At 51.1% G+C, this 57,671-nt stretch carries 49 protein-coding genes and 1 other RNA gene (2 of these 50 cut by a window edge); 46 read left to right on the forward strand and 4 right to left on the reverse strand.

What is annotated here, in order from left to right; translation table 11 throughout:
- The 30 genes from ACFVRY_RS12590 to rnpB all read left to right on the forward strand — a co-directional run.
- Positions 1–773 carry the final stretch of an ABC transporter ATP-binding protein gene (locus ACFVRY_RS12590; protein ID WP_387500546.1) on the forward strand. Its footprint begins 967 nt before the window's first position, so the window shows 773 of its 1,740 coding nt (coding positions 968–1,740); the start codon falls outside the window, past its left edge; the stop codon is at positions 771–773.
- Positions 774–1,001: 228 nt separating this feature from the next.
- The gene (addB, locus tag ACFVRY_RS12595; protein ID WP_387500547.1) at positions 1,002–4,529 is read left to right on the forward strand and encodes a helicase-exonuclease AddAB subunit AddB; all 3,528 of its coding nucleotides are present in this window, start codon (positions 1,002–1,004) and stop codon (positions 4,527–4,529) included.
- A gap of 2 nt (positions 4,530–4,531) precedes the next feature.
- On the forward strand, positions 4,532–8,758 hold the full coding sequence (locus ACFVRY_RS12600) for a UvrD-helicase domain-containing protein (RefSeq protein ID WP_387500961.1): 4,227 nt from the start codon (positions 4,532–4,534) through the stop codon (positions 8,756–8,758).
- A 520-nt stretch (positions 8,759–9,278) separates the two neighbouring features.
- Positions 9,279–10,460 carry an exonuclease SbcCD subunit D gene (locus ACFVRY_RS12605; protein WP_387500548.1) on the forward strand — a complete coding sequence of 394 codons (1,182 nt, stop codon included), beginning with the start codon at positions 9,279–9,281 and terminating at the stop codon, positions 10,458–10,460.
- Between the two features lies 1 nt (position 10,461).
- A complete protein-coding gene (locus tag ACFVRY_RS12610; protein ID WP_387500549.1) occupies positions 10,462–13,890 on the forward strand; it encodes an AAA family ATPase in 3,429 nt (1,142 codons plus the stop codon).
- A gap of 333 nt (positions 13,891–14,223) precedes the next feature.
- Positions 14,224–14,583, forward strand: a complete 360-nt coding sequence (locus tag ACFVRY_RS12615; RefSeq protein ID WP_066364278.1) for a histidine triad nucleotide-binding protein — start codon at positions 14,224–14,226, stop codon at positions 14,581–14,583.
- Between the two features lie 138 nt (positions 14,584–14,721).
- Positions 14,722–14,895, forward strand: a complete 174-nt coding sequence (gene rpsU / locus ACFVRY_RS12620; RefSeq protein ID WP_005547957.1) for a 30S ribosomal protein S21 — start codon at positions 14,722–14,724, stop codon at positions 14,893–14,895.
- 15 nt (positions 14,896–14,910) lie between these two features.
- Positions 14,911–15,354 (forward strand): GatB/YqeY domain-containing protein, encoded by a 444-nt coding sequence (locus ACFVRY_RS12625; RefSeq protein WP_066364276.1) that lies wholly within the window; start codon positions 14,911–14,913, stop codon positions 15,352–15,354.
- 120 nt (positions 15,355–15,474) lie between these two features.
- The gene (locus tag ACFVRY_RS12630) at positions 15,475–16,860 is read left to right on the forward strand and encodes an NfeD family protein (protein WP_387500550.1); all 1,386 of its coding nucleotides are present in this window, start codon (positions 15,475–15,477) and stop codon (positions 16,858–16,860) included.
- A 196-nt stretch (positions 16,861–17,056) separates the two neighbouring features.
- On the forward strand, positions 17,057–18,061 hold the full coding sequence (floA, locus tag ACFVRY_RS12635) for a flotillin-like protein FloA (RefSeq protein WP_066364272.1): 1,005 nt from the start codon (positions 17,057–17,059) through the stop codon (positions 18,059–18,061).
- Between the two features lie 16 nt (positions 18,062–18,077).
- Entirely contained in the window at positions 18,078–18,662 is a 585-nt protein-coding gene (locus ACFVRY_RS12640; protein ID WP_387500551.1) for a hypothetical protein, read from the forward strand.
- 182 nt (positions 18,663–18,844) lie between these two features.
- Positions 18,845–19,138, forward strand: coding sequence for a sporulation protein YqfC (yqfC, locus tag ACFVRY_RS12645; RefSeq protein WP_066364263.1), 294 nt, complete (start codon positions 18,845–18,847; stop codon positions 19,136–19,138).
- Positions 19,135–20,325 (forward strand): sporulation protein YqfD, encoded by a 1,191-nt coding sequence (yqfD, locus tag ACFVRY_RS12650; RefSeq protein ID WP_387500552.1) that lies wholly within the window; start codon positions 19,135–19,137, stop codon positions 20,323–20,325. The genes yqfC and yqfD overlap by 4 nt, the downstream gene beginning before the upstream one ends.
- Before the next feature lie 6 nt (positions 20,326–20,331).
- Positions 20,332–21,303, forward strand: coding sequence for a PhoH family protein (locus ACFVRY_RS12655; protein ID WP_066364256.1), 972 nt, complete (start codon positions 20,332–20,334; stop codon positions 21,301–21,303).
- Between the two features lie 14 nt (positions 21,304–21,317).
- A complete protein-coding gene (locus tag ACFVRY_RS12660; RefSeq protein ID WP_387500553.1) occupies positions 21,318–23,573 on the forward strand; it encodes an HD family phosphohydrolase in 2,256 nt (751 codons plus the stop codon).
- Entirely contained in the window at positions 23,570–24,067 is a 498-nt protein-coding gene (gene ybeY, locus ACFVRY_RS12665) for an rRNA maturation RNase YbeY (protein WP_379465822.1), read from the forward strand. Before ACFVRY_RS12660 ends, ybeY begins: the two co-directional genes overlap by 4 nt.
- On the forward strand, positions 24,067–24,462 hold the full coding sequence (locus tag ACFVRY_RS12670) for a diacylglycerol kinase (protein ID WP_387500554.1): 396 nt from the start codon (positions 24,067–24,069) through the stop codon (positions 24,460–24,462). Before ybeY ends, ACFVRY_RS12670 begins: the two co-directional genes overlap by 1 nt.
- Positions 24,463–25,181: 719 nt before the next feature.
- Positions 25,182–26,078, forward strand: a complete 897-nt coding sequence (era, locus tag ACFVRY_RS12675) for a GTPase Era (RefSeq protein ID WP_387500555.1) — start codon at positions 25,182–25,184, stop codon at positions 26,076–26,078.
- Between the two features lie 101 nt (positions 26,079–26,179).
- Complete coding sequence (locus ACFVRY_RS12680; protein ID WP_387500556.1) at positions 26,180–26,323, forward strand: YqzL family protein; 144 nt, start codon at positions 26,180–26,182, stop codon at positions 26,321–26,323.
- Positions 26,324–26,359: 36 nt separating this feature from the next.
- Entirely contained in the window at positions 26,360–27,115 is a 756-nt protein-coding gene (gene recO, locus ACFVRY_RS12685; protein WP_387500557.1) for a DNA repair protein RecO, read from the forward strand.
- An 87-nt stretch (positions 27,116–27,202) separates the two neighbouring features.
- Positions 27,203–27,406: a hypothetical protein gene (locus tag ACFVRY_RS12690; RefSeq protein WP_387500558.1), complete on the forward strand. Its 204-nt coding sequence runs from the start codon at positions 27,203–27,205 to the stop codon at positions 27,404–27,406.
- A 168-nt stretch (positions 27,407–27,574) separates the two neighbouring features.
- Complete coding sequence (glyQ, locus tag ACFVRY_RS12695) at positions 27,575–28,462, forward strand: glycine--tRNA ligase subunit alpha (protein WP_387500962.1); 888 nt, start codon at positions 27,575–27,577, stop codon at positions 28,460–28,462.
- The gene (glyS, locus tag ACFVRY_RS12700) at positions 28,455–30,530 is read left to right on the forward strand and encodes a glycine--tRNA ligase subunit beta (RefSeq protein ID WP_387500559.1); all 2,076 of its coding nucleotides are present in this window, start codon (positions 28,455–28,457) and stop codon (positions 30,528–30,530) included. The genes glyQ and glyS overlap by 8 nt, the downstream gene beginning before the upstream one ends.
- Positions 30,531–30,790: 260 nt before the next feature.
- The gene (locus tag ACFVRY_RS12705) at positions 30,791–31,270 is read left to right on the forward strand and encodes a YaiI/YqxD family protein (RefSeq protein ID WP_387500560.1); all 480 of its coding nucleotides are present in this window, start codon (positions 30,791–30,793) and stop codon (positions 31,268–31,270) included.
- Positions 31,271–31,309: 39 nt separating this feature from the next.
- On the forward strand, positions 31,310–33,130 hold the full coding sequence (gene dnaG, locus ACFVRY_RS12710; RefSeq protein WP_387500561.1) for a DNA primase: 1,821 nt from the start codon (positions 31,310–31,312) through the stop codon (positions 33,128–33,130).
- A 41-nt stretch (positions 33,131–33,171) separates the two neighbouring features.
- Positions 33,172–34,305, forward strand: coding sequence for an RNA polymerase sigma factor RpoD (gene rpoD, locus ACFVRY_RS12715; RefSeq protein WP_066364230.1), 1,134 nt, complete (start codon positions 33,172–33,174; stop codon positions 34,303–34,305).
- 53 nt (positions 34,306–34,358) lie between these two features.
- Positions 34,359–35,207, forward strand: coding sequence for a hypothetical protein (locus ACFVRY_RS12720; RefSeq protein WP_387500562.1), 849 nt, complete (start codon positions 34,359–34,361; stop codon positions 35,205–35,207).
- The gene (locus ACFVRY_RS12725; RefSeq protein WP_387500563.1) at positions 35,204–35,980 is read left to right on the forward strand and encodes a tRNA (adenine(22)-N(1))-methyltransferase; all 777 of its coding nucleotides are present in this window, start codon (positions 35,204–35,206) and stop codon (positions 35,978–35,980) included. The genes ACFVRY_RS12720 and ACFVRY_RS12725 overlap by 4 nt, the downstream gene beginning before the upstream one ends.
- Positions 35,956–37,071 carry a Nif3-like dinuclear metal center hexameric protein gene (locus tag ACFVRY_RS12730; protein ID WP_387500564.1) on the forward strand — a complete coding sequence of 372 codons (1,116 nt, stop codon included), beginning with the start codon at positions 35,956–35,958 and terminating at the stop codon, positions 37,069–37,071. The genes ACFVRY_RS12725 and ACFVRY_RS12730 overlap by 25 nt, the downstream gene beginning before the upstream one ends.
- A 60-nt stretch (positions 37,072–37,131) precedes the next feature.
- Positions 37,132–37,541, forward strand: an RNA gene (rnpB, locus tag ACFVRY_RS12735) — RNase P RNA component class A.
- A gap of 131 nt (positions 37,542–37,672) precedes the next feature.
- On the opposite strand, the gene ACFVRY_RS12740 is transcribed toward rnpB, so the two are convergent.
- Positions 37,673–38,890, reverse strand: a complete 1,218-nt coding sequence (locus ACFVRY_RS12740; RefSeq protein ID WP_387500565.1) for an aminotransferase-like domain-containing protein — start codon at positions 38,888–38,890, stop codon at positions 37,673–37,675.
- A gap of 94 nt (positions 38,891–38,984) precedes the next feature.
- On the opposite strand from ACFVRY_RS12740, the gene pdxR reads away from it, so the two are divergent.
- Positions 38,985–40,442 (forward strand): MocR-like pyridoxine biosynthesis transcription factor PdxR, encoded by a 1,458-nt coding sequence (pdxR, locus tag ACFVRY_RS12745; protein ID WP_387500566.1) that lies wholly within the window; start codon positions 38,985–38,987, stop codon positions 40,440–40,442.
- Here pdxR and ACFVRY_RS12750 read toward each other — a convergent pair.
- Complete coding sequence (locus tag ACFVRY_RS12750) at positions 40,432–42,324, reverse strand: S8 family peptidase (protein ID WP_387500567.1); 1,893 nt, start codon at positions 42,322–42,324, stop codon at positions 40,432–40,434. The two genes, pdxR and ACFVRY_RS12750, sit on opposite strands and share 11 nt — an antisense overlap.
- A gap of 253 nt (positions 42,325–42,577) precedes the next feature.
- On the opposite strand from ACFVRY_RS12750, the gene ACFVRY_RS12755 reads away from it, so the two are divergent.
- From ACFVRY_RS12755 to ACFVRY_RS12810, 12 genes are all read left to right on the forward strand, one after another.
- Complete coding sequence (locus ACFVRY_RS12755) at positions 42,578–43,072, forward strand: YpuI family protein (protein ID WP_387500568.1); 495 nt, start codon at positions 42,578–42,580, stop codon at positions 43,070–43,072.
- A gap of 169 nt (positions 43,073–43,241) precedes the next feature.
- Positions 43,242–43,466, forward strand: a complete 225-nt coding sequence (locus tag ACFVRY_RS12760; protein ID WP_083205086.1) for a DUF1540 domain-containing protein — start codon at positions 43,242–43,244, stop codon at positions 43,464–43,466.
- A gap of 11 nt (positions 43,467–43,477) precedes the next feature.
- Positions 43,478–43,888 carry a hypothetical protein gene (locus ACFVRY_RS12765; protein WP_387500569.1) on the forward strand — a complete coding sequence of 137 codons (411 nt, stop codon included), beginning with the start codon at positions 43,478–43,480 and terminating at the stop codon, positions 43,886–43,888.
- Positions 43,889–44,077: 189 nt separating this feature from the next.
- Positions 44,078–44,794, forward strand: coding sequence for a transglycosylase SLT domain-containing protein (locus ACFVRY_RS12770; RefSeq protein WP_387500570.1), 717 nt, complete (start codon positions 44,078–44,080; stop codon positions 44,792–44,794).
- Positions 44,795–45,004: 210 nt separating this feature from the next.
- Entirely contained in the window at positions 45,005–46,156 is a 1,152-nt protein-coding gene (locus ACFVRY_RS12775) for a cysteine desulfurase family protein (protein ID WP_387500571.1), read from the forward strand.
- Positions 46,157–46,159: 3 nt separating this feature from the next.
- The gene (gene thiI, locus ACFVRY_RS12780) at positions 46,160–47,443 is read left to right on the forward strand and encodes a tRNA uracil 4-sulfurtransferase ThiI (protein ID WP_387500572.1); all 1,284 of its coding nucleotides are present in this window, start codon (positions 46,160–46,162) and stop codon (positions 47,441–47,443) included.
- 98 nt (positions 47,444–47,541) lie between these two features.
- Positions 47,542–48,201, forward strand: coding sequence for a TerC family protein (locus ACFVRY_RS12785; protein ID WP_387500573.1), 660 nt, complete (start codon positions 47,542–47,544; stop codon positions 48,199–48,201).
- 288 nt (positions 48,202–48,489) lie between these two features.
- The gene (locus ACFVRY_RS12790; RefSeq protein ID WP_387500574.1) at positions 48,490–49,023 is read left to right on the forward strand and encodes a hypothetical protein; all 534 of its coding nucleotides are present in this window, start codon (positions 48,490–48,492) and stop codon (positions 49,021–49,023) included.
- 221 nt (positions 49,024–49,244) lie between these two features.
- A complete protein-coding gene (gene typA / locus ACFVRY_RS12795; RefSeq protein WP_387500575.1) occupies positions 49,245–51,086 on the forward strand; it encodes a translational GTPase TypA in 1,842 nt (613 codons plus the stop codon).
- Between the two features lie 145 nt (positions 51,087–51,231).
- Positions 51,232–51,528, forward strand: a complete 297-nt coding sequence (locus ACFVRY_RS12800; RefSeq protein ID WP_066364195.1) for a YlaH-like family protein — start codon at positions 51,232–51,234, stop codon at positions 51,526–51,528.
- 83 nt (positions 51,529–51,611) lie between these two features.
- The gene (locus ACFVRY_RS12805) at positions 51,612–52,709 is read left to right on the forward strand and encodes an LCP family protein (protein ID WP_387500576.1); all 1,098 of its coding nucleotides are present in this window, start codon (positions 51,612–51,614) and stop codon (positions 52,707–52,709) included.
- A gap of 76 nt (positions 52,710–52,785) precedes the next feature.
- Positions 52,786–53,241 (forward strand): PNPOx family protein, encoded by a 456-nt coding sequence (locus ACFVRY_RS12810; RefSeq protein WP_387500577.1) that lies wholly within the window; start codon positions 52,786–52,788, stop codon positions 53,239–53,241.
- Between the two features lie 35 nt (positions 53,242–53,276).
- Here the strand turns inward: ACFVRY_RS12810 and ACFVRY_RS12815 are convergent, their stop codons facing one another.
- On the reverse strand, positions 53,277–53,846 hold the full coding sequence (locus tag ACFVRY_RS12815) for a YhcN/YlaJ family sporulation lipoprotein (RefSeq protein ID WP_387500578.1): 570 nt from the start codon (positions 53,844–53,846) through the stop codon (positions 53,277–53,279).
- Between the two features lie 105 nt (positions 53,847–53,951).
- Here ACFVRY_RS12815 and ACFVRY_RS12820 point away from each other — a divergent pair, with 105 nt between their 5' ends.
- The 3 genes from ACFVRY_RS12820 (at position 53,952) to ACFVRY_RS12830 (ending at position 57,030) form a co-directional block, all read left to right on the forward strand.
- The gene (locus ACFVRY_RS12820; RefSeq protein WP_387500579.1) at positions 53,952–55,283 is read left to right on the forward strand and encodes a PhoH family protein; all 1,332 of its coding nucleotides are present in this window, start codon (positions 53,952–53,954) and stop codon (positions 55,281–55,283) included.
- Positions 55,284–55,439: 156 nt separating this feature from the next.
- Positions 55,440–55,652, forward strand: a complete 213-nt coding sequence (locus tag ACFVRY_RS12825; RefSeq protein ID WP_387500580.1) for a hypothetical protein — start codon at positions 55,440–55,442, stop codon at positions 55,650–55,652.
- A gap of 154 nt (positions 55,653–55,806) precedes the next feature.
- Positions 55,807–57,030 carry an ABC transporter substrate-binding protein gene (locus ACFVRY_RS12830; protein ID WP_387500581.1) on the forward strand — a complete coding sequence of 408 codons (1,224 nt, stop codon included), beginning with the start codon at positions 55,807–55,809 and terminating at the stop codon, positions 57,028–57,030.
- Here ACFVRY_RS12830 and ACFVRY_RS12835 read toward each other — a convergent pair.
- Positions 57,022–57,671 carry the 3' portion of a coiled-coil domain-containing protein gene (locus tag ACFVRY_RS12835; protein ID WP_387500582.1) on the reverse strand. The gene runs 556 nt beyond the window's last position, so 650 of the gene's 1,206 nt are visible here — the last part of the coding sequence; its start codon lies beyond the right edge, outside the window — the gene reads right to left on this strand; the stop codon is at positions 57,022–57,024. The genes ACFVRY_RS12830 and ACFVRY_RS12835 overlap by 9 nt on opposite strands.

Genomic DNA, 57,671 nt, shown 5'->3' on the forward strand with positions numbered 1-57,671 from the left:
CCGGGAACACCGAACCACTGCCCGCTGATCGCGGAATTCAATTTCATCAGGTGACCTTCAGCTACGGTGGGAAGCCGGTAATCAAGGATCTAAGCATTACGCTGCCTCAGGGTTCCCTTACAGCTATTGTTGGACCGTCAGGCAGCGGCAAAAGCACCGTGCTACGGCTGATCTCACGCTTCTACGATCCAGATGAGGGGCGCGTGCTGCTGGGAGGACGCAGCTTGCGGGAAATGGAGCCTGAGCATCTGCTGAGTTCGATTTCGGTGGTGTTTCAGGATGTGTACCTGTTCCAGGACACGATTGGCAACAATATCGCCTTTGGGCGGCCTGGGGCTACAAGCGAAGAGGTACGGCAGGCGGCCCAAATGGCGCATTGTCATGAATTCATCATGAAGCTGCCGCTGGGCTATGACACACCAGTTGGTGAGGGTGGAAGCACGCTATCCGGTGGGGAGAAACAACGCATTTCCATTGCCCGTGCCATTCTCAAAAATGCCCCAGTAGTGCTGCTGGATGAAGCCACCGCCTCGCTTGATCCGCAAAATGAAGCGGAGATTCAGAAAGGGATTGACGCCCTGATCGCCGGGCGGACGGTTATTGTTGTCGCCCATCGGCTTAAAACGATACGCGGTGCCGACAACATCATCGTATTGGAGGATGGCAGGCTGGTGGAACAGGGCCGTCATGACAGTTTGCTGGAGCGGGGTGGGCTTTACGCCCGATTGTGGACATTACAGCAGGAATCCAGTGGCTTCCGCATATCATCTTAGTATTACAATTGGTTTGTCGTTACAAGAGCCTGTCGTATCTATCAGATACGGCGGGCTTTTGCGCGTTTTGGTAGAAAGTTAGGAGCTATGTGCTGCCCGGAACAGTTGTAAAACATTTGAAGATCATCCAAACGTATGTTCCGAATGAAGGGGGATATGGTATAATGTTGGGACGAGTAAGTGACTGGAGTTACATTTTTTGTTTTGTTATGGGAGGAGTCTTTATTTATGTCGATAACCTTTTTAATAGGACGCTCGGGCAGCGGTAAGACAACTAAAATACGGGAGTCGATATCCTCTCAGCTAGCGCAGGAGCCGCTTGGTGCGCCAATCATTGTGCTTGTACCTGAGCAGGGGTCCTTCGGGGCCGAACGGGGCCTGCTCACGGCTGGTGGTGCCAGGGGCAGCATCCGCGCCCAGACCCTGAGCTTTTCGCGGCTGGCCTATCGGGTAAGGCAGGAAACGGGAGGCAGCGCAAGTCTTCCGATCAGTGAAGAAGGCAAGAAAATGCTTATCTATAAAATCATCAGTCGCCGCAAGGAGGAGCTGAAGCTGTTCGGACCCTCCTCGGATCGTCCGGGTTTTGTGGAACGGCTGAGCCAGTTGCATACCGAATTGAAGCGCTGTTGCATTGGTTCTAATGATCTGGATGAGCAATTGTCCAATATGCGCGATTCTATCGGTAATAGCCCTATTTTGGCGAGCAAGCTGGAGGATTTATATATCGTATTTAGCGATCTGGAGCAGGAGATGTCGCAGCTGTATATAGACGAAGAGGACCGGCTAGTCGAACTGGCAGAACAGATTCCGCTGTCTTCCTATGTTCGGGGTGCGGAAGTTTGGGTGGATGGCTTTCACGGCTTTACCCCTCAAGAATTCAAGGTGCTGCGGGAACTGATGCTGCATGCCTCCAGCATGACAATATCGCTTACGCTAGACAAGACGTATCCATCCGGCGGGGGGTTGCATGAGCTTGATCTGTTCCATCCGGCCGCGGTTACGTATATCAAGCTCCGCGGTATGGCGGAGGAACTGGGACTTACGGTCTGGGACGAGCTTTTGTCGCCTCCAGTGCTTCCACGATTCAAGGATAGCCCTGCGCTCGGCCATCTGGAGCAGGGCTATGACCGCCGCTTGGGTTGGAAAGGCCATGAGGAAACGACAGAATCCATTACTATTGGCGCTGCTGTTTCGCACAGGGCTGAAGTGGAAGGGGCCTTGCGCGAAATGCTCAGACTGGCACGGGATGAGGGTGCCAAATACGGTGAAATGGCGGTATTCATGCGAAACATCAGCGATTATGAATCGCTGGTGTCTCCGCTGTTCAACGATTACAAGGTACCTTTCTTCCTCGATCAGAAGGTGAATGAGTTGCATCACCCGCTGGTGGAATTCATTCGCTCTGGGCTGGATATAGTGAGGCGCCGTTGGCGTTATGAAGATGTGTTTCGCTGTGTAAAGACCGGTCTGCTTCTTCCGGATGACGGCAGCCTGAGTACTGAAGACATGGACAATCTGGAGAATTATGTGCTGGCATGCGGTATTCAGGGGTATCGCTGGACGGACGGACGTCCCTGGAGGGGCATTCCCAGCCTTTCACTGGAAGGTGGCAGGGCTGTAGACGAAGAATTGTTGTCCACAATGGAGAGATGTAGGGCGGCCATCGTTGGACCTCTGGGAGATTTTGAGAAGCGGGTGAAGAAAAGCCGTAGCGGAGAAGACCTCTGCCGGGCAGTATACATTCTCCTTGAGGATGCAGGTACGGCAGGCAAGCTGGATGAGATGAGCGCTCAGGCACTGGAATCGGGAAAGGCTGCTAGTGCCCGTGAGCACAGCCAGATCTGGAGTGCGGTGCTTGATCTGCTGGATCAGATCGTGGAAATGATGGGCCAGGAGAAAATGGAGTTTGCGATGTTCGCGGGTGTGCTGGAGACGGGTCTGGCCGAGCTGAAAATGGGACTGGTGCCACCGGCTCTGGATCAGGTTCTGGTAGGCAGCATGGACCGGACGCGTACTTCGGGTGTGAAGTATGCTTTTCTCCTTGGGTTCAATGAGGGTGTCGTTCCGGCACAATTCAAAGAAGACGGCATTTTGTCCGAGGGAGAGCGTGGGATACTGGAGAGCGTCGGACTGGAGCTTGCTCCGGGGGCTTCCCGCAAGTTGCTTGACGAGCGCTTCCTGATCTACAATGCGCTGACAACAGCTAGCCATAGGTTGTGGATCAGCTATGCGACTGCTGACGAAGAGGGGAAAGCCCTTCTGCCGTCTGAGGTGATTCGTCATTTGCAACTGATGTTCGGGGGCAAGCTGACAGAACGACAGCTTCCGGCCAGTCCGCCTGCGGTGTCAGATGAAGTGGCCCAGGTTGTGTTACCCCTGCATATGAACTTTATCGGGGATCCGGAACAAAGCCTACGTATCTTGATGTTGCAACTAAGACAGTGGCGGCAGGGTGCCGACATTCCGCCTTTCTGGTGGGATGTCTATAACTGGTTCGCTTCTGGTACCGAAGGGGAAGCGAAGAAGCTGCGCCTGAAGCGGCTCTTGGGTTCCCTGTTCTACCGCAACGAAGGCATTCAGCTGAAGCGTGGAACCAGCCTCAGGCTATACGGCGGTTCCACGCTGCGTGGTAGCGTATCCCGTATGGAGAAGTTCTCGGCTTGTTCGTTCTCTCATTTTGCCGCGTACGGCTTGCGCCTTAAGGAGCGGCAGATGTACAGGCTCCAGGCCCCGGATATCGGGCAGCTGTTCCATGCGGCGCTTAGTGAAATGGCGCAGCGGCTGCAAGAACAGGGCCGTGGCTGGGCCAGCCTGACGCCGGAGGAATGCCGGCGCGAAGCCGGGGAGACGGTGGATCGCCTGTCGCCGCTGCTTCAGGGCGAGATTCTCCTCAGTACGAAGCGGTACGGTTACATTACCCGTAAGCTGAAAAGTATTGTGGGCCGGGCTTCCGTAATCCTGGGTGAACATGCCCGCCGGGGCAGCTTTGAGCCGGTCGGGCTGGAGCTTGATTTTGGACCGGGTAAGGAATTGCCTCCTCTGCGGATAACACTGCCCAACGGCTGTGTGATGGAAGTGGTCGGGCGGATTGACCGGGTGGATAAAGCGGAAGGAGAGAACGGCATTCTGCTGCGCGTAATTGACTATAAGTCCAGCCAGAAGGACCTCAAGCTCCACGAAGTTTATTTCGGTTTGTCGCTACAAATGCTGACCTATCTTGAAGTGCTGCTGACCTATTCCGAGGAATGGCTGGGCAAGCCGGCACTCCCCGCAGGCACGCTTTATTTTCATGTCCATGATCCGCTACTCTCTTCGTCCAACGGTATGAACCGCGAGCAGGCGGAGCAGGAACTGCTGAAGCGGTTCAAAATGAAGGGTCTGCTGCTGGCTGATCGTGAAGTCGTGTCCTTGATGGACACTACACTCGACAAGGGGCATTCAGCGATTGTTCCAGTGGCGGTAAAAAGCGACGGCAGCTTCTACAGCAGCGCTTCTGTAGCCACGCCGGAGCAGTGGGGCCAACTGCTGTCCTCTGTAAAAGGGACGATAGCAGAGATAGGTACCCGGATTACAGAAGGGGACGTGGCTATCCAGCCCTATCGGATTCAACAGGAGACGGCTTGCACATTCTGTTCCTTCAAATCGGTGTGCCAGTTTGATGAGAGTATTGAAGGCAGCGGATATAACCATCTCGGCAAGCCGGGCAAGGATGACATTTGGGACCTGCTGTCCCGCAAAGGAGGATTGACGCTGTGAATATGAGGCCAGCTATAGACAATAAGCCCGAAGGCAGCATTTGGAGTGATGACCAATGGCGTGCCATTGCGGAGAGCGGCGATGATATCCTGGTCGCGGCTGCGGCAGGTTCCGGAAAAACGGCAGTATTGGTCGAACGGATTATTCGCAAAATCAGCCGGGAAGAGAATGGCTTCAGCGTAGACAGGCTACTGGTCGCTACGTTCACCAAGGCTGCTGCTTCGGAGATGCGGCAGCGGATTCGTGAGGCGCTGGACCGTGCTTTGGAGGAAGATAGCGGGAATGAGCATTTGCGCCGCCAGCTTGCCTTGCTTGGAAGAGCTTCTATTACGACTCTGCACTCCTTCTGTCTGGAGGTGATCCGACGGTACTATCAATTGATTCCGATTGATCCAGGCTTCCGCATTCTGAATGAGCATGAAGCCGAGATGATGCGTCAGGAACTGTTGATGGAGCTGCTGGAAGAGAAATATGGCGAGACCGGGGAAGATGGCGGGGACAGTGTGTTCGTGACACTGGCCGACTGGTTCAGCGGCGAACGAACGGATGACGCAGTACACGCGCTGATCCAGCGGCTGCATGACTTTGCCCGCAGCCATCCGTGGCCGGAGCAGTGGCTGCGCGAGACGGCAGCGGATTTCTCGCTGCCGGATACGGAGAGCTTGGGGCACACACCATGGGTGCAGAGCATCCTCGCAGAGGCGAAGCTAGCCTTGGACGGTGCGGCTAGCCAATTGCTGCAGGGCCGGGAAATAGCTCTGCAGCCGGGAGGGCCTGCTCCATATGCCGAGAACCTTACGGCAGATCTGGACATGGTGCAAGGCTTGCAGGCCGCTTTAAACGAACGGCCCTGGGCTGAGCTGTATGAGGCGTTCCGCGGCGTAAGCTTCGGAAAGCTGAAGCCATGTAAGAAGGATGCCACAGATCCTGGGCTTCAGGAGATGGTCAAGGAGCTGCGGGAAAGCGTCAAGAAGACGCTATCCGAACTTCAGAATGCCCTATTTGGGCGTCCGGCGGAAGCTTTTTTGACCGAGCTGCATGAAGCGGCGCCGCTGATGAAGGAACTGGCAGAGACGGTTATAGCCTTCGGTGAGCGCTACCGGCTGGAGAAAGCCGGCAAGGGGCTGGTAGATTTCAGCGATCTGGAGCATTATTGTCTGCAAATTCTCCGTCACCCGGATTCACAGCCGGGTCACTCCATGCCCTCCGATGCGGCGATGGAATACCGAGCCCAGTTCGATGAAGTTCTGCTCGATGAGTATCAGGATACGAACAGCGTGCAAGAAGAGATTGTTCGCTTGATTGCCAGGGAAGCGCCGGGGAACCGCTTTATGGTAGGTGATATGAAGCAAAGTATCTATCGGTTCCGCTTGGCGGAGCCAGGTCTGTTCCTGGAGAAATACCGCAGCTTTAGTAGTAGGGGAGGAGCTCCTGTAGAGTTAGCGGATGGACATCCGGCAGATGGGACTCGATCTGGAGGAGATTCTACGATCAGTAACTCTGGGGGAATGGTCATTGACCTCGCCCGGAATTTCCGCAGCCGGATGGAGGTTGTGAATGCCGTGAATATGATTTTCCGGCAGATCATGAATGCGACAGTGGCGGAGATCAACTATGATGAGCGGGCCGAGCTAGTCTATGGTGCCGGTTTTCCCGGAACGGAAGGCAAGGAGGCCGATCTGTATTTTGCTCCGGAACTGTTGCTGATTGATCGTGGTGCTTCAGGTGCCAGTAAGTCGGAAGAAGAGCCTGGGGACGGGGAAGCAGCGCTGGAGAGCGAGATCATCGAGAGTGAAACAGCGCAACTGGAAGCACGGGCCATTGCCCGCAGGATCTCGGTGATGACTGGAATGAGCGGCGGATCACCAATGCTCATCTATGACAAAGGCCTCAAGATGATGCGCCCGGTGTCATATGGAGATATTGTAATCCTGCTGCGTTCAGCCAGAATTTGGACACCTCTGATGATTGAGGAGCTTCGGATGGAGGGTATCCCTGCTTATGGTGACCAGAACAAGGGATATTTTGAAGCAACAGAAGTAGAAATTGCGCTCTCGCTATTAAAAGTAGTGGATAATCCGCGGCAGGATATTCCGCTGGCGGGCGTATTACGCTCGCCGGTAGTTGGCTTGAGTGAAGAAGAGCTGTCCGCAGTCCGTCTGTGCAGTCATGGAACATTCTATGAAGCTTTGCAGGCCGCAGTAGCGCTGCCGGGAGCAGGGTTAGGTCAAGTAGAGATTGCCGCAACGGTGCTGCCGGGAGCAGAGTCAGGTCAAGCTGAGATTGCCGCAGCGGCGCTGCCAATGGCAGAGTCAGGTCAAGGTGAGATTGCGGACGCGCTCGGTAGTTTGGCGGAGCCGGCAGCTTCCTTGGAAGAACTTGATCACGTTGCTAGTCAGGATGGTCAGTTGACGATTCAGGAATTGGCAGCGAGCCAATCTGTTCCTGGCCTCTCCCTGGAGCTTATAGCCAAGCTCAAGCATTTTCTGGATCAGCTGAAGAGCTGGAGACTGGCCGCCCGGCAGGGTAGCCTCAGCGACCTGATCTGGCGCATTTATGGGGAAAGTGGTTACCTGGAATGGGTTGGCGGTCTGCCTGGTGGAGGTCAGCGGCAAAACAACCTGAAAGCTCTGTATGACCGTGCTGTTCAATATGAGCAGGATACTTCGGCACGCGGATTGTTCCGTTTCTTGTTGTACATTTCCCGTCTGAGGGAAAACGGTGGTGACTTAGGGATCGCGGGCGGCAGCGGCGAAGAGGGTAGTGGAGTCAGAATTATGACCATTCACAAGAGTAAAGGACTGGAGTTTCCGGTTGTTTTCCTGGCTGGTATGAACAAGGCCTTTAACCGCCAGGATTTACATGCCCGGTTTTTGATGCACAAGGAACTGGGATTTGGTCCGCGTTTTGTGGATCGGGAGACGAGGGTAACTTATCCCACCTTGCCTTATTTAGCGATTAACCGCCGTTCAAGGCTGGAACTACTGGCTGAAGAAATGCGTGTACTCTACGTGGGACTGACCCGCCCCCGGGATAAAATGATCCTGGTCGGCACGGTGCGCGACTTGCCGCGCAAAGTTGCGGGCTGGAGTGCTATGCAGGGCCGGGAGGAACTGCTGCTGGCAGACCATCTGCTGGCCCGGGGGCGCAGCTACCTCGATTGGGTCGGGCCTGCACTAATCCGCCATCCGGGTGCAGCGATCCTACGCAAGCTGTCCGGCTCGGAAGGTACGGTATCCACGGTGCTTCATGGCGATGCCTCTCACTGGAGTATTCATGTAATGGATTCCAATGGACTCAGTTCAGCTGCATTTTCCGCTAAAGATGAGGACGGTGAAGCGGGGGCAGAGCGTGAGCTGGCGCTTGCAGCGTTGCAGGAAGGACGGTCTGTACCGGAGCTTGGTACAACAGCCAGAGACGAGATTGCTAGCAGACTCGCTTGGACCTATCCATATGTTGCGGCTTCCCGCATACCCGCCAAGACATCAGTTACGGAGCTGAAAACGCTGCTATCCATGCAAGAACAGCCATCTTATGATCTGTACGAGGACCACAGCAGATCTGGCGGTGAAGCAGAAGCTGTTGTTAGTTCGCCATACCGGGACAGTCTGCGCTTGCGGCGGCCTAAGTTCATGGAGCGGCGCAGCCTTACCTCTGCAGAACGGGGAACGGCATACCATACGGTGATGCAGCATATTCCCCTGGACATGACTGTGACTCAAGTTGAAGTGGAAGAGACGTTAGCCCGGCTGCAAGAGGTGGCAATTTTGACGCCGGAGCAGGTTGAAATCATAGATGCGGAACAAATTGCAGCCTTTTATGCTACCGAGCTTGGAATTAGGTTGCTGTCATCAGAGTGGAGCCGGAGAGAATTGCCGTTCAGTTATATGGTTCCTGCAGATGAGGCTTACCCTGGGCTTGGTCCACTGGATGAAGCCGTCTTGGGGCTCCCGTCATCAGAAGCGAACACACCAGAGCTTGAACGTGAAGAGGTACTGATTCAGGGGGTTATTGACTGTCTGTTTCGGGAGAATGGAAGACTTGTTTTACTGGATTACAAGACGGATTCCGTTCTGGAGCATCGTGGGGGACTGGAAACACTGAGGGAGAAGTACCGCTTCCAACTAGAGTTGTATAGCAAGGCCCTGAATGATATTTTGGGAGAAAGCATCAGTGAAATCTGGTTGTATTTCTTCGACGGAGGGCATCCTGTACGGCTTGAAATCTAGCAGGAATGAGTGTCTCTTATATAATGCGCAGAATAGTTTTTAAAGAGAAAAATTACAGGCGCTATATTAAGATGAACAAATGAAAGTTATAGAGGACAAATAAGAGGGGGCTGTCTCCAAATCAATGTCTGCTTCGTCAAGTACCGGACCCTACAGGCACTATTGTCTATAGCTGTCACCGTTCAGTAAGAAAACGGACCGCAGGGACCCTATGGGCAGAGAACCCGGTCAAAGTCTACTGCTTTTGGGAAAATAGAGTCACCCGAGTCCACTACATGTTTCTAGCGAGCGGCTGTATGTGCACATAACGGCTATACGGTCCGCCCGCTTCCATGCGTGAGCTTTTTACTTTATGTTCTGGTTGCTTTGACGAAGTTGTTTTTAGTAATCATTGATTCTGGAGAGCCCAGTTTTATATTAATCAGGCCTTTCAGGTTTGATATAAAGCTGCGATTGTCTCACTGACAGAAGTCGTGGTGTTATATCAGATCTGAAGCAAGGCGGGAAAAGAGGACAGAAGATGCGGATATTGCATACAGGGGACTGGCACTTAGGGCGTACGCTGGAAGGAAGAAGTCGCCAGCGGGAGCAAGAACAGTTCATGGATGAACTGGTGGAGATCGCGGACAGCCAGAACGTTGATCTAATATTGATGGCGGGAGACGTCTATGATTCTGTGAATCCTCCTGCTGCTGCTGAGCAGTTGTTCTATGATGCAGCAGCACGCCTGACGGCAGGCGGACGGCCGCTGGTAGTTATTGCGGGCAACCATGACCAGCCGGAACGTGTCTCTTCCGTCTCCCCGCTTGTACGCAGACAAGGGATTACGCTGGTGGGTCTGCCTACCTCCGATCCGGTGACGGTTCAGGTGGTACGCACCGGGGAAATTGCCAAAATTGCTGCACTGCCATATCCATCCGAAGCTCGGCTGGGAGAGCTGCTGGCGGGAGAAAGTGGCGAAGCAGAGCTGCGCCTCGCCTATAGCGCCCGAGTGGGAAGGCTCATGAATCTGCTAGGGCGGGAGTTTACCCCTGAGACCGTCAATTTGGCTATGAGCCACATCTATGTACTAGGTGGGGTAGAAAGTGACTCTGAACGGCCAATTCAGGTGGGCGGCGCTTATACGGTCGATCCTTCTGCCCTATACTGCGGAGCGCAGTATACGGCCCTTGGTCATTTGCACCGCGCGCAACGAGTGAAGGGTGATGGAATGATCCGTTATAGCGGATCACCGCTCGCGTACAGCTTTTCCGAAGCGGGACAGACGAAGTCGGTGACCTTGATCGATGTCGCTCCGGGTCAGAAGCCTGCCTATGAAGAAATTTATTTGCGATGCGGCCGTTCGCTAGTGAATTGGAAATCCAGCGGCGGGCTTGAGGAAGTATACCGCTGGCTGGATGAAGACAGAGACCCTTCCGCTTTTATTGATCTGGAAATCCGGCTGAACGAAGCCCTCTCGATGAACGATATCCAGCGGCTGCGTAAGGCGCGGGAAGGAATCGTACATATTCGTCCCGTCTATCCACAAATGGAGCAGGAATTAGAGCAGGTGTCGCGTTCCCGCATGCCTGTGCAGGAATTGTTTCGTAAATTCTATCAGCGGCAGACCGGGGGAGCCGAGCCAGATGATAGCCTGATTGAGCTGTTCCTGGAGCTTACGGAAGAAGAACGGCGTCAGCCGGAGGAAGGGGAGGAGAACTGACATGAAGCCGATTTCTTTAAAAGTAGCGGGACTTCAAAGTTATAGAGAACAGCAGGAGATAGATTTTGAGAGTCTGACGGAGACGGGATTATTCGGTATTTTCGGGCCGACAGGCAGCGGGAAATCCAGTTTGCTGGACGGGATTACGCTAGCCATGTACGGCAAAGTAGAACGCGCCGCAGGTGGAACCCAGGGGATTATGAACCATTCTGAGGATCAGCTGAGCGTGGCCTTTACCTTCGAGCTGACCTCTGCCGCAGGTTCACACCGTTACCGGGTGGAGCGGAAGTTTAAGCGCACCGGTGAACAGACGGTTAGTAATACGATCAGTCGTTTCATAGAGGTTCTGCCTGACGGTGATCAGGTGTTGGCGGACAAGCTGGCTGATGTTACGCGTTGCGTCGAGGAGAAGATCGGTCTCAAAATGGACGACTTCACTCGGGCGGTTGTGCTTCCACAAGGGAAATTCGCCGAGTTTCTGTCTCTGCGCGGCGTAGATCGCAGGCAGATGCTCCAGCGGCTCTTCCATCTGGAGCAGTATGGAGACCAGCTTGCCCTGAAGCTTAGCCGCCGGGTCAAGGAGAACGACACAGCGCTGCGTGCGCTGGAGGCAGAACAACAGGGGCTAGGCAGCGCTGGTGAGCAGGATCTGGAGGCTGCTGCTGAACGTTTGCAGCAGGCAGTGGCCCATGCGGCGGAATGCAGACGCCGGCTGGAAGAAGTGCTTTCCTTGTCGGAGCGCTTCACCCGAATCCGCGAGCTGCAAGGCGAACGTTCCCAGCGGGAACTGCAGCGGGAGCGCTTGCTGGCCCAGGAGGGTGATATTCTACTCCTGGAACAGCGGCTCGGCAAGGCTGACGAAGCCGAGAAGAGGCTGCCGCTGCTGCAGGCCTGGCGCAGCGCGGAGGGCGCTCTGAAGAGCCGCCAGGCCCATGCAGAGGAACTGGCGGCCAGAGCCGCCGCCGCCGAAGCCGAGGCGGCGCGCACCGCCACGGCCGACGCAGCCGCACAGGCTGCGCTGGCCGGGGAAGAGCCGGCCCTCCGTGAGGCGGCCGGCACGTACCGCAGGGCGCTCGAGCTGGAAGCTGAGCGCGACTTGCTGCTGCGCGAGCTTGCTGCGCTGCGCGAGCGCAGCGAGGAAGCTTCCCGCAGGCTGGACGCCATGCGGGAAGGGATGGCCCGGGAGCGGGAGCTTTTGGCCAAGGGCCAAAAGCGGCAACACGAGCTGCAGCAGAGCCTGCAGCCGCTCGAGGTCCGCTCCCAGGAGCGTCAGTCTCTGCAGGAAGCCATGCAGAGACTGCAAGGGCTGCGCTCTGCGGAATCCCAGCGGGATGCAGCAGAGCGTGAGCAGCGCGAGCGCCTAGCAGCGCTCGCGGACGCCCAGCGCCGCCTGGCCGGGGCCGAGGCCGGGCTGGGGGCGCTGGAGGCGGACCGCGCCGAGCGGGTCCGCGGGGCGGTGCTGCACCTGGAAGAATTGCGGTCAGCAGAGGCTGCCGCGGTGCATGTAGCGGAGACCCTGGAGCATGAGGCCAGTGTGCTGGAAGCCGCGCTGAAGGACCAGGAGGTTCACCGCCTGTCCCTGTCATTGGCTCGTGATCTGGAGGAGGGTGTTCCTTGTCCGGTCTGTGGCAGTCAACATCACCCGGCTCCTGCGACACTTCAAGGCAGCGGGGAGCAGGGAGGACAGGAAGCCTTACTGCAGCAGGTTCGCAGTAGATCCAAGGCTGCGCTGGAACTGCGTCTTGGCTTCCGCAGCCAGCGGGAGCAAGATATGGTTTGGCTGGAGCAGATTTATGGGTCCGAAGCGACCCTGGCTTGGGATCATCCAGCCGCAGCAGGCCGTGAAACGGTGGACGAGGCAGGTCCGCTGGATCGGTCGATCGCAGAATCCGTAGGAGAGTCAGCAGCGCTGCTGACTTCACTGGACGGCAGCCTGGTCAGCATGAAGCAACGGTCAGCGGAGATGCGCCGGGCAGCAACCGAATGGCAGCGTGCCTTGCAGGAAGGCCAGCAGGTCTGCCACAAGGCGGCAGCTGCCGTCCAGGCGGAGCAGGCCTGGGTGGACGGCATAACGGCCAAAGCCAGCGAGTTGGCCCAGCAGGCCGCAAGTCTGCGGCAAAGCTGGAGTGAGCAGTTCCCGGAGCTGGCTCCTGAGAATACGGAGACCGCATACCGTGAACGGCTCCAAAAAGACGAGCAGGCCGAGGAAATTCGTGGGCGGCTGAATATCAGTGTGAAGTTCCTGGACGATAAAGCAGCTGCTGTTCAAGAACTTCAGGAAAGTATCGCTGTGCTCGACAGGGAACTGGCCCAGTGGAATGCCCAGCTTGAAGGGAAGGAAGCCTTGCTGCGTGAGAAGGAAGCCCGGTTAGTGCAGTGGACGGAAGGGAGACCTGCGGCTGGGCTGCTGGCAACTTGCGAGCAACGCTTGCAGGCACTGCTGGCGGCTGTGGAAGACGGTAAGAAGGTGTACCGTACGGCTGCAGATGCAGCGCAGCAGGAAGGCAGAGAGGCGGCTATAGCTCGGCAGGCGGCGGAATCCGCTCATGAGCATTATGTCACTGCGGCCAAAGTCTGGGAGGACAGTTTGGCGTCATCGCCGTTCTCGGAAGCGTCCGAAGTTGAAGGGGCAGCACTATTGGTGGAGGAACGAGGTGCTGCGGCAGCCCGTGTGAAGAATCACCGCGACGATGAAGTGGAAGTGAATTTACAGCTTCGTGATATTGAGGAGAAGCTCGCTGGAGCCAATCTTAGCGAAGCGGAATGGTTGGAGAGCCAGGAGACGCTGCGCCGCTGCAAGGAAGAGGATGAAATCTCGCTCCAGAACCGGGCCCGCGGGGAACGCGATCTGGAGGATTTAGGGCATCGTCACATTCGCTGGAAAGAGCTTGAGACTCAGCGACTGGAGCATGAGGCTCTGCAGGATCGCCTGTCCAAACTACAGTCCTGTCTGCGTGGAAATGCTTTTGTGGAATATATTGCCGAGGAGCAACTGATGCAGGTCTGTCAGGCGGCTTCCCAGCGCCTGCGTTATCTGAGTAAACAGCGTTACGCGCTGGAGGTCGATTCCGGCGGCGGGTTCGTCATCCGCGACGATGGCAATGGTGGGGTGAAGCGTCCGGTATCCACACTGTCCGGCGGCGAGACCTTTTTGACCTCCCTGTCGCTGGCCCTGGCTCTGTCAGCCCAAATTCAGTTACGCGGCCAGTATCCACTGCAGTTCTTTTTCCTGGACGAAGGCTTCGGCACACTTGACCCTGATTTGCTGGATACTGTAATAACATCGCTGGAAAGGCTGCATAATGACCAGTTGTCTGTTGGTATTATAAGCCACGTTCCGGAGCTGCGAGCCCGCCTGCCGCGCAAGTTGGTTGTTGTCCCTGCCGAACAAGGCGGAGGAGGCTCCCGTATTATTTTGGAAAAAATGTGAGGTTTGGTATACAGTGTGATAACAGTCACAGAGACAGCATCAACCCGCTGTTATAATACAGCTAAGCCGACATCATTTTAGAAACACCTCGGCGGACGTATGACCGGGAGCAAGACTCCTTTTCATACGCCCGCCGCCGATCAGCTTTATAAGCTGTGAAGGGTGTTTCTTTTTTTTGCTCTTTTGAGTGGTATATTGAGCTGTAGCAGATACAGTTATCAAAATTTATTTCTACCGGGCAGGTTTTACAACCAGCAGAGTCAGTCCGACTTTCGTTAACCATGAATATCCTGTATGATAATAGGACAACCAATTCGGGGAGGAAGTCGCAGTATGGAAACCATATTCAGCAAAATTATTGAGGGCAGCATTCCCTCTAACAAAGTATTCGAGAATGAGCGCATTCTGGCCTTTCATGATATCGCGCCTGCGGCCCCGGTGCATGTGCTGATTATTCCGAAGAAATTCATTGCGTCGATGAATGAGGTTACGCCAGAGGATCTGCCGCTGATTGCCGAGATTCACAGTGTTGCCCAGCAGCTTGCCATTCAGCTTGGGATTGCGGAATCCGGTTATCGGTTGATCAACAATAGCGGACCCGATGGTGGACAGACTGTGCCGCATTTGCATTATCACTTGCTCGGAGGGGCCAAATTAGGCGCTCTGACGGGAATTTCGGATTCCCATAAGTAAGACAGAAAGGTCGATGTGAAAAGCCTGTTACAAAAAAAGGCGTTACACTGTTGACACTGTATTTCAGTTTGACCTATAATGAAATTTGATGAACCGTGTTATGCTCTTGGACGGTCTGGTCGGAGGGAGGGAAAACTGGTGTCTGAAACTAAAGTTCGCAAAAACGAGACAATTGATGCTGCACTTCGTCGGTTCAAACGCTCCATCGCTAAAGATGGTGTCTTGGCTGAGGTGAAGAAACGCAAGCATTATGAAAAGCCAAGCGTAAAGCGCAAGAAGAAGTCTGAGGCTGCTCGTAAGAGAAAGTTTTAGGAGGAATACCCACGCATGAATCTTAGCGAACGATTGAACGAAGATATGAAGCAAGCGATGAAGAGTAAGGACAAGTTCGCACTCTCCACCATTCGAATGGTTCGTTCGACGATAAAGTATCTTGAAATAGATTTAAAGAGAACATTAGACGACAACGAAGTGCTTGATATCCTTAGTCGTGAAATCAAACAGCGCAAAGATGCCCTCCAAGAATTTGAGACAGCGGGTCGCGACGATCTTGCCGCGAGTACGAAGGCAGAAATCGAGATTATCATTAAGTATCTTCCCGAGCAACTTTCCGAAGAAGAAATTAAAGTAATTGTACAGCAGACCATCCAGGAAACCGGTGCTTCTTCGAAAAGTGAAATGGGTAAGCTCATGAGCGCGCTGATGCCGAAAGTCAAAGGTCGCGCCGATGGTAAGCTTGTGAACCAAGTGGTTCAGCAATTTCTGCAATAATAGAACGTCAGCACCCCTTTTTATAAGGGGTGTTTTTCTTTGTTTTGAAACGAATCTTCAAAACTTTCGTACTACTGATTATGTGACTATGTCCATTTTTCTAAGAAAGGAGGAGAAGAGATGAAGGGACTTCGTAAAATAGCATATGCCAGTATTGCAGGGTTGCTGTTGCTATTGGTACTTCTGCCGCTGTCTTCCCTGGCAAGTGCTGATGTGGACCCGCCCAGGCAGCCTGAGCAAGCGGCTGGAGAGTCCGTTAAGGGGCCAGTCTTTATCATTCCGGTTGATCAGGAAATCGAACGGGGGCTTCAGAGCTTTCTGGAGCGGGGTTTTGAGGAAGCAAACAACTATGGTGCAGTGCTGATTGTGCTGGATATTAACACGCCAGGTGGCCAGGTTAGCGCAGCCGAACAAATTGGTAAATTGATCAGAGAAAGCGCTATCCCGGTGCTGGCTTTTATTAAAAGTGATGCGGCTTCTGCCGGTAGTTACATTGCTCTGAACGCCGACAAGATTGTGATGAAGCCGGGCAGCATGATTGGATCAGCTTCGCTGGTGGACAAGGGTGGTACGCATGTCGAGGATCCGAAGCTGATATCCTACTGGAAATCGAAGATGATGGGGGCTGCGGCGCTTAATGGCCGAGACCCGGATATCGCTGCGGGAATGACCGATATTAATCTCGTTGTAGAGAAGCCGAAGCTTGGCGTGAGCAAGAGTAGTGGAGAAATTATTGCCCTTAGCAGTGATCAGGCGCTCAAGGCTGGTTATGCCGATTACATAACGGATACTCCGGAAGAAGCGGTAGTCTGGATGGGGTATACTACGGACGATATTTTCCGGGTGAAGCATACCGGGGCGGAGAAGATGTCACAGTTTCTGACCAATCCGGTTATCATGACGATCTTGCTGTTCGTCGGCATCGCAGGGATTGTTATTGAATTGATCGTTCCGGGATTTGGAGCGCCCGGCATTATTGGAACATTGGCCTTTACCCTGTATTTCTTCGGAAATTACGTGGCGGGCTTCGCGGGATCCGAGACCTGGCTGCTGTTCATCCTGGGGCTGGTCATGCTGGTGCTGGAATTATTTATGCCGAGCTTCGGTATCTTGGGACTGTTAGGGTCGGTCAGCCTTGTGGCAGGTGTGGTCAGGGCGGCTTACAGTTACACGAATGCACTGCTCAGCCTTGGTATCGCTTTTGCAGCAGCGACGGTGGTCATTATTATTGTGGCTGTTGTGTTCAAAGAGCGCGGCATCTGGAACCGGTTCATTCTGAAGGAAAGTCTGACCAAGGAGCAGGGCTACATACCAGTGCTTGAGAAGTTGAACCTGGTCGGCGGTATTGGCGTCAGCCTTACCCCGCTTCGTCCGGCGGGTACTGCTTTGGTGAATGGGGAACGGATTGATGTGGTCACCGAGGGCAGTTTTATTGCTTCCGGTGCCGAAATTTCGGTAGTGACTGTGGAAGGTGCACGGATTGTGGTTAAAGAAATAGTGAAATAAGGTACACTGGTACAAGACAAGCTATTAACTTTACAACAGAATCAATTTCATAATGCGGATTTCAATCCGAAGAGGTACAATATCTAGTTATACCTAAACCGTGTACAACTAGATATCGATGATTAGACGCTCACTTATGGATTTATGAAATCGGTTCACCAATAAACTTATTTAATGATGGAGGTTTGAACAACGTATGGGTGAGGCTTCTTTGATTCCTATATTACTGATCGCGGTGGTCGTGATCATTGTTTTGAGTGTCTTCTTGAGCTTCTTTCCGGTTATGCTCTGGATTTCGGCCTTAGCTTCGGGAGTTAGAATCAGTATTATTACGCTGGTGGCTATGAGATTGCGCCGGGTTACACCGAGCCGGATCGTCAATCCAATGATTAAGGCAACAAAGGCTGGACTGGGTCTAAATATCAACCAGCTTGAAAGTCACTATCTGGCCGGCGGTAACGTCGACCGTGTCGTTAACGCCCTGATTGCGGCACAGCGTGCCAACATTCCACTTGAATTCACACGTGCTGCTGCAATTGATCTGGCAGGTCGTGACGTATTGCAAGCGGTACAGATGAGCGTTAATCCGCGGGTCATTGAGACCCCGACTGTAGCTGCAGTAGCGAAAAACGGGATCGAGGTCAAAGTTAAGGCTCGGGTTACTGTACGTGCGAACATTGATCGTCTCGTCGGCGGTGCCGGTGAAGAAACGATTATTGCCCGTGTAGGTGAAGGGATTGTAACCACTGTTGGTTCCAGTAACTCCCACAAGGACGTTCTGGAGAATCCGGATTCCATTTCCCGTACGGTTTTGTCCAAGGGTCTGGATTCTGGTACTGCATTTGAGATTCTGTCTATTGATATCGCTGACGTTGATGTCGGTAAGAACATCGGTGCCTACCTCCAGACAGAGCAGGCTGAAGCCGACAAACGCATTGCGCAAGCGAAAGCAGAAGAGCGTAGAGCGATGGCTGTGGCACACGAACAGGAAATGAAAGCCCGCGTCGTGGAAATGAAGGCACTTGTGGTGGAGTCTGAATCGAAGGTTCCTCTTGCCATGGCTGAAGCGCTGCGCGGCGGTCAGATCGGTGTGATGGACTATATGAACCTCAAGAACATTGAGGCGGATACGCAAATGCGCGGTTCTCTTGGCAAAATGAATGACCAGGACGAGAATAACGGTCCGAAAAACAACAAATAAGGGGATGTGATACCCCATGAGCTGGATCTATATCGTTGCTGTAATTATTTTTGCCATTGTCTCAAACGTGAACAAGGCGAATAAAACGAAGGGTAAGGGGTCGCCGCCGAGCGGTATGCCCACCTTCGGAGGTGGAGGTGAGGATGACAACCCTCTTCGCCGGGTCAAACGTGCGATGGAGCAGCAGGGCAGGGCATTCCCGCCACCTGGTACTCCGGCTCCCAGAGATACCCGGGAGCTTGCGCGGGAAGAGGAAATAGAAGAGAGTTTTCCGATGGAACGGGAACAGCAATGGATTCCCGGTGCCGATACCGAGCTCGGAAATGAATCGACCCTGGAGCAGGGAGAAGAGCAGGATAGCGTAGATATCCGTACCGAAAAAATGCGGCAGGAACTGGAGCGCATCCATGCTGTCTTTGACGAGATGGCTGGTGAGCCCGGCCCAAGCGTGAAGTATGCTGCCGAGCCAGTGAGCTCCGGGACGGTCTCAACTCCGGTTCTGGCTACCAGCCGCGAGGATTTGCGCAAAGGCCTCATGTGGGCTGAGATTCTCGGTCCACCGCGTTCGAAGCGTCCGCATGCTTATCGTAAAGAAAGCTAACTGAGCTATTTAGGTTACTGCCTGTCCCTAGGCAACAGCCAATTATTTGATCTAAGCAAGCGCATAAGCCTCTGGCATTTCTCTTTGTAGAAATGTCAGAGGCTTTTTCCATGTCTTCTTCTCATAAAATGATGTGCGATCGCATATGGTGTACAGAAGGCAGGAAGGGGGAACGTCTACTTATGACCCGTATTGGCCGCAGGCTGCGGGGATGGACAAACGGGGTGCTGGATCTGCCGCAGGATCTGCTGCAGGATATGCCCCGGATCACCCTGATCGGCAATAAGGAGCTGCATATAGAGAATCATCGCGGCGTGCTGCATTTTTCCTCTGAGCAGCTGAAGCTTGCGTTAGCCAAGGGCTCGCTGGAGATCACAGGCGAGGGGCTTATGATCCGGAATATTCTTGGCCAGGAGCTGGCTATAGAGGGGATAATCGGGGAAATCAGGTACAAGGAAAGCGAGGAGAGATCATGAAGGAACCGCCTCTGTCATCACTGCGGGGGTTCGTTACTCTGCAAGTGACGGGACCGCAGGTGGAAGGATTCATTAACGCTGTTGCCGAGGCAGGCATTGTCATTTGGGACGTGAAGCCTGCCGGGAACGGCGCTTCCTTAAAGCTGCTATTGGATGATTTTTATATCCTCCGGCCGCTCCTGAAGCGGACAGGCTGCCGCATGCATGTCACCGGACGGCATGGGTTGCCGTTTAAGATGCTCCGTCTGTGGAAACGTAAATTTTTTGCCGCAGGTGTGGTATTGTTCGGTGTCTCTCTCCTGCTTCTATGTTCTATGGTCTGGAGTATCAAGGTGGAGGGGAATAACCGCATTGCCTCCGAGGATATTTTAGCGGCTGCCCGCAAAGAGGGGCTGTATACTTATCAATGGATCTGGCGTCTGAAGGACCCGGACAAGCTAACCACGGAGCTGACTAACCATCTACCGGGTGTCTCATGGGTAGGTATGGAACGGACGGGGACAAGTGTAGTCATCCAGGTGGTGGAGGCTGCCCAGCCGGAGCAAAAGCCGCTGCTTAGCAATCGTCATCTGATTAGCCGTACCGATGCGGTGGTAACTAATATATACGCAGAACAGGGTAGACCGGTTGTCGCTCGTAATTCCCGCGTGAAGAAAGGGGACATCCTCATCTCCGGTATTCTCGGTGACGAGGAGTTCTCAAAGGCTGTGGTTGCCAAGGGGAAGGTCAAGGGGCTCGTCTGGCATGAATACAATATCACGGTTCCACTTGAAACAAAGGGTAGTTCCTACACTGGAGAACGGAAGGATCGCAACTATCTCGTGCTTGGCAAGTGGGCGGTCCAGCTGTGGGGCTACGGGAAATCGACTTTTAAAGAATCAAGAACGCTGACAGAAATGGATCCGCTGACCTGGCGGTCCATCAAACTTCCTGTCGGCTGGATGACAGAGAAGGAGATGGAGGTCCGGGAGACATTCGCCACGCGTACGGCAGAGCAGGCCAAGGCGGAAGGACTGGAGCGGGCAAAAGCTGATATTTTCGCGCGTTACGGCTCCGAAAGCGCCATCAAAAGTCAAAAAATTTTGCATGAGAAGAAAGAGAATGGTAAAGTTTATATGAAAGTGCTTTTTGAAGTAGAAGAGAGTATCGCGGAAGAACTTCCGATAGTAAACAACCAAGGAGAATGAGGCTACTTGTCAGAACAGACTGCAAGCATTCGTATATCTTTGCAAAATGCGGGAGAAGCGCAATCCCTGTTCGGCCCGCAGGATGGATTTCTGAAAATCATCGAGAGTGAAATTCCGGCAACCATTGATTCCCGCGAAGCGGAGCTGACGGTGCGCGGTGCAGAACAGGAAGTAGACAAGCTCGGTCAACTGTTCAATGTGCTGCTGTCCCTGATCCGCAGCGGATACATACTCAGTGAGCGGGATGTGCAGTATGCTGTGGAGCTTGCGAAGGATTACCGAGCCGATCAGCTACTCGACTTGTTCAAAGGCGAAATTACTACAACCTTCCGTGGCAAGCCGATCCGCGTGAAGACGGTTGGACAGAAGCATTATGTGACTACGATCAAGAAACGCGATATTGTTTTTAGTATTGGCCCGGCGGGTACAGGCAAGACCTATCTGGCTGTAGTTCTGGCCGTTGCGGCGCTGAAGGAAGGCTCGGTCAAGCGGATTGTGCTGACCCGTCCGGCTGTGGAAGCCGGGGAGAGCCTGGGCTTCCTCCCGGGAGACCTCCAAGAGAAGGTAGATCCGTATCTCAGACCGCTCTACGACGCCCTGTACGACGTTATGGGGCCCGATCAGGTGGCGAAGGCACTAGAACGGGGATTAATCGAAATCGCTCCTCTGGCCTATATGCGGGGGCGTACGCTGGATGATTCTTTTATTATCCTCGATGAAGCGCAGAACACGACACCTGAGCAGATGAAAATGTTCTTGACCCGGCTCGGCTTCGGTTCCAAAATGGTCATCACCGGGGATGTGACCCAGATTGACCTGCCCCGCGGCAAGAAATCCGGCCTGATTGAAGCAAAAGCGATTTTATCCGGTATAGAAGAGCTGGGCTTTGTCTATTTTGCGGAACAGGATGTAGTACGGCATTCATTGGTGCAGAAGATCATTGTCGCCTATGACCGGGCTGCCGAAAACCTTGAATAAAGGGGACTGTCTCCATGGATTCAAAGCAACCTACGAAATTAAGCGGATTTGTATACAGCAATAACGGATGGAAGTATAGCGCGGCGACGCGCTATGCTCTTTTCTTGTTGCTCGGAATTGTGTTCTACTTCTCTCTGGCACCCGATCTGCTGCCCAAGCGGTATGATATCAAGGAAGGGACCCAGAGTGCGAAGGAGATTACAGCTCCCAAGCGAATTCAGGACAACAAGGCTACACTTAAGGCACAGGAGCAGGCTGCTGAGAATGTGGAGCCACGGTATAAGATCATCCCTATGCGGGCGGACAATTCGGTTACGTCATTGCTGGACCGGATTGACCGGCTTAATCAGGACGACCTGATCTCCCAAAGCGACAAAACGGGCATATACCGTGAGGAGATTCCGAAGCGGGCCAGCGATTTCATTCTGAACTTTGTAAGCACGAGCCGAAATAACGGTACATATTCAGATCATCTACTGGATGAAATGCAGTCCGTGATCAAGGATCAGACTTATGTCATTCCGGAAGAGACTTTTATCAAAATCCCGCGGCTGACTTCTCAGGATATCATCGAGATGAAGCCTGTGGCCCGTGATATTGTCAACCGTCTGATGAACGATCAGATTACCGATGCCCAGACCGCACGTGCCAAGGTGGCGGAACAGGTAAGTATCAGTGCGCTCAGCCAGCGTACCGCTCGGGAAGTCGTGCAGGAACTGGTGCGTCTCGTCATCACCAGCAACAAATTCTATGATGAGGATACCACGAAGGATGCTGAGGTTCAGGCTCGTGAAAATGCACCGAAGGTGTTCATTGAGCAGGGAGATGTGCTGGTTGCCAAAGGCCAAATGATCACGCCTGAGCTGTACAAGCTTCTGGACGAGAGTGGCCTTCTGAACAACAAGGTCAACTATTGGCCGCAGCTTGGCCTGTTGATGCTCGCTGCGATGTTGTCTGCCGGTCTGCTGATGTTTATTCGCTATTCCGGAGGCCCATCCAAATTCAAGTACAATAATTCCCAGTTGTTGATGCTGGTTCTGGTCTTTGCAATTACAATCGTCTTGATGCGTCTTGCGGCGTTTCTGCAGAGTGATGTACGTCCTTATATTGGTTTTCTGGCCCCCGTGGCCATCGGGGCGATGCTGGTGGCGATGCTGCTGGATATGACGCTGGCGTACTTCTGCTCGATCCTGTTCGCCATTCTGGCGAGCATTATCCTGAATGTGCAGCAGGATACCATATTTGACTTTACGTTCGGGTTCTTTGCTCTGATCGTGTCTTATGTGGCGATCTTTGCTACTCATCGGGCTGGACAGCGCTCGGCCTTGCTAAAAGGCGGAATTATGGTATCATTGTTCGGCAGTGTGACGGTCTTTATGCTTACGCTGCTAAGCGGTGGTGTCTTGAAAGAAATGGATACGTTGTATGCGCTCGGATTTGCTTTTACTGGTGGTCTGCTGACGGCTGTTCTGGTCATTGGGTTGATGCCGTTCTTCGAAGCTACCTTTGGCATTTTATCGGCGCTTAAGCTGGTAGAGTTGTCGAATCCCAATCATCCTCTGTTGCGAAAGCTGCTTACAGAAACGCCGGGTACCTATCATCACAGTGTGATGGTTGGTAATCTGTCGGAAGCGGCCGCGGAAGCGATCGGTGCGGATGGATTGCTCTGCCGGGTCGGCTCGTACTATCATGATATCGGAAAGACCAAACGACCGTTTTATTTCATCGAGAACCAGAACAATATGGAGAACCCACATGACTCTATTGAGCCGATGCTGAGTAAATCCATTATTGTGGCCCATGCCCGGGACGGGGTAGAGATGTTGAAGGAGTACAAGCTCCCGAAACCGATCCGAGATATTGCCGAGCAGCATCATGGAACAACATTTTTGCATTATTTTTATCATAAGGCGCTGCGTCTTGCCGAAGAAAAGGGGACTGCTCCTGATTTCGACGAAGAGGATTTCCGTTATCCGGGCCCCAAGGCCCAATCGAAGGAATCGGCGGTGGTTGGCATAGCGGACAGTGTGGAAGCTGCTGTTCGTTCTTTGCGCAAACCAACCGTTGAGCAGGTGGAGACGATGATCGAGAAGATCATCAAGAGCCGTCTCGATGACCATCAGTTTGACGAGTGTGATCTCACCATCAAGGAACTGGACATCATTGCACGCACGTTAAAAGAAACGGTGATGGGCATATTCCATTCCCGGATCGAGTATCCGGAGGAAGCGCGGAAGCCGAAAAAAGAGGAAGGGGCTGTTGGTACATGAGCCTGAGTGTGGTATGGAATAATGAACAAGAACAATTTGAAATCAACGACAGTCTCATTGCATTGCTGGAGAGCATTCTGCAAAAAGCAGGGGAGGCTGAAGGTATTAACAGTGGTGAAGTCGACCTGACCTTTGTAGACAATGAGCGGATCCATGAATTGAACCGGGAATATCGCGGCATTGATCGCCCGACGGATGTTCTGTCGTTTGCGATGAATGAATCTGCGGAAGATGAACCGGAAATTATATATGAACTGGAAGAAGGCGAGACGCTGGAGGATGTTCCGGAAGTGCTGGGGGATATTATCATTTCTGTCCCCCGAGCTCAGGAGCAGGCACTGGAATACGGCCACTCTCTGGAGCGTGAACTTGGCTTTCTATTCGTGCACGGCTTTCTGCATCTATTAGGTTACGACCATCAGGATGAAGCTTCTGAAGCTGAAATGATGTCCAAGCAGGAGCATGTTCTGGCCCAGGTCGGACTGACACGCTAATGGTCAAGAACACGGCAGTAGGGCGCAAAAAGTTCTGGCATTCCTTTCGCTTCGCCGCACAGGGCATTGCCGCGGCATTCAAATCGGAATTGAACATGAAAGTGCACTGCGGTCTGGCTGTAATCGTCATCGTCGCTGCAGCGGTATTCAGATTGCCTCCGGGGAGCTGGATGCTGCTTTTGCTGGCGATTACGCTGGTGTTGGCCGCCGAGCTGCTGAACACGGCTATAGAAGCCACGATTGATCTGGTCTCGCCGGAGATTCATCCGTTGGCCAAGAAAGCCAAAGATACCGCCGCAGGAGCCGTGCTTCTATCGGCGGTGTTTGCTGTAATCACGGGGATTTATGTGTTTTATCACCCTGTGATAGACTGGATTGCCGAACTTATGTCATAATCAGTGTACCTCAGAACGTCACGATGATTTCATAGCATATAGAGATTGCAGGCGTACCTAGGGGCGGATTTCGCGGTTTGCGATTCCGCCCTCTTTGAGTGGGTATGGATTCTTACGTTTCATTGCCGGGAATACTAGGGTAGTTAACTTAACGGAGCGGCATAATTTAACGGGAAATCTGCCCGTTAAATAACGGCATATTGGATTAAACCTGACAATAACAGGATTTACTCCTGTTAATCTGGCGATTTGACCCTGGATAGCTGGAACCAACGGAATTAGCTGGAGTATTTCCAGTTGATTATTGAGTGAAGCCTGATTTAGGATCAACAACGGTAAATATTCCCGTTAATTTAATTCTAGAGGGATTGCTCTTGGCTTTGTATAGCAATGTATAGCAATGAACTATATAAATTGAACTTGGAAATTTGAGTTAAGGGAAAACTGGCGGAGGGGAATTTTGGAACTGAAGGAGCGTTAGCGACCGCCTGAAAGCTTTTCGCAGGAAAGCTCGCATCGGAAGCATAATCTGTGGCGAGATTTCTACCGCGAACAGCGGTATTAAATTAAGAAATCTGCAGACAACAGCGGCCGGAAGTCCAAACATTCTCTGGAGTCACGGTTAATCCCAAAACAGAAAAATCACTAGTTTAATGTATATAGCCGACCGTAAGAAGAAATTTAAAGTTAAGATTTTTCATTCAAGGAAGGAAGATTAGATGAAAAAGTTTAAATCAGGTTTTGTTGCCATTATCGGGAGACCTAATGTAGGCAAATCGACACTTATGAATCAGGTGATTGGACAGAAGATTGCCATCATGTCGGACAAGCCGCAAACGACCAGAAATAAAATTCACGGGGTATATACCACGAATGATTCTCAAGTCGTGTTCCTGGATACGCCAGGGATTCACAAGAGACAGTCCAAGCTGGGCGATTACATGAATCAGACAGCTATGAGCACACTCGGCGAAGTAGAAGCTGTGTTGTTCCTGGTGGACGCTGCGGATGGACTGGGCGGAGGCGACCGTTTTATTGCGGAGCAATTAGGGGGACTGAAGACGCCGGTTATTCTTGTAATGAACAAGATTGATAAGATTGAGCCGGAAGCGCTGCTGCCACTGATCTCGCAATATCAGAAGCTGCACGACTTTGCCGAGATCGTACCGATCTCCGCCAAGCTGGGCAACAATGTCAACACCCTGCTGGAGCAAGTGCAAAAATATCTGCCGGACGGGCCACAGTACTATCCGGAGGACCAAGTTACGGATCACCCTGAGCAGTTTGTCGTTGCCGAACTCGTTCGGGAGAAAATTCTGCACTTGACCCGCGAAGAGGTGCCGCATTCCATCGCGGTAGCCATTGAGGATATGCGTGTGGAATCCAACGGTGTGGTACACATCTCAGCTGTTATTTTTGTTGAACGCGATTCACAGAAAGGCATCATTATCGGTAAGCAAGGAGCCTTGCTGAAGGAAGTCGGCAAGCGCGCTCGTACGGATATTGAGAACTTGCTGGGTTCGAAGATTTTTCTGGAGCTTTGGGTAAAAGTGAAAAAAGACTGGCGTAATCAGGACCGTGTCCTGCGTGACTTGGGTTTTCATAAAGACCAATAATGACTTCGCCACCTTGGCAGGAATTGCAAGGATAGAACCCGGTACATCGCACATCCTAATTTCGAAGAGACATCGTGTTTCCGAAGAAAGGATGAATACGAATGCGAGATTTTTCGTGGAAGTATTTTGTAATGACTGGAGATGTCGATGCTTATCTGCTATATAGGGAAGCTGCAGGTTCACTCTCCGAGAGCGGACCTGTAACGGCGGAGGAAGAGCAGGTCTATGATGAAGAAGCGCAATAGGGACTGGTTGCTTGCCGAATGGTTGGGGGAAGAGGCATGCTACACAGGGTGGAAGGGATCGTCATCCGCAGCATGGACTACGGTGAAGGGAACGCGATCATTACGCTTTGCACCGAGAACGCGGGCAAAGTAGGTGTGCTCGTACGCGGTGCTAAGAAGGTCAGAAGCCGCCATGCTGCGCTGATTCAGCTGTTTACAGTTGGAGAATTTGTTTTTTTCAGAAATAACGGAGGACTGGGTACGCTGAACGCCGGTGAGATTACGCAATCTCATCATCCACTGCGTGAAGATCTGGTTAAAGCGGCCTATTCCTCCTATGCCTGCGAGCTGCTGGACCGTGTGCTGCATGATGAGGAGACCGGAAGCTTCTGGTTTCGCCAACTGACAGCCTGCCTGAATGCACTGGAAGAAGATAAGGAACCCGGTGTGATTATCAATATTTTCGAAATGAAACTTCTACAGGCAGCAGGATATGCTCCGGAACTGGATACATGTGTCATCTGCGGCTCGCAAAAACCTGATGATCAGCTTCTGATCAGTCCCCGTCTCGGCGGGGTACTGTGCCGGAGCTGCAAGCATCAGGACCCTCCGGCGCTTACGATTTCACCCCGGGCGCTGAAGCTGCTCCGGTTGTTCGCGGCGCTGGATCTGACCCGGCTCGGCAATGTGGATGTGAAGGAAGGTACACGTCTGGAACTGAAGAAGATCATGCGATCATTTATGGATGTGCAGCTTGGACTGCGGCTGAAATCGCAGAACTTTCTGGACCAGCTGGATAAATACGAGATTTGACGAATCCTGAAATTTCCGTTACTATAGTGGCAGTTTACTTTTATTAATTGTGGTCAGCCGTAATGGCTCCGTTAAGGAGAACGTGCATTGATCGGGAAAGTAATGGACAGTATTGCCGCATCAGCGAGCCGGGGGCAGTGGAAGCCTGGCAGGGCAAAGTTCATGAACATGGCACCTGGGAGTACGGAAACGGCACCAAGCGAAAAGTGGATTCGTCACCCTATTATTGGCTCATTCATTGCCAGTTATGGGACGGATCAAGTAGGGTGGAACCGCGGGAGAACATGTTAAGCTCTCGTCCCTATGTCTGTTTATCAGGCATGGGGGCGGGAGCTTTTTGACCTGTGGCTGGCCGGAAGTCTTCCGGTCCGCCGCAAGAATAGAGAAGAGCCGCCTCCAGCGCAAGGCCTAAAGAAGGCATCAGGCATGAAAAAACTTGTAAGCGAAGGAGTCGGTAGCATGAACTTTCAGCAGATGATTTTGACGCTGCAGCAGTTTTGGGCAGCACACAACTGTATTATCGTCCAGCCGTACGATACGGAAAAAGGGGCGGGTACGATGAATCCGATGACCTTTTTGCGTTCACTGGGACCTGAGCCGTGGAAGGTAGCGTATGTAGAGCCTTCACGCCGTCCGTCGGACGGACGTTACGGGGAGAACCCTAACCGTTTGTACCAGCATCACCAGTTCCAGGTGATTATTAAGCCGTCCCCGGACAATATCCAGGAGATTTATCTGGAGAGTCTGAAGGCGCTGGGCGTAGATCCTCTCTTGCATGACATTCGATTTGTAGAGGACAACTGGGAGAATCCTTCCTTGGGCTGCGCCGGTCTTGGCTGGGAAGTATGGCTGGACGGGATGGAAATTACGCAATTTACGTACTTCCAGCAAGTGGGCGGTATCGAAACCCATCCGGTAGCTGTTGAAATCACTTATGGTATGGAGCGTCTCGCCTCCTATATCCAGGAGAAGGAGAATGTATTCGACCTGGAGTGGGTGAACGGAATCAGCTACGGAGATGTATTCCATCAGCCGGAAGTGGAGCATTCCACATATACCTTTGAAGTTTCCGATGTCAAAATGTTGTTCACACTTTTCAACACGTATGAAGAAGAGGCTCGCAGAGCGATGGAGAACCATTTGGTATTCCCGGCTTATGATTATGTGTTGAAGTGCTCCCATACCTTTAACCTGCTTGATGCAAGAGGAGCAATCAGTGTAACGGAACGGACCGGATTTATTACGAGAGTGCGTAACTTGGCCCGTACAGTGGCTGCGACATATGTGGAGGAACGTGAGAAGCTGGGCTTCCCGCTGCTGAAGAAAGAAGGTGTTGACCGTGGCTAAAGATATCTTGTTCGAGATCGGTCTGGAGGAAGTTCCGGCCCGGTTCATCCGTGCTGCAATGGAGCAGCTTGAAGACAGAATGTCCAAATGGCTGGAGTCCTCGCGTATTTCTCATAGCGGTGTTACTGCCTATGCAACACCTCGTCGTTTGGCTGTTCTAGTGAAAGATGTCGCTGAGAAGCAGACTGATATCAGTGAAGAAGTCAAGGGACCGTCACGTAAGATTGCCCTGGATGCTAGCGGTGAATGGAGCAAGGCTGCACTTGGTTTTGCCCGTAGTCAGGGGGTATCCCCAGAGCAGTTTACCTTTAAGGAACTAGCAGGCGTAGAATATATTTACGCTACCAAAAGCAGTGCCGGTGTAGAAACATCCACACTGCTGGCACAAGGTCTGTTGGACATCGTCAATGCTATGACGTTCCCGAAAAATATGCGTTGGGGCAGCTACGACTTCAAGTTCGTACGTCCGATTCGTTGGCTGGTTGCCCTGTTCGGCAAGGATATTATTGACTTGGAGATTACGGGAGTCCAAACCGGCAACATTAGCCGTGGACATCGTTTCCTTGGAGGCGAGACTGCGATTGCTGAGCCTGCCGCATATGTGGAGAGCTTGCGCTCACAGCATGTGCTGGCTGATGTGAAGGAACGGGAGAGCCTGATCCTGGACCAGATTCACAAGCTGGCTGCTGAGAAGAACTGGACCATCGCCATCAAAGAAGATTTGCTTGAAGAAGTACTATTCTTGGTGGAGACGCCAACGGTTCTGTTCGGAACCTTCGACCCAGCGTTCCTGAATATTCCGCAGGATGTACTGATTACTTCGATGCGTGAGCATCAGCGGTACTTCCCGGTGCTTGATACCGAAGGCAAGCTACTGCCGTTCTTCGTCACTGTTCGTAACGGAAACGCAGAATCACTGGATGTGATTGCGAAGGGGAACGAGAAAGTGCTGCGCGCTCGCTTGTCCGATGCCAAGTTCTTCTACGAAGAGGATCAGAAACTACAAATCAGCGACGCGCTGGCTAAGCTGGAGAATATCGTGTATCACGAAGAAATGGGTAGTATCGGCGATAAAGTCCGTCGGATTCGCAAGATCGCAGATCTGCTGGCTGCCAAGCTGAATCTGCCTGCGGCTACTGCATCTGAAGTTAGCCGTGCCGCCGATATTTGCAAATTCGATCTGGTTACCCAAATGGTTTATGAGTTCCCTGAGCTGCAAGGTACCATGGGTGAAGATTATGCCCGTAAAGCCGGAGAACCGGAGACGGTTGCTAAAGCTATCTTTGAACACTATCAGCCGCGTTTCGCTGGGGATCAGGTTCCATCGACAGATGCAGGTGCGGTAGTCAGCATTGCGGATAAAATGGATACAATTGTCGGCTGCTTCTCCGTCGGCATTATTCCGACAGGTTCTCAGGATCCCTATGCTCTGCGCCGTCAGGCTGCAGGGATTGTGCAGATCGTGCTGGAGCGTCAGCTTCCGATCTCATTACAGGATATTTTTGCCGCTGCGACTGAAGTTCATGAAAATTCACGAAATCTGAAACATTCGGGTGAGGAACTGCGTAATACTCTTTACGAGTTCTTTGGTCTACGCGTTAAACGCCTGCTGTCCGACAATGTTCGTTATGATGTAGTGGATGCTGTCATTGCCGCTGGCTTTGATGACGTTGTGAATGTAGTTGCCAGAAGCCGGGCATTGATGGATGCGGTCGCCGGACAAGAGGATTTCAAGATTACTGTGGATTCCCTGACCCGGGTGAGCAATCTTGCCGCCAAGGCAACAGAAGGCACTATCGACCCTGCGTTGTTTGTTGAGGCAGCAGAGGCGAAGCTATATGAGACATGGCAGGCACTGCACACATCTTACCGTGAAGCTCTTGCAAACAAGCAAGCCGAAGAAGCATTGACTATTCTTTCTGGCTTGAAGGAGGACGTCACCGGATTCTTTGATTCCGTAATGGTTATGGCAGAGGATGAGAAGGTTCGCGCTAATCGTCTAGCCCTGTTGGCTGGTATTGATGCCGACTCGAAGATTTTCGCTGATTTCGGCAAGCTGGTGTGGTAAACTAAGAGCCTTCCTTTATTCCTGACGATAAAAAAGTTAAGTGTTTTATGGTATAGATTGATGGTTTAGGGTATAAATATACGGAACAGTGCCAAAGCGTCAGCTTGACAACTGTTCCGTATTTATGATTTTACCAAATTGTTCGCTCACGTTTTGTGATTCAGAGTATAGATCTACCAGAGGACAGCAAAGCCGTTTCTTTTTGATAAAGAAGGATTTCATACCAGAAGCGCGTATATATATTACACGGGAAATTGGTGATGAAGATGGAGAAGTCCCCGGGGAGAACAATCGTTGTAGACGGAGATGCTTGTCCGGTCAAAAAAGAAATTGCAATCGTAGGTCGCTCCTTTGGAATTCCGGTGGTTATGGTTTCTTCCTATGACCATAAGCTAAAGGGCGAAGAAGGAGTAACGGTCGTGCAGGTGGACCGGGGTGATCAGAGTGCCGACTTGTATATTGCCAATCATATCTCCGCTGGCGATGTGGTGCTGACGCAGGATTATGGACTGGCCGCACTGGCACTGGGCAAACGCTGCAGTGTGCTGTCGTTTCGTGGCCAGGATTATAAGGATTCCACTATGGATTTCATGCTGGAAGGCAGACATGCCAGGGCAGTGGAACGAAGGCGGGGACATTATTCCAAAGGGCCAAAACCCATCACTACCGAGGAAAAAAACTTTTTTCAACATAAACTGACAAAACTTTTAACAATTTTGCAGGAGAATGTCCAGCTATAGCGAATTATATTTATTTGTTAAGAGATGAAGGTGGTTGAAATGGCTAGCGGACAGGGAAGTATCCCGGAAGAGGTCATCGAGAGCGTGCTGGCACGCCATGATATTGTCGATACCGTCGGTAAAGTTGTCCAGTTGACCAAGCGGGGGAAATATTTATGGGGCCTCTGCCCGTTTCACTCGGAGAAAACCCCTTCCTTCACTGTCACTCCAGAGCGTGGAGTATTTCATTGTTTTAGCTGTGGTATGGGCGGAAATGCCATCAAATTCAGGATGGAAATCGAAGGGTTATCCTTCCCCGAGGCAGTTAGAACAATGGCCGAAGAAAGTGACATTCCCCTTCCGGAAGGGAAAAGCGGGTTATTGTCTCCGCCAGACCCCGAACGGGACCGGCTGCTTCAAGCGTATGAATGGTCTGCGAAGTTCTATCATTTTCTGCTGAAGAATACGGAGCACGGCACTGCCGCCATGGAGTATTTAAGATCCCGGAATTTCAGCGATAAAATGATTGATCAGTTCCAGATCGGATATGCGCCAGATCGCTGGGACACACTCCAGCAATTTTTGGAGAAGCGTCAATTCGATCTCGCCGAGATGGAGCGGGGCGGACTATTGTCCGTCAGAGGCGAGGGTAAAGGCTTCATCGACCGGTTTCGCGGCCGGATTATGTTTCCGATTGCGAGCCGCACAGGCAAGGTGATTGCTTTTGCCGGGAGAATTCTGGGGGAAGGCCAGCCCAAGTATCTGAATTCCCCAGACACGAAGCTGTTTAACAAAAGCAGGGTTCTGTACAATCTGCACCAGTCGAAAGCATCCATTCGCAAAACGCGGCAAATTGTTCTGTTAGAGGGATATGGGGATGTCATTTCAGCCTGGGAATCAAGTGTACTGAACGGCGTTGCCACCATGGGGACCTCGCTCACCGAGAATCATGTGGTAATGATGAAAAACCTGGCTGATGAGATTGTGCTGTCGTATGATGGCGACCGGGCGGGACAAGCTGCTGCTATCAAGGCTATTCCCATGCTGGAGGAAGCAGGGTTCCGCGTGAAAGTTGCCGTGCTGCCCAGTGGACTGGACCCGGACGAATTTGTATCCCGCTATGGTGGGGATCGGTTCAGGGAACAGGTGATTGAGTCGGCGGTCTCATCCGTGAAATTTAAGCTTATATATCTGAAAAAAAACCATATACTCCTAGAGGAAGACGGTAAAATTGCTTACGTAAAAGAAGCACTTCAGATTATTGCATCCTTGCATTCCTCCACGGAACGAGAAGTTTATTTGCGGGAAATCGCCTCTGAGCTAGAGCTGTCATATGATAGTTTAAAGCAGGATTGCAATTTACTCCGGGCATCGATGCAAAAAAACATCCCCGAAGGGGATAATAACGATAAAAGGTGGAATAATGGTAGGCATAAAAAAGGGCAAGTGCAGACACCAACGCTGCTACCCGCTTACCATGTCGCGGAACGGCGCCTGTTGTCCTTCATGATTCAGGATCCGGAAGCCGCCACATATGTGGGCGAACGCCTCGGAGAAGATTTCAACATCGATGATCATGCGGCAATTGCCGCTTATCTATACGCCTATTACGCTCAAGGAAAACCACCGGAAATCAGCCGGTTTCTCTCATCTCTTCAGGATGACCGTCTGGAAAAAACAGCAACTGCCATTTCTATGATGGATACCCCTCCAGACTGGAGTACGCAGGTGCTGGACGATTACATCCGTGAAGTGCGGAAATACCCCCTGCAACGCAGGACGGAACAGAAGCGAGAAGAAATGATTCAGGCCGAAAAAACAGGTGACTTTTTGCGTGCGGCACAAATAGCAAGTGAGATTATAGCCCTAGAGAGACAATGAAATGCCTGGCAGGATGTACCTAGGGAGGAGGGAGTCGAATTATGGCGAACGATCAGCATACTGAACTCGAAGCGGAATTTACTTTGGATCAGGTTAAGGATCAACTTATTGAACATGGCAAGAAAAGATCATCACTGAATTACAAAGATATCATGGAGAAATTGTCGCCGTTTGATCAAGACCCCGAGCAAATGGAAGAGTTCTATGAGCAGCTTAGCGATTTGGGGATTGAGGTTGTGAACGAGAATGACGAGGAGGTTACGACTCTTCGGCAAAGTGAGGACAACGAAGGTAGCGATAATGACGACTTCAGCTTCGATGATGATCTGTCATTGCCTCCGGGCATCAAGATTAATGATCCTGTGCGGATGTATTTGAAAGAAATCGGCCGTGTTCCCCTGTTGTCGGCAGACGACGAAGTGGAGCTTGCTATGCGGATCAAGAATGGCGATGAAGAAGCCAAACGCCGGCTTGCTGAAGCGAACCTGCGGCTCGTAGTTAGTATCGCGAAGCGTTATGTAGGCCGTGGCATGTTATTCCTGGATTTGATTCAGGAAGGTAACATGGGTCTGATCAAAGCGGTGGAGAAGTTCGACCATAACAAAGGTTTCAAATTCAGTACGTATGCTACTTGGTGGATTCGTCAAGCGATCACTCGTGCGATTGCAGACCAAGCCAGAACGATTCGTATTCCGGTGCACATGGTCGAAACCATTAATAAGCTGATCCGTGTCTCCCGCCAACTGTTACAGGAACTGGGCCGTGAGCCTTCTCCGGAAGAAATTGCAGCAGAGATGGAATTGACAGTAGAAAAAGTTAGAGAAATCATGAAGATTGCCCAAGAGCCAGTATCGCTCGAAACACCGATCGGTGAAGAGGATGATTCCCATCTGGGCGATTTCATTGAGGATCAGGAAGCGTTGGCCCCTGCGGATGCGGCGGCTTACGAACTGCTGAAAGAACAGCTGGAGGATGTACTGGACACGCTCACCGAGCGTGAAGAGAACGTGCTTCGTCTGCGTTTTGGCCTGGATGATGGCCGGACGAGAACACTGGAGGAGGTTGGCAAGGTCTTCGGCGTGACCCGGGAACGGATTCGTCAGATCGAAGCCAAGGCGCTTAGAAAACTGCGTCACCCTAGCCGTAGTAAACGACTTAAGGATTTCCTCGAATAGGATGTATGAACTGGACCTTCTGCTGCTCAGTGGCAGGAGGTTCTTTTCGTTTAATGGGCGGAAAGAGGGATGAGCCGGTGAATTTGGAGAAACGCGACACAATCTTGAATGAAATTCAGTATTGGAGAAAGAGCCGACTGTTACCAGAGCAATATTGCGATTTCTTGACTAACCTGTATGACGACGAAAATGCGGTCAAGGACAGTAACCCGATCTCGCTGCAAAATCTGCAGCAGGGCAGCATCAAAATATGGTTGTTTGGTTTTGGCATTATTTCCTTGTTTTTCTTGATTAGTATATATTTTAGCGTTTTTCCCTGGCCTTTGCAAATCGCAACTGCCCTGTCTGTCCTGATTGTCTGCTATGGATATGCAGCAATTTTTACAAAGCGTAACCGAATGATCAGCCTGCTGTTGACAGGAATCGGCAGTGTGCTGACCTTGGGATTTGGCCTGTGGCTCATTTCGCTGCATCATCTTGATCCGGACATCTGGCAGCCGATTCTTATCGGGACCTGTGGTTTGCTCTGGTGCGTGCTTGGCTTTGTTCTTCGCATCGGGCTATTGCAATACTGCGGTTATGCTTTCTGGGCACTGCTATATGCGGGCTTCTTCGGTGGGATGCGTCCGGATGCGTCGATTCTTGAATTAGAACTGCTCTGGCTGCCGCTGTGTGTGCTGATGGTTTGGCTGAGCTGGCTGCTGCATTACCGGGTGAGTGGAGTTGCCGGCGTGTACTTTGCAGTGGGCGCCACACTCTGGCTTCTGCCGGAGCTGGATGCGCTTCTGCTACGGCATGATTATCCGCAGTGGGTTGCCTTTTTGCTACTAGCGAAGATTGCTGCAGAGCTGGCGTTGTTGTTTATTTTCCGAAAAAAATGGATTGCGTGGGTGGCTACATGAACAATACTAAATTATCTGAACGGCTTCAGCTGGTGCTGGAGCAGATTCCACAGGGCAGCCGGCTAGCCGATATTGGCTCCGATCATGCGCTGCTGCCTGTAGCAGCTTTGGAGAGCGGACGTGCAGTGTTTGCTGTGGCAGGAGAAGTTAATGAAGGGCCTTTTGAAGCCGCACGCAGAGGCGTGGCTGAAGCTGGAAAAGGAAAAGTGATCTCGGTTCGCCGAGGAGATGGGCTGGAAGTACTGGAGCCGGGTGAAGTGGACAGTATCACTATCGCCGGTATGGGCGGATCGCTGATTGCGGCGATTCTTGACCGGGGACGGCAGCAAGGGAAGCTGGAAGGCGTGACGACACTGTCGCTTCAACCGAATGTTGGCGAAGACACACTTCGACGTTGGTTGCTGGAGCATGGCTGGGTGCTCACTGCTGAGCATATTCTGGAGGAAGACGGTAAGATCTATGAGATCCTGACCGCAGTACCAGAAGCTGCGGGGACTCTTACCAATGCTGAGGTGTACAGCGATCTGAAGCTGGCTGGTGGAGAAGTCGTCTGCAGCAAGGAGAGATTGATTCAGATGGGCCCTTGGCTGCTACGTTCGCCGAATGACGTATTTTTTGACAAGTGGCAGGGTGAGATTCGGAAGCTAGAAAGTATTCTTGCCTCGCTTTCTCGCTCTGAGCTGCCCTCTGCAGAGGACAAGCGGAAAGTCATTACAGGGCAGATCAAGGAGATCACGGAGGTGCTGGAATGCTTGCGAAAGGACAAACTGTAATTCAGTATATGGAGCAGCTTGCCCCAAAGCATATCGCCGAGGAGTGGGATAAGGTTGGGCTGCAGCTGGGCACTTTGCAGAAGGAGATTACCGGAATTCTAGTTGCGTTGGATGTGAATGAGGAGATTGTGGAGGAAGCCATTTCCCTGGGCTGCAATCTGATCATTGCCCACCATGCGATTATTTTCCGTCCGCTGCAGGGTATTCTTACGGATACGCCAGCTGGTCGCCTATATGAGAAGCTCATCAAGCACGACATCGCTGTGTATATCAGCCATACGAATCTGGACGTGGCCGAAGGCGGGATGAACGACTGGATGGCGGAAGCGCTCGGCATTGAGAACAGTGCACCGATTAAGGATATTCATTCGGAGCAATTGTCCAAGCTGGTTGTATTTGTCCCCAAAGATCATCATCAAAAGGTGCTGGATGCCATACTGAACGCAGGTGCAGGTTCGATTGGTAACTACAGTCACTGTAGCTTCAATATTGAGGGATACGGTACTTTTCTACCGGGTGAAGGCACTGAGCCCTATATTGGGGAGCCGGGGAAAATGCAGCGTGCTGAGGAAGTACGGATCGAAACGATCGTGCCGCAGGGGATCCGTAACAAAGTGGTGCAGGCCATGCTGAAGGCTCATCCTTATGAAGAAGTAGCCTATGATCTGTATCAGATGGATCTGAAGGGCCGTAGCCTCGGTCTGGGCCGGGTAGGGAAGCTTAAAGAGGCCACCACACTTGGAGCGTTCGTGGAGACCGTCAAACAGGGGCTGAAGGTGGATAAGGTACGTGTGGTTGGCGAACTTGATCGTCCGATCCGTAAGGCAGCTGTTCTGGGCGGTTCCGGTGCTAAATACTATAACAGCGCGATTTTCCGCGGGGCGGACGTGCTGGTTACAGGAGACATTGATTACCACACGGCTCAGGATGCGCTGCTAGCGGGTATTACCTTGATTGATCCGGGGCATAACGCGGAGAAGATCATGAAAGAGAAGGTTGCGGAATGGATGACTCAGAAACTGACCGAAGGACGCTATAAGACAGTCGTCCATGCTTCGCAGGTGAATACAGAGCCGTTCAATTTTTTATAGTACCCAATAATTACACTTGTGAAAGACACCTTAAGTCTGTATAATATAAATGTTGTTCGGAAAGTTTGACAGACAATCGCCGGCGGCGCAAGCCGCGGGAGGAAAGTCCGGGCTCCATAAGGCAGGGTGCTGGATAACGTCCAGTCGGCGCGAGCCGAAGGATAGTGCCACAGAAATGGACCGCCGATGGCCGCCCTTGGGCGGCACAGGCAAGGATGGAACCGAGGTGTAAGAGACCCCGAGGAACACTGGTGACTTTGTTCCTGGTAAACCCCATCTGGAGCAAGACCTAATGAGACGCAGCGCTTCCCTTGCGGAATGTGCAGCCTTCGCCTGAGGCGCGTCTAGGTTGGTCGCTGGAGCTGTGCAGTAATGTACGGCCTAGATAGATGATTGTCGCTTATGGTGGGAGGGTAGTTCCCGTATGAACCACAAAGAGCACAGAACCCGGCTTACGGCAAACTTTCCTAACTGCAACGTTATGTATGGATTTTTTCAATCGTCCGATGAACAGTATAGATCAAACGGCGGCGTGTATCCGGTTATCCGGGTAACGCCGCCGTTTTTTTGTTTTATAAAAAGGGCTGAGTAAAACGGTCTGCTACAAGATGGGAGTCTCAAGTTCTCGCCACTGCATAATGGCTCTCATCAGGCGCTGCACACCTTCCTGAACAAGCTGCGGCGGCGTGTGGGTGAAATTCAGGCGCATCGTATTCTTCTCTGGATGAGAGGGATAGAAGACCTCACCGGGGACAAAAGCGACCCCTTGCTCCATGGCTATCGGCAGGAGTCTGGTTGTGTCCATTTCGGCTGGTAGTGTCAGCCAAAGAAACATGCCTCCCAGGGGCTCACGGAAGCTCAATCCTTCCATCCCCTGAGCAAGAAGTTCTTGGGACAACAACTTCATCCGCGAATGATATTCGCGGGAGACGTTAGCGATGTGCTGTTCGATATCGAATGTCTGCAGCAGTTGATGTAATGCCCGCTGATCGATCGCGCTGGAATGCAGATCGGCTGTTTGTTTGGCCTTGGCAACCATCCTGACAAGCTCAGGAGTAGCCGCAATCCAGCCTGTGCGCAGGGCAGGGGCAACAATTTTGGAAAAGGTACCTGTATATATGACGCAATGTTCCTTATTACCGCTTCGATCAATGGCTGCTAGTGTTGGCGGAATGATGCTGGGATCACTTGTGAATCTCAGTTCGCCATAAGGATTATCCTCCAGAATTAGTGTGCCGTATTGTTGGCACAGCTGTACAATTTGTTGGCGGCGTTCCTTGCTCCAAGTAGCCCCCGAGGGATTGTTAAAGGTAGGGACAGTGTACAGCAGCTTTGGCTTCAGCCTCCGTAGCTTCTCCTCCAGGTCTTCGGGTAACATCCCTTCGCTGTCATGGTCCACAGTATGGATATTGGCACGGTAGAAGTTCAGGGATTGCAATGCAGCGAGATAGGTAGGTGTTTCTACGAGCACGGCATCGCCGGGGTCTAACAGAACCCTGCAAATCAGGTCAATCGCCTGTTGAGAGCCTGTAGTTAACACAATCTCATCCGTGGTTACGGGAATGCCCTGATGGGCAAGGCGCCCGGCAATTTGTTCACGCAAGGGAGTGAAGCCTTCGGTAATCCCGTACTGAAGTGTGGAGCCATCGCCCGACAACACCCGGTTGTAAGCATCCCGGACTGCTTCTACCGGGAACAGCTCTTCAGCGGGCAATCCACCTGCAAGCGAAATAACATCAGCCCCTTGTGTGACTTTCAGGATTTCCCGAACGACTGACGATCCTATATTTTGAGCTGCTGCAGAGTACTTTATATTCATCAGATTGCTCCCCGCCTTCTTGGTTTGATGGTATCATAACGACATGAGAGTATAACAGTAAAGGTCCGAATATAACAGTTGGGAGATAACCGGTATGCACATAGAACTGAAGCGCGGCAGCAGCCGATCTCTGCCTCAGCAGATCTGCGAGAAATTGGGGCAGCGAATCTCCTCAGGTCTTCTTCTTCCCGGGGCACGGTTGCCTTCTGTACGCGAACTTGCCTTGTCGCTGAAGGTCAGCCAGGTGACGGTAAGCAAGGCTTATGCGGAGCTGGAGAAAAAGGGGCGTATTCTCTGTACTCAGGGGAAGGGCTGCTTTGTTGCAGATATGGAGCATGAGGGAACGGGAGAAGACAGCGGTTGGCAGGGTCGTTATGATGATTATTTGCCGAGAGCGCAGCTCTGGCGTAACTTCAATGAGTCTGAGGCCGGCTATTCATTCCATCTGGCATCGTTGCATCGTGAACTGCTGCCGCTGAGATCTATTGGAAGCATCATGGCCGCTCTTGTATCGGAACAGCCTGAATTAATGGCGTCTTATGGGAATTTCCAAGGTGATCTGGAGCTACGGGAGGTCATGCGGCAGCATCTGCAGAAGCGTGGCATGGCGCTGGCATCTTCGGGGCTGATGATTACAAGCGGCTCGCAGCAGGGCATTGATCTTGTGGCACGCACCTTTGTGGGACCGGGAGATGTTGTTTATCTTGAAGACCCCAGCTATACAGGAGCGATTGATGTTTTTGCTGGACGCGGGGCAGAGATGATTTTTGTGCCGATGGATCGTGAGGGGATGAGAGTCGATATCCTGACCCGTTTATGTGACAAGCGGCCCCCGAAGCTGATCTATACCAACCCGACTTTTCAAAATCCGAGCGGGGTCACGATGAGCATACAAAGAAGACAGCGGCTGCTGGAGTTGGCTCGCAGCTACCGCTGTCTCATTATAGAAGATGATCCATTCAGTGACCTGTATTTCCGAGATCCACCACCGCCCTCCATCAAGTCAATGGATAGAGATGGGCATGTCGTGTATTTGAAAAGCTTCAGCAAGGTGCTGGCTCCCGGCTGCCGAATCGCCTGTGTTGCCGCTGAAGGAGATATTCTGTCCAGGCTGATTGCTGCCAAATCCGCCAGTGATCTCGGCAGCCCGCTTCTGACCCAGCGCGCTGTACTGCCGTTCATAGCGGACAGCTATGAACGATATGCCGCAGGGCTCCGCATCGCTTTAAGAGAGCGGATGGAGAGTGCAGGGAGGCTGTTGAGGCAATACGCACCCTCCGGCGTCCGCTGGACACTGCCGGAGGGTGGGCTCAACGTGTGGCTGGAACTCCCGGCCACACTCCAGATTGACAAATTACACACACTGGCTGAGCAGGAGAGTATTTCTTTCCTGCCTGGTGATGTCTGTCATGCGGGAGAAGGCACCTCAAGGCATATCCGGCTTTGTTATGCACAAATGGATAAAGCACGCATGGAGCAAGGGTTGAGATTATTTTTAGAATTACTGTCCAGGTACATGGCCTCTGAATTAACGGAAGGAATCAAGGGTTGATGCCCATTCGCTGCTTCAACTGGTTCAGTTGCTGCCGAACATGTTGCGGCCAGAGCTGCAGCGGAACGGGGTTCCCGGAGGCCGCCTGTAGTGTTTTGTAGATATCGACCTGACCCCAGCCGTAGTATTTGTCATGACCAGGATTGCCGAGGTCGATTGCATTTTTCATCAACAGATCCATGACCTCTTGGTTGCTCAGGTCAGGGTTTAGGGATCGAACCAATGCGGCCAGCGCTGCTACATGGGGGCTTGCCATCGATGTGCCTGACAATGCCGCATACTGGCTGTCCGGATATGTGCTGGCAATGCTTTCCCCAGGAGCAGCAACATCTACATAATCACCGTAATTAGAGAAAGACGCCCGCTGGTGTGACGAGTTGGTTGCGGCTACAGCTAGCACTTCCGGATAGGCGGCGGGATATCCCGGTCGCTCCGTATTATCGTTTCCCGAGGCTGAGACAAGGACTACATCCCTGTCATAAGCATACTTGATGGCATCGTGCAGAAATTGGGAATCGGCGTAGTTGCCAAGACTCAGGTTAATCACTTTGGCCCCGTTGTCGGCGGCCCAAATGATGCCTTCTGCGACCGAGTAGGTGGTTCCGGCCCCGGAGTTATCGAGTGCTTTTACTGGCAAAATTTTGTTGTACCAGCTAATCCCCGCCACACCCTCTCCATTGTTGACCAGCGCTCCGATAATGCCCGTAACATGTGTTCCATGACCTACATCATCATCCGGGGTAGAGCCCTTCGTTACAGCATTGTAGCCCGGTAGAAGCTTGCCCTGCAGATCGGGATGGCTGGCCTGCACGCCGGTATCTACGACTCCGACAATGACATCTTTACTGCCTTTATTTAAATTCCATCCCTGCCCTGTCTCAATCGCTGGTAAATTCCACTGGTAAGTGGAGTAGAGCAAGTCGTTGGGCGTAATGACCGCAGGATTTGTTTCAGAGACGGCATCATTCGTTAAATATAAGTAGTGTGGTTCCGTATACTCCGGATGCCATTTGTTATCGAAATAGGATTTGAGCTGATAAAAACTCATCTTCTCCGAGCGGAAAATATAAGCATACCCCAATTTGCGCGGTTCTTTGCCGTTGATATCAGCGACAATCGTCTGTAGCTGCCCTTGCGTGGGATGACCGTTCGGGAAACGGACTACGATTTCATTTTCATAAAAATGGCTGGCATTCTGATTGTCATGTCCGGTCTTGACTGTCAGTTCACCTAGGGTATCGGTATGCACGGATTCGACACGGAATTTCCCTTCTTTGGGATAAGGAATAAGGCGAAGATTCTTGAGCTGATGATCGGCAACTTTGCCCAAGACTTTCTGATTAATCAGTGCAATCACACCGATACTGCCTTCCTTGTCGCGTTGGCCCATAAAATAATATTTATCCTTGCCGACCACAAATGTGGGGGATTCGTAGGATTTGTGATTTTTCAAGCTGGACTTGGCTAGCTTCAGATGCTTCTGCAGTGTTTTATTCTCCTGATCGCTACCCTGGGGAGGGTCGGATTTGAAGGTTGTGGTCTTATTGCTACGGAAATCTATCCATGTCAGCATGGCAAAATGTCCGTGTTCTTGCTTAAGGCGCTCTGCATACACTGAAACATCCTTAAAGGAAGCCCCATGTGCCTTGTTGAGCAAGCTTGTCAGGTGTCGGCTGACATCCACCCGGTTCAACCGATCTGTTGCCGTGACATCTTGGGAAAGTGTAGTTTTCTTTAACATTTTCTCCTGCTTGGGGCCGGGAACCGAGGCTTGTTCAAGCGGCGTATTTGCCTTCTCTGCCGGCCGTAAGGCGAAGGTCAACAGAACAACTGTAAATATGGCGGTGAGCAGACCAGCAATTCTTAAATTTTTTCGTGACATGATTTCCGTTCCTCCATGGCTTTGTAGTCTCCATAGATTGAGAAACGGAAGCCTGTTTTATGCATTGCAGAAAAGGGATACCGCAGGCTCGTTTTTTATGATAATATCAGAAGAAGAAGACCCTAGGATTGAATTCCTGAACTTGTAGGATTGAACAATGGAACATAATAACTAATGAAACTTGAAATGTGAAAAATGTGAATTGAACTTAAGTGACGGCAAGAGTAAGGAATAATAAGGGGGAGCAATCGCCATGTCAGCTAATGTGCAGAAATTATGTGAAACGACGAGAGAAAAGCTTAAGATCGCAATCGATAAAGTGGAGCTGTTCTTGAACCAGCACGCATTACCACAGCTTATTACCGAGCAGGATGAGGAAACCGTGCATTTCTATGAAGGTTTTCTGTCCGATCTGCGTCATGTGCTGGTATTCTCTGAGATGTCATATGAGAAGCTGGGAGTTGCTTTGCGCCGTGCCACATTTGATGAATCATTTGCGCAGAAAGCGCTTTATAATGTCTACCATTATGGCGTGAATAACTTCTTTTATCCCAAGAATGAAAGTTACTCTGAAGACGGTCGTTATGCCTATACAGGGCAGGATGCTATCCGTTTCCGCAAGAAACCAGTACGTCCAGCTCGTGATATCATTCTGGACATTACCAAATTGTATGAAGAATTGCGCGACGATCTGACTTATTATGAGAATGATTATTTGACCGAGAAGCGCATGCAAAATCAGGTGTAGTCTTATCCAAAACGGTACTTAGGATCAGTAACCCGGCTCATGGGTGCTGATCCTTTTTTGCGTGAACAAGCGGGGGTTCTAAGGGCCAGTATCATTCGGGAATCAACTGGAAGCGGTGAATCGCATAGCTGAATGCCTGCCCGGACATAATGAAGCCGAGGTGATGATGATGCCAAGTGCTCAAAAGCCGTTTGTAAAGTGCAGTGTCAGCAATTGTAATTATTGGGGAGAAAGTAATATTTGCAGGGCCGAAGAAATCATTATTGAAATCGACAAGCACACAGGAAGTCATTTTAAAGAAGAATTCGCTGAAGAACTGATTCATGGCGATCATAAAGATCATGCCAATACCTCATCCGCAACCTGTTGTCTGACGTTTAAGCCGAACTCTTAGGAGGCCCGCTCATGGATAACTATGATAAAGAACCCGAACGGTCGGAGGAGACCTCTGATCGCAAAAAAGTCATTCTGCGTCCCCGCAGAGTCGATTATCCGCGCCAGGAGCGCGAACACCGTGAGGAATATGCAGCTGAAGTAAGTCCCATTCCAGCTTCATTACGAAATGCCACAGTCAAGGATAGAACCGATGACGATGAAATGGAAGGAACAGACAGCGGAAGCCGCGTGATGGGCTATACGGGTCTGGCCTTCGGCATTGCGTCCTTGTTCATCTGGTCGATCGTACTGGGTCCGGCAGCTGCAGTGATTGGTTATTTTGCCTACGCCCGAGGCCAAAAGACGACGGGTGCGTGGGCTATAGGACTGGGAATTGTTGCAGCGCTGAGTTATTTTGTAATGACACCTTTTGCACGCTGACAAGTGCTGATGGAAAACGGAAATATCGACATAAAACAGGCTTCTAGACCTAAATATCCGGGTCTGAAGTCTGTTTTTTTGATGCCTCATATAGCAAAGATTACAAATAAAATGTAAGATGAAGGCGTATTTTAAAAATGGATTGTAATACATTCAATATAGAGACCGACAAAAGAAAGGAATGTCAGCATGGGGATGAATCCGGTACAAGCCAACGGGGCTGGTCAATTGAAATGGGTCAATCTAAAGACAGGGGCAGTGACAGGGCCTTCGGACAAGGTGAAGGATGCGAAGGATACCCCGGTTTCGGGAAAATCGTCCGCTGTGTTCTCAGCAATGCTGCAGGAAGGGACTGCACAAGGAGATTCGCTGAAGAGTCTTGATACAACTGCTGCTCTGGCCGATATGGCTGCTACTAGCCCACTTCTCTGGAAGAATCTTGGTGCAGAGGCATCAGGGAGCATTTCCGGGGAAATAACGGGGACCAAGTCCACCGATTATGAGGAGCTTATTCAGGCGGCAAGCGCTAAATATGGTGTGCCGGTTGATCTGATCAAAGCTGTAATTGATACGGAGTCCTCCTTCAATCCCAATGTGGTATCCTCCGCGGGAGCCAAGGGATTGATGCAGCTGATGGATGGCACGGCAAGCGGGCTCGGGGTATCCAATCCATTCGACCCGGCGCAAAGCATTGACGGGGGCGTTCGGTACTTGTCGTACCAGCTTCAACGATTCGGCGGTGAAGAGAAGATGGCACTGGCGGCTTATAATGCCGGACCGGGCCGGGTGACGAAACTGGGTGTCAGCAATGATCAGGAACTAATGGCCAATCTTTCTCAGCTTCCAAAAGAGACTCAGGCATACATCTACAAAATAGAACGCGCCCGCGCACAATACGCGGTATAATAAAAAGGATCAAACGGGATTTCCTTCTTGGGCTACATGCCCCGGCAGCCCGTTTGATCCTTTTCTCTGTGTCAGGAGCAAGAAAAGGATTTCTGCTTGCTGGTTAAAGGAAGGCTTTTTGAACAAGCTCATATAGTGTAGAATCAGAAGACTGTACTTGTAACGTCTAAAATCTCGCAACTCATCAGAAATAAAGGAGACTAACGATATATGCTTTACTGGGATTACGCCGCCGCTGCCCCACCTTATGAAGAGGTGGTTCAGACGATGGAACAAATCATGAACCTTCACTATGCCAATCCTTCCTCTCTGCACAAAGCTGGCATGGAAGCGGGGAAGCTGGTCAGACGGGCGCGGGAAGTCTCTGCAGCTGCTATTGGAGTCAAGCCAGAGGAGATCCTCTTCACATCAGGGGCTACGGAGAGTAATAACCTTGCCATCAAGGGCGCGGCGCTCCAATATGAGAGCCGGGGCCGTCATTTGGTGACCACGGAGCTGGAGCATCCGTCTGTTTATGAGAGCTGTTTGCAACTGCAACAGCGGGGATGGGAGATTACCTTTATCGCTCCTGAAGACAATGGAGTAGTGAATCCTGCTGCTGTAGCTGCTGCTGTGCGCAAGGATACGGTACTTGTCAGCGTCATGCATGTCAATAATGAGATTGGTACGATTCAGCCCTTGGATGAGATCGGGGCGTTGGTGAAATCAGCTAATCCTCGAACGTTGTTTCATGTGGACGGAGTACAGGGCTTCGGGAAGCTTCCAGTAGAATTGGATGCATGGAAAGCCGATCTGTACAGCCTATCTCCTCATAAAATTCGCGGTCCGCGTGGTGCGGGCTTGCTCTACGTTAAGGAAGGCGTTGCCCTTTCACCACTGCTGAGCGGTGGCTCTCATGAAGAGGGGCTGCGAGCTGGAACGGAGAATGTCCCGGCAATTGTAGCCTCCGCCAAGGCTGTGCGAATGAGCGGGGAAGGTCGACAACAATTATATAATCAGCTTGTGCCACTGCGTGACAGACTGCTGCATTTTCTGCGCGGCATTCCGGAATTTGTCGTGAACAGCGGGGAGAAGGGCGCGCCCCATATTGTACATTTTTCCTACCCGGGCATGAAGGGTGAAGTTATGGCTCGCAAGCTGGAAGAGCTGGGTATGGCGGTATCCACTCGTTCAGCCTGTTCTTCCCGACTAGCTGAGCCGAGCCGCGTGTTGCTGTCGATGGGGCGGTCTTCTCAGGAAGCGCTGGGCGGCATCCGGATTAGCTTCGGTGACAGGCATACTTTTGAGGATATTGCAGCCTTAGAAAAGGCGTTGATCAAAGCAGTACAGGATTTGAAGATTGCAGAAGGAGGCGTGAAATAAATCATGAGTGCCAACCATGAAGTCCAACCGAATTCCGGCAGCAGCATTGAATACGCCGATATGCTGCTTTTACGTTTCGGAGAGTTTACGTTAAAAGGCAAGAACCGGGCACGTTTTGAACGGACGGTATTGCGTCATGTCAAAGAAATCATCAAGCCGTATCCCGACATCGTACTCAGCAAAGAATTTGGACGCATCTATGCAGAGCTTAATGGAGAGCCTGCTGCGGAGGTAGCCAGTGCCTTGAAAAATGTATTCGGGATCGCCTCCGTCAGCCCGGTGAAATGTGCTCCCTCGGAGCTGGAACAGATTATCGCAGTAAGTCGCGAGCTGTTAGTGAGATTGGCGCCTGCGCCTGGCACGACTTTCAAGGTGAATGCCCGCCGGGTATGGAAAGAGTTCCCGTATGGCTCTATTGAGATGAACAAGTTGGTGTCCACACCGCTCTTGCAGGGTTATCACGGTCTGACGGTGGATGTCAAATCACCACAGTTGGAGCTGCGAATAGAGATTCGTCAAAACCAGACTTATATTTTCTGTGAAAATATTGAGGGGGTTGGCGGTTTCCCGCTGGGTACCAATGGCAAGGCTTTGCTGTTGCTGTCGGGCGGCATTGATAGTCCGGTAGCCGCGTGGTCCTCGATGCGCAGAGGGCTAGAGGTCGAATGCATTCATTTTTACAGCTATCCTTATACCAGTGAACTGGCCCGGCAAAAGGTCGTTGACTTAGCACGTGTTCTCTCCAGATACGCAGGGGTAATCAAGCTACATCTGGTTCCGTTCACAGCGGTCCAGACGTCTTTCACGGGGATCGGACAGGATAATCTGATTGTTACGCTGATGCGCCGGGCCATGTTGAAGATTGCCACCGGCATTGCAGAGCGGGAGGGGGCATTGGCACTGGTAACGGGCGATAGCCTCGGACAGGTCGCCAGCCAGACACTGCCTAGCATGAATGTTATCGGACGCGCTACGCAGCTACCGTTGCTCCGCCCACTTGTCATGATGGACAAGAGCGAAATTGTGGATGTGTCCAAGAAAATCGGGACCTATGACTTGTCCATTCTTCCCTATGAAGATTGCTGCACCTTGTTCGTTCCGAAGTCACCCACCACCAATCCCAACCTGCGGATTGTAGAGAAGATAGAAGCGACGCTTCCCGGTTATGCAGCGCTACTGGCAGAAGCTGTGGCAGCTACCGAGACCATTGAGATCACGCCATACGGGGATGAGAAGCCGATAGATGTGGTTAGTGCAGAAGCTGGATTGCAAGAGGAATGGTTCTAACAGCTCTCATTCTCCTCCTCCGAAAAATGGGGTAGCCAAGCATAGCTTGTCACTTTCGGACATACATGTAATTACATGTAGTTCGAGGGGGTAAAAGTATGGATTCAATAGTGCTGCTGGGTGAAATATTGATGATCAATCTGGTACTTAGCGGAGATAATGCTATGGTAATTGCACTGGCCAGCAAGGATCTTCCAGAGCATCATCGCAAAATGGCGGTGTGGTGGGGAGCAGCCGGGGCAGTGATCCTGCGTTGTCTTCTGACCTTTGCCGCAGTCCTGTTGCTCAAAATTCCGTTTATCCAGGCAGGCGGTGGGCTTTTGCTGTTGTGGATTTCCTTTAAGCTGTTGGTGGAGGAAGAGAACACGCTGCGGATCTCCGGGGTATCTACGATCTGGAAATCGATTCGGACGATTCTTCTGGCTGATTTCATTATGAGCCTTGATAATGTACTGGCCATTGCAGGGTTAGCCCAAGGAGATCTGTCTCTGATTGTCATTGGCATCGCGCTCAGCATTCCGATTGTCGTCTGGGGCAGTGGAATTATCGTCAATTTGCTTCATCGTTTTCCATTGCTCGTCTTCATCGGTGCTTATATTTTAGCTTATACTGCGGGGGATATGCTGCTGCAGGACGCCAAGTTTGGCCCGATGGTTTCTTTGGCTCTGCCGTCGCTGCATACCTCGCTTCCGCTCTCCCTGGGCATTGTGGTGGTAGTAACGGGAGCGCTCAAACGGCGTGCTACCAGAATCGTTTAAAGCAATCCCGACAAGGGTGGCCTCCGAAAGAGGCCATCTTTTTTTTGAAATATAAGAATTTGTAAGTTTTACGCTTTAAATTATTCTTATATTTCTTGCTGAAACGGATACTGTCCCTTTGAGGACAGCAAAGTCGTTTCTACTTAGGTTAGAGAACGTGGCATTGTGTCCATAATGAGAAGAGATAGAAGAATGTGGTGTTTTGACCCATTTTCAGCTAAAATGAAAGTGAATTCTGTCGTAATTCGGGGCTGAAGTGCTCGAAGAAGCAGGAAGTGATGTTGAACCATGAAGGGATGGATGAGAGAGATGTCTTCCAAAAATGACATGAAGCTTGGGATTTTTATTGCCGCTGCCGGCATCGTGATTTTATTCGGGAAGCTGGGAGTCTTCGGATTTTTGGGGCGGGCGCTCTGGCCCCTCGTGATTCTGCTTCCGGGTCTTTTGCTGTATGTATTGTTCTTTAATCGCCGGATGTCCGCTACCCTGTTGATTCCTGCTGGAGTTCTGACCGTGTATGGCATTCTGTTCGGACTCTGTAATATCTGGGGTTGGGGCTTAATGAGACATTTGTGGCCTCTGTTACTGATTGGCATTGCATTAGGACTATATCAATATTCGCTCTATTCTCCTTACCGGAGTAGAGGGCTCGCCGTTGGTTCCGCAGTAATTGGTTTGCTTAGTGTTGTCTTGCTAGTGTTCAGCCTACTTGGAACAGGATTCCTCTATGTACTTGGTGCTGTTCTGGTCCTGGCGGGCCTCTGGTTGATTGCCGGACGTGGCAAATCGCGGGGCGGGAAGAAATGGAATGGTGGCTGGTAAACTGCATTTGCACAAACAAGCATATAAATAGGAAAAATTTAAGCGAAAACCAGCGTGTTTTTTTCATAAAAAGACTTGCTTTTCATGGTGCTTTCACTATAAAATTAATGTTATGATAAAGCGTCGGCTTTCCGCCAGGCGCTTCTTTTGTGAGATTGTCGTGACATGCTCAGAATTTGAACAGATTTAATTTGATAAATGAGAGGATTTGGATACAAATCATGCATTCAAGAAAAGACATTCGCAACATTGCGATTATTGCCCACGTTGACCATGGTAAAACAACATTGGTTGACCAGCTTCTGCAGCAGTCCGGTATTTTCAGTGCCCATGAGACCCTACAGGAGCGCGCCATGGACTCCAACGATCTGGAGCGCGAACGCGGAATTACGATCCTTGCCAAAAATACTGCAATTACCTATAAAGAGTTCTTGATCAACATTGTAGATACCCCTGGACACGCCGACTTCGGCGGCGAGGTTGAGCGGATTATGAAGATGGTTGACGGCGTAGTACTCGTTGTTGACGCTTATGAAGGCTGTATGCCACAAACGAAGTTCGTACTTCGTAAAGCGCTGGAACAGAATTTGAAACCGATCGTCGTTGTGAACAAAATCGACCGTCCGGCTGCCCGCCCTGCGGAAGTTATTGACGAAGTACTTGATCTGTTCATCGAGCTTGAAGCCAGTGACGAACAACTGGAATTCCCGGTAGTGTATGCTTCCGGATTGAACGGTACTTCAAGCCTTAATCCAGAGAAACAAGATGACAACATGTTGGCCCTGTACGAAACAATCGTTGAGAAGATTCCTGCTCCAACTGAAAGTGTTGAAGAGCCGCTGCAATTCCTGGTAACTCTGATGGACTATAACGAATATCTTGGTCGTATTGCCATTGGCCGTGTTAACCGCGGTGTGGTTAAACAAGGTCAATCCGTTACAGTTATTATGCGTGACGGCAAGAGTAAGACTGCACGGGTTGAGAAGCTGTTCGGCTTCCAAGGTCTGAAGCGTGTAGAAGCAGAAGAAGCTGGCGCTGGTGACATCGTTGCTATCGCTGGTATCAAGGATATCAACATTGGTGAGACAATCGCTGATCCTGCACATCCAGAAGCATTGCCTGTCCTGAAGATTGACGAGCCAACCATGCAAATGACGTTCCTCGTTAACAACAGTCCGTTTGCTGGTAAAGAAGGCAAATGGGTAACTTCCCGCAAGCTGCGTGAGCGTCTGATGAAAGAGCTGGAGACAGATGTCAGTCTGCGCGTACTTGAAACAGACAGCCCGGATGCGTTCGTAGTATCGGGACGCGGCGAGCTTCACCTCGGTATTTTGATCGAGAACATGCGCCGTGAGGGATATGAAATGCAGGTATCCAAGCCTGAGGTTATCGTTAAGGAAGTCGATGGTGTCAAAATGGAGCCGCTTGAGCGCCTGATGATCGACGTACCGGAAGATAGCATGGGTTCGGTTATGGAGAGCCTGGGTAGCCGTAAGGCTGAGATGGTGAACATGATTAACAATGGTACTGGACAGGTTCGTCTGGAATTCTTGATTCCTGCACGTGGTCTGATCGGTTACAACACACACTTCCTTACATTGACTCGCGGCTATGGTGTAATGAACCATGCGTTCGACAGCTATGCTCCGTTGATTGGCGGTCAAGTAGGCGGACGTCACCAAGGCGTACTGGTATCCACTGAGACTGGAACCACTACTTTCTACGGCATGATGGGTGTTGAGGATCGTGGTATTCTGTTCTTGGAGCCAGGAACTGATATTTATGAAGGTATGATCGTCGGCGAGCATACCCGTGACAACGATATCGTCGTTAACATTTGTAAGGAAAAAGCATTGACCAACGTTCGTTCCGCAACCAAGGACGATACAGTAAAAATGAAAACGCCACGGATGTTCTCCCTTGAACAGGCGCTTGAATATTTGAATGATGATGAATATTGCGAAATCACACCGAAATCGGTGCGTCTGCGCAAAAAGATCCTTAACAAGAGCGAGCGCGAGCGTGTAGAAAAACAACGTAAACAAGCACAAGCGAGCGTGTAAGTAAGAATCTAATAAGCCGTCGGAATAACATTCCGGCGGCTTATTTTTTCACAAAGAGATACATAGAAGGAATATTGAGGTTAAATTGGTGGACTGATGATATAATGTAAGCGTAACTATATTCGGGAGGGGTGTACTAAAAGCTATGCAAACCTGGTTCGCTAATCATCCTGTTATTGCTTATATTGTTATTTTCGTCTTGCTTACTTATGTTTACAATCAGGTGTTCCGGGTGAACCAGAAGCTCTCCATCGGCAAGGAAATTGTTCTTTACGTTATGATGGCGCTGGGTTCCGGGATGCTCCTTATTTTTCAGCACGACAAGCTCCCCATTATTCAATGTCTGCTTGTAGCCGTCAGTTTGATGCTGCTTGTACGGGTGCGATATTTTGTCGAAGCAAGGCAGAAGAGGAAGGCGGCTGGCGGGGTGAAACGCTCCTAGTTCGCAACTTTTTACTACTTTAATCGTCTATATAAACAGTAATATCCTGTATTCCAATGAAATGAAAAGGACTTTATTCTATTATGACACGCAACAATAATGAACTACCCCCGAGAAGGTCTGCGGGGAATCCTAGCACAAGACCTGAAAACGGCAGGAAGCAGCCTGCCAAAACAGTCGCTAAAAAGAGCACTAAAAAGAAAGCTAAAAAGCGAGGGTTTGGGGCCAGACTCGGCCGTGTGCTTCTTACTATTCTGATCGTTGCCATTGTTGGGGGTCTAGGGTATGGCGGCTATCTTTACTGGAAGCTGGAGCATGGGATTCTGGATACCGGTATAGACAAGCCAGTTCCGCCTGAGCAGTCTGCCACAGTCAAGCCGTTGACGATACTCCTTCTTGGAACCGACAGTCGGCCGAAGCATGAATCCTTCCTGACAGATGTCATCATGGTGGCGTCGCTGAACCCGGAGACCAAATCGGCCACGGTAGTGTCACTCCCGCGTGATACTTATGTGGAGCTGGACGGATACAAGAAAACGAAAATCAATGAGTTCTATACACGTTTCAAGAGCAAGGAAAAGACCTCTGGCGGCTCAGCTGAGGAAGAAATGAAGACCATGATGGGCAAATACCTGAATGTGAAAATAGACTATGTGACGGTTCTTGATTTCCAGGGCTTCCGTGATATCGTTGATAAACTTGGCGGCGTTAAAGTGAACGTCAGTGCGGATATGTGCTATAAGGATAGCGCAGACGGAACCAATATTAATCTGAAAAAGGGTCCGGCTGAGCTGAACGGCGATAACGCACTCGATTATGTACGCTACCGCAAATCCAATTGCAAGCCCAAAACAAAGGGCTCTGATGATTTTGACCGCAACAGACGCCAGAATGAAGTGTTGAACTCATTGATCGATCAGGTTCAGTCATTTGGTGGTGTCATGAAGATTGGCAGCATGCTGGACGCCGTGAATGACAATATGAAGACGGATGTTGAAAATAGCCAGCTGAAGGATTTGATCGCTACCTATTGGAACATTTCCAAGCAGCATGTGGAGTTCAAGCCTGTAACGGGCACATGGAAAAGTCCTTATGTATATATTAATGAGAAAGAGCTTGAGACGGCGAGGCAGAGTCTTCATAACCGAATCGCTGGTGTTAGCCAAGAGGGTAATAACTAAAATTGAATGCAAGTTTCTCGCTATGTTATAATATACTTAATTGAATGCACTTTTGCGTCATAGGGGGCCTGTACTCATGTCCGAAGCCGTTGCTCTGCTTAATGAATCCCTGCTTTCGATGCTGCAATCCGAGACGTTTGTTCTGCTTAACACTGTCGATGCCGAAACTTCAGGTCCTACGTCCACGGCTATTTCGTGGATTTATGCAGTGAGCCCTTCCGTGTTACGGATCGCAGTGGATCATCGTTCACGACTGGTGAACAATATGAAGGTTAACCCTATGGTAACAATCACTGTGTTCGGCGAGAGCACGGTTCATGCGATCAACGGACGTGCTGCGGTTAGGCAGGATCATCTTGACGATGTGCCCTTTAATATTTGCTGCTTTGATGTTGAAATTGAAGCGGTGCGCAACGCGCTTTTTTATGGTGCGAAGCTGGACTCCGCTCCACGATATGTAAAAGTATATGATCAGCGTGCAGCCGAGAAGCTGGACGGACAAGTATTTGCTGCTATGCAAAAAGCCCGGTGAGGTCATCACTGGGCTTTTTTTGTCAACTTATGATGTTATTGTTTTCTGGGTTTGGTATCTTCCGGAATTTGCGGAATGATTCGTCCGACAATGTCTGCCATCTCTGAGGCGAATCCTGACACGGGACGGCCTTTGGAGATATGGTGACTCATCTCGGCAAGTCTGCTGGAAAGGTCCATGTCGGCAGTGACCAGGGCATTAACGCTTCGTGGATCTTTGCGGATGGCTTCGGCCACGGAATACTTGATGCTTCCGACCCGTGATCTGCTGAGCGAGCCTTTGACGTCAAGCCCAACAATCGCGGTTTTACCCATCACTACACAGTGTGCGCCATCTACACCGGGTACTCTTTTAGCCAGCTGCTCTAAGTGATCCTTAAGTGCAATCTCGCTTCCCGCTTTGGTCGTATGAGTGACTCCGCTTTGTGATGCGGATGAAAGCGGTACGGCAGTGGTATTATTCAACTTCCGAACTTCGTGGCCCCCTTTGTTGCCTACAGCCTGAGCCGACTGTTTATCCTGAGGAGAGGGTGATGTCTTCTTATTAGCGATACCGCAGCTTGTCAGCAGCAGCAGTACCAGCAACAGACACATTGATTTTCTCATATGTGATTACTCCTTTCGGTCAAAGATTAGTTCTGGGATTATCTTTTCCCATGACGGAAAGAGTTATGTATGACCAATCAAACCAGGCGCTGTGGAGGGGATAACATGAAAAAAATATTTGTGCTGGATACCAACGTGCTTTTGCACGACCCCAATTCGATTTTTTCTTTCAAGGAGCATGAAGTCATCATTCCTGCAGTTGTATTGGAAGAAATCGACTCCAAGAAGCGCAATGCCGATGAAATTGGCCGTAACGCCCGCACCGTGTCCCGTCTGCTGGACGGACTCCGGGAACAGGGCCACCTGCACAGCGGAGTGGAACTGGAACATGGAGGCATGCTGAAGGTAGAACTAAATCACCGCAGCTTCGTGAAGGTTCAGGAGATGTTCGGTGAGGTATCGAACGATAACCGGATTTTGGCGGTTGCGCTCAATTATTTAATTGAAGAGAATGAGAAGCCTGATCCGCGCCCTGTGGTGCTGGTGAGTAAAGATGTATTGGTGCGAATTAAGGCGGATGTGCTTGGTGTAACGCCTGAGGATTATTTGTCGGACCGTACCGGAGATCTAAATGAGCTGTACACTGGCTATCAGTCGCTGCATGTGCATCCTTCTTTGATTGATGAATATTACAGCAATCGTTATTTGTCTATTAAACAACTGGAGCTGCCTTACCGTCTGTATCCTAATGAATTTGTAATCCTCAAGGATGAGATCGGCAGCGGGAAATCGGCATTACTTAAAGTGAATAATGATGCTTCACGTTTGGAGCCGTTATATCTCGGAAACGATGCCGTTTGGGGCATCAGTGCTCGCAATGCCCAGCAACGCATGGCACTGGAACTTTTGCTGAATGATGATATACCGCTGGTAACGATTACTGGCAAGGCCGGAACAGGCAAAACATTACTAGCACTTGCCGCAGGGTTGTTTAAGGTCGAGGATGAGCATAAATACAAAAAATTGCTAATCGCCCGCCCGGTTGTACCGATGGGCAAAGACATCGGATACTTGCCTGGTGAGAAGGATGAGAAACTTCGTCCATGGATGCAGCCGATTTATGATAATCTCGAATTTCTGTTCGACACGAAGAAATCGGGAGATATTGATAAAATTCTGATGGGGCTTGGCAGTATCCAGGTCGAAGCCTTGACCTATATCCGCGGCCGTTCGATTCCTGCACAATTCATTATTATTGATGAAGCGCAGAACCTCTCCCGTCATGAGGTGAAGACCATCGTTTCCCGGGCTGGGGAGGGAAGCAAAGTAATCCTCATGGGCGACCCTGAGCAGATCGATCATCCGTATCTGGATGCAGCGAGCAACGGGCTTAGCTATATTGTAGAAAAATTTAAGCAACAAGGCATTAGCGGCCATATAACTTTAGAAAAAGGCGAGCGTTCCCGCCTGGCTCAGCTAGCTGCGGATCTTCTGTAACAGCTTATTTGCCCTAATCGTCATTGTTGTCCTAAGTCGCTATACCGCACTATTCATCCTAAAAATGGTTCTAAGCGCTCCAACTGCTCTAGCAGCATAATTCTACCTTTAATTGCTTATAGCCTCTCTAATCCGCTCTAATCCGCTCTGGAACCTATGTTTTACCGCCGGGAGTTTAATCACTCCCGGCTTTTTGTTGCCCCGCCGCATGAAAAGGCAGTGAATCATGTTTTTGAGGTGGCAAGCCGTAGCGTAGAGGGCGGAATTATTCTGGAGAAGCGCAGCGTTCGCCTTTATCCTCGGATTTCAACCACTATAGGTGGTTATTCAAATCAGGAAATCCGAGGAAAACAGCGATCAGAAGAATAATCCGCACGCGAAGCGTTCAGGCACTCCGAGAGTTCTTGCATTCCCTGTCTTTTCAAATCTATATAATAGAAAGAGAACGTTTTCACAGATACAGACAAGGGGGGGAGGGTCTGGTAGAATAGGGGAGAGGAAGTGCCCCGGGAGGAGAACAATCGTGCTGAGACGCAAAAACTACTGGCTGCTATTTGCCATCCTGCTGCTGTCGCTGACAAGTCTGTCACCGAGCATGCAGGTAAATACGAGCAATGGCTCGCTTGAGGTCAATAGACGGCAGAATCCTTCTGCTTTTCCCGATTCGAGTAAGGTCGGAACAATTGATAATCTACAGATTACTGTAGCACTCAGCCCTGCGGAATTTACTGAACTGAAGGCGCTGAGCAGCAGCTATTCGTTGTCCAGCGGTGTTAAAATAGACTTGAAAAATATAGACATGGCGGATGCTGAGAAAATCTTGCTGAAGGATTTGACCATCGGCGACAGCCCAGATATTATCATGACCGACGGGCGAAAGATTCTCGATCTGGCCAAACACGGCTATCTGCTTCCTATTGATGTATATAGAAGTGTTCCAGGCAGTGCTCCGCTTACCCGGCTGATTCCGCAAATGCAGTGGAACGGCTATGACTGGGGCGTGCCGCTGGATATTGATCCTTATGTTTTGGTGTATTCCCCGCAGCGGCTAACTGAACTTGGAATGCCTTCATTGCCACGAAATGTGAATGAGTGGAATCTTATGTTGGAGAATCTCCGCAAACAGCCAGGCAAATATCTGCTCGCCCTGGACACCCGTACTCCTTACGGATTTGCAGCTGTACTAGAATCTATGGGGACTAGCATGATCTCCGTGAAACCGGAGACGCTGAATTGGATGCAGCAAGCGCTGGGAGAATTTTATTTGAGCAGCTATCCAGATGCTAAGATATGGGACAAAATTCAGGATGGCAGTATTGCCATTGCAGCTGTTCCGTACTCGGAATGGAAACGATATGGGAATGCTTCCTTGAAGGCCGAAGGACTGCTTAGTGCGCATAGCACCAACGGGATTGAGAGTATCTACAGCCGCTCGTTTGCTTTGCCTGCGCAATCCGAACACCCGGAGGAAGCGGTGAAATGGCTTGCTTTTATCACTGGAACGACTTCGCAACTGGATTGGCTGGAAGCAACGGGGGGGCTACCCGCGCTGGATGAAATCTATCGTTCCGGGCCGCCATCCGGTGTAATACTACCGTTCGATTCGCATTTGCTGCTGGCAGAAGAAGCCGCCCCCGATGATGAACCGGAAGGCGGCTGGAAGAAAATGACTGAAGCGGTTGCCTTATTTCTTGCAGGCAAGCTGAATGTTACAGAGCTTCAGAAGCAGCTCCAGATATCAGAATGAGACGGCAAGCTTGACCTGCAGCAGGCCGTCCTTGCTATCGACCTCAGTTGCACGGAGGAAAGAGACGATTTTCGCCGGATAGAAGCCTAAGTCGAATTCTTTCTCCAACGCTTTATTGGTAGTGGCCGGCAGCTCAAGTCCATTAAAGATAATTTTATCGACATGGAATAACATCGCATTGACCGGTTCATTCTGGATCGTATAATGTCCGGTCAGAGCCAGTGACAACTTACCGCTTTTGCCCGAAGCCGTCACGGAGCCTTCATTGAAATGAAAAGCAAAACCGGTGAACAGCTTGTTCTGAGACTGTAAGAAATCATTGAGATCCTCTTCCTTAAGACTTAGCTGATAAGTTATCCCCTGGCGGGTGAGCAACCCTTCGCGCTTCTGGACAAAGTCTGGTAGATTCTTCATCGCGGAGGCCAATGCTTTAAAGTAGGTCTTCACTTCATGAAGCCCGATATTCTCCCAATATAATGAGAACTCTTTCAGTAGTGCATTCATGCTTTCCGGATCACTGCTGCCTCGGATTCCTCCTTCAATCTCCTTATGTAGAGCCGTTACCCTGATTTTTTGCTCCTCAAGTGCACTTTTGAGCGTTGCCAGCTCTTGTGAACTTCGCTTCGCAGCTTGAAGTGTTG

The sequence above is a fragment of the Paenibacillus sp. NPDC057934 genome (assembly GCF_042887565.1).
Lineage (GTDB): Bacteria > Bacillota > Bacilli > Paenibacillales > Paenibacillaceae > Paenibacillus_AQ.

Bases quoted from the DNA above. Each gene is read 5' to 3' on its own strand.
- yqfC (WP_066364263.1), top strand. From the start codon at position 18,845: ATGACCCGTATTGGCCGCAGGCTGCGGGGATGGACAAACGGGGTGCTG.
- ACFVRY_RS12730 (WP_387500564.1), top strand. From the start codon at position 35,956: ATGCTTGCGAAAGGACAAACTGTAATTCAGTATATGGAGCAGCTTGCC.
- ACFVRY_RS12790 (WP_387500574.1), top strand. From the start codon at position 48,490: ATGAAGGGATGGATGAGAGAGATGTCTTCCAAAAATGACATGAAGCTT.
- floA (WP_066364272.1), top strand. From the start codon at position 17,057: ATGGGTGAGGCTTCTTTGATTCCTATATTACTGATCGCGGTGGTCGTG.
- ACFVRY_RS12625 (WP_066364276.1), top strand. From the start codon at position 14,911: ATGAATCTTAGCGAACGATTGAACGAAGATATGAAGCAAGCGATGAAG.
- ACFVRY_RS12810 (WP_387500577.1), top strand. From the start codon at position 52,786: ATGTCCGAAGCCGTTGCTCTGCTTAATGAATCCCTGCTTTCGATGCTG.
- ACFVRY_RS12660 (WP_387500553.1), top strand. From the start codon at position 21,318: ATGGATTCAAAGCAACCTACGAAATTAAGCGGATTTGTATACAGCAAT.
- era (WP_387500555.1), top strand. From the start codon at position 25,182: ATGAAAAAGTTTAAATCAGGTTTTGTTGCCATTATCGGGAGACCTAAT.
- glyQ (WP_387500962.1), top strand. From the start codon at position 27,575: ATGAACTTTCAGCAGATGATTTTGACGCTGCAGCAGTTTTGGGCAGCA.
- ACFVRY_RS12825 (WP_387500580.1), top strand. From the start codon at position 55,440: ATGTTTTACCGCCGGGAGTTTAATCACTCCCGGCTTTTTGTTGCCCCG.
- dnaG (WP_387500561.1), top strand. From the start codon at position 31,310: ATGGCTAGCGGACAGGGAAGTATCCCGGAAGAGGTCATCGAGAGCGTG.
- ACFVRY_RS12725 (WP_387500563.1), top strand. From the start codon at position 35,204: ATGAACAATACTAAATTATCTGAACGGCTTCAGCTGGTGCTGGAGCAG.
- typA (WP_387500575.1), top strand. From the start codon at position 49,245: ATGCATTCAAGAAAAGACATTCGCAACATTGCGATTATTGCCCACGTT.
- ACFVRY_RS12770 (WP_387500570.1), top strand. From the start codon at position 44,078: ATGGGGATGAATCCGGTACAAGCCAACGGGGCTGGTCAATTGAAATGG.
- ACFVRY_RS12815 (WP_387500578.1), bottom strand. From the start codon at position 53,846: ATGAGAAAATCAATGTGTCTGTTGCTGGTACTGCTGCTGCTGACAAGC.
- pdxR (WP_387500566.1), top strand. From the start codon at position 38,985: ATGCACATAGAACTGAAGCGCGGCAGCAGCCGATCTCTGCCTCAGCAG.
- ACFVRY_RS12615 (WP_066364278.1), top strand. From the start codon at position 14,224: ATGGAAACCATATTCAGCAAAATTATTGAGGGCAGCATTCCCTCTAAC.
- ACFVRY_RS12600 (WP_387500961.1), top strand. From the start codon at position 4,532: ATGAGGCCAGCTATAGACAATAAGCCCGAAGGCAGCATTTGGAGTGAT.
- addB (WP_387500547.1), top strand. From the start codon at position 1,002: ATGTCGATAACCTTTTTAATAGGACGCTCGGGCAGCGGTAAGACAACT.
- recO (WP_387500557.1), top strand. From the start codon at position 26,360: ATGCTACACAGGGTGGAAGGGATCGTCATCCGCAGCATGGACTACGGT.
- ACFVRY_RS12760 (WP_083205086.1), top strand. From the start codon at position 43,242: ATGCCAAGTGCTCAAAAGCCGTTTGTAAAGTGCAGTGTCAGCAATTGT.
- ACFVRY_RS12740 (WP_387500565.1), bottom strand. From the start codon at position 38,890: ATGAATATAAAGTACTCTGCAGCAGCTCAAAATATAGGATCGTCAGTC.
- ACFVRY_RS12785 (WP_387500573.1), top strand. From the start codon at position 47,542: ATGGATTCAATAGTGCTGCTGGGTGAAATATTGATGATCAATCTGGTA.
- ACFVRY_RS12640 (WP_387500551.1), top strand. From the start codon at position 18,078: ATGAGCTGGATCTATATCGTTGCTGTAATTATTTTTGCCATTGTCTCA.
- ybeY (WP_379465822.1), top strand. From the start codon at position 23,570: ATGAGCCTGAGTGTGGTATGGAATAATGAACAAGAACAATTTGAAATC.
- ACFVRY_RS12775 (WP_387500571.1), top strand. From the start codon at position 45,005: ATGCTTTACTGGGATTACGCCGCCGCTGCCCCACCTTATGAAGAGGTG.
- ACFVRY_RS12720 (WP_387500562.1), top strand. From the start codon at position 34,359: ATGGGCGGAAAGAGGGATGAGCCGGTGAATTTGGAGAAACGCGACACA.
- ACFVRY_RS12800 (WP_066364195.1), top strand. From the start codon at position 51,232: ATGCAAACCTGGTTCGCTAATCATCCTGTTATTGCTTATATTGTTATT.
- ACFVRY_RS12680 (WP_387500556.1), top strand. From the start codon at position 26,180: ATGCGAGATTTTTCGTGGAAGTATTTTGTAATGACTGGAGATGTCGAT.
- ACFVRY_RS12750 (WP_387500567.1), bottom strand. From the start codon at position 42,324: ATGTCACGAAAAAATTTAAGAATTGCTGGTCTGCTCACCGCCATATTT.
- ACFVRY_RS12670 (WP_387500554.1), top strand. From the start codon at position 24,067: ATGGTCAAGAACACGGCAGTAGGGCGCAAAAAGTTCTGGCATTCCTTT.
- ACFVRY_RS12820 (WP_387500579.1), top strand. From the start codon at position 53,952: ATGAAAAAAATATTTGTGCTGGATACCAACGTGCTTTTGCACGACCCC.
- ACFVRY_RS12755 (WP_387500568.1), top strand. From the start codon at position 42,578: ATGTCAGCTAATGTGCAGAAATTATGTGAAACGACGAGAGAAAAGCTT.
- thiI (WP_387500572.1), top strand. From the start codon at position 46,160: ATGAGTGCCAACCATGAAGTCCAACCGAATTCCGGCAGCAGCATTGAA.
- yqfD (WP_387500552.1), top strand. From the start codon at position 19,135: ATGAAGGAACCGCCTCTGTCATCACTGCGGGGGTTCGTTACTCTGCAA.
- ACFVRY_RS12605 (WP_387500548.1), top strand. From the start codon at position 9,279: ATGCGGATATTGCATACAGGGGACTGGCACTTAGGGCGTACGCTGGAA.
- ACFVRY_RS12610 (WP_387500549.1), top strand. From the start codon at position 10,462: ATGAAGCCGATTTCTTTAAAAGTAGCGGGACTTCAAAGTTATAGAGAA.
- ACFVRY_RS12805 (WP_387500576.1), top strand. From the start codon at position 51,612: ATGACACGCAACAATAATGAACTACCCCCGAGAAGGTCTGCGGGGAAT.
- ACFVRY_RS12705 (WP_387500560.1), top strand. From the start codon at position 30,791: ATGAAGATGGAGAAGTCCCCGGGGAGAACAATCGTTGTAGACGGAGAT.
- rpoD (WP_066364230.1), top strand. From the start codon at position 33,172: ATGGCGAACGATCAGCATACTGAACTCGAAGCGGAATTTACTTTGGAT.
- ACFVRY_RS12765 (WP_387500569.1), top strand. From the start codon at position 43,478: ATGGATAACTATGATAAAGAACCCGAACGGTCGGAGGAGACCTCTGAT.
- ACFVRY_RS12630 (WP_387500550.1), top strand. From the start codon at position 15,475: ATGAAGGGACTTCGTAAAATAGCATATGCCAGTATTGCAGGGTTGCTG.